Source organism: Comamonas sp. JNW (assembly GCF_003105075.1).
Lineage (GTDB): Bacteria > Pseudomonadota > Gammaproteobacteria > Burkholderiales > Burkholderiaceae_C > Comamonas > Comamonas squillarum.
Map to the genome: position 1 here is coordinate 1 of NZ_QETI01000012.1, position 56,443 is coordinate 56,443.

54 protein-coding genes, 1 tRNA gene and 1 pseudogene (1 of these 56 cut by a window edge) are annotated in these 56,443 nt (G+C 63.3%); 34 read left to right on the forward strand and 22 right to left on the reverse strand.

The features are described 5' to 3' along the window. The 6 genes and pseudogenes from DCO45_RS16615 to xseA form a co-directional block, all read right to left on the reverse strand. A pseudogene (locus tag DCO45_RS16615) lies at positions 1–261 on the reverse strand (hypothetical protein); the annotation flags it as partial. Between the two features lie 153 nt (positions 262–414). After that, positions 415–1,404 (reverse strand): FecR domain-containing protein, encoded by a 990-nt coding sequence (locus tag DCO45_RS16620; protein ID WP_116926864.1) that lies wholly within the window; start codon positions 1,402–1,404, stop codon positions 415–417. 10 nt (positions 1,405–1,414) lie between these two features. Further along, positions 1,415–1,972 (reverse strand): sigma-70 family RNA polymerase sigma factor, encoded by a 558-nt coding sequence (locus DCO45_RS16625; protein WP_243419393.1) that lies wholly within the window; start codon positions 1,970–1,972, stop codon positions 1,415–1,417. A gap of 29 nt (positions 1,973–2,001) precedes the next feature. Next, entirely contained in the window at positions 2,002–4,254 is a 2,253-nt protein-coding gene (locus DCO45_RS16630) for a TonB-dependent receptor (RefSeq protein ID WP_116926865.1), read from the reverse strand. A gap of 240 nt (positions 4,255–4,494) precedes the next feature. Further along, the gene (locus DCO45_RS16635) at positions 4,495–5,076 is read right to left on the reverse strand and encodes a Fe-Mn family superoxide dismutase (RefSeq protein WP_021026539.1); all 582 of its coding nucleotides are present in this window, start codon (positions 5,074–5,076) and stop codon (positions 4,495–4,497) included. Between the two features lie 273 nt (positions 5,077–5,349). Then, complete coding sequence (xseA, locus tag DCO45_RS16640) at positions 5,350–6,705, reverse strand: exodeoxyribonuclease VII large subunit (RefSeq protein WP_116926866.1); 1,356 nt, start codon at positions 6,703–6,705, stop codon at positions 5,350–5,352. Positions 6,706–7,319: 614 nt separating this feature from the next. Between xseA and DCO45_RS16645 the strand changes: the two genes are divergently transcribed. The 7 genes from DCO45_RS16645 to adk all read left to right on the forward strand — a co-directional run bounded on the left by DCO45_RS16645 (position 7,320) and on the right by adk (position 12,393). Beyond that, entirely contained in the window at positions 7,320–7,940 is a 621-nt protein-coding gene (locus DCO45_RS16645; RefSeq protein ID WP_021026538.1) for a MotA/TolQ/ExbB proton channel family protein, read from the forward strand. Positions 7,941–7,959: 19 nt separating this feature from the next. Beyond that, a complete protein-coding gene (locus DCO45_RS16650; RefSeq protein ID WP_116926867.1) occupies positions 7,960–8,376 on the forward strand; it encodes a biopolymer transporter ExbD in 417 nt (138 codons plus the stop codon). A gap of 42 nt (positions 8,377–8,418) precedes the next feature. Continuing rightward, entirely contained in the window at positions 8,419–9,546 is a 1,128-nt protein-coding gene (gene lpxK, locus DCO45_RS16655) for a tetraacyldisaccharide 4'-kinase (protein ID WP_116926868.1), read from the forward strand. Positions 9,547–9,554: 8 nt separating this feature from the next. Next, on the forward strand, positions 9,555–9,752 hold the full coding sequence (locus DCO45_RS16660; protein WP_027010813.1) for a Trm112 family protein: 198 nt from the start codon (positions 9,555–9,557) through the stop codon (positions 9,750–9,752). 160 nt (positions 9,753–9,912) lie between these two features. Further along, complete coding sequence (locus DCO45_RS16665; RefSeq protein WP_133248185.1) at positions 9,913–10,509, forward strand: hypothetical protein; 597 nt, start codon at positions 9,913–9,915, stop codon at positions 10,507–10,509. A gap of 215 nt (positions 10,510–10,724) precedes the next feature. Further along, a complete protein-coding gene (gene kdsB, locus DCO45_RS16670) occupies positions 10,725–11,519 on the forward strand; it encodes a 3-deoxy-manno-octulosonate cytidylyltransferase (protein ID WP_116926870.1) in 795 nt (264 codons plus the stop codon). A 217-nt stretch (positions 11,520–11,736) separates the two neighbouring features. Beyond that, positions 11,737–12,393, forward strand: a complete 657-nt coding sequence (adk, locus tag DCO45_RS16675) for an adenylate kinase (protein WP_116926871.1) — start codon at positions 11,737–11,739, stop codon at positions 12,391–12,393. Between the two features lie 97 nt (positions 12,394–12,490). Here adk and DCO45_RS16680 read toward each other — a convergent pair whose 3' ends face one another. After that, positions 12,491–13,510 (reverse strand): asparaginase, encoded by a 1,020-nt coding sequence (locus DCO45_RS16680; protein ID WP_279324822.1) that lies wholly within the window; start codon positions 13,508–13,510, stop codon positions 12,491–12,493. Between the two features lie 114 nt (positions 13,511–13,624). On the opposite strand from DCO45_RS16680, the gene lexA reads away from it, so the two are divergent. Continuing rightward, positions 13,625–14,341 carry a transcriptional repressor LexA gene (gene lexA, locus DCO45_RS16685; RefSeq protein WP_021024923.1) on the forward strand — a complete coding sequence of 239 codons (717 nt, stop codon included), beginning with the start codon at positions 13,625–13,627 and terminating at the stop codon, positions 14,339–14,341. A gap of 135 nt (positions 14,342–14,476) precedes the next feature. Beyond that, a complete protein-coding gene (locus tag DCO45_RS16690; protein WP_133248186.1) occupies positions 14,477–15,064 on the forward strand; it encodes a hypothetical protein in 588 nt (195 codons plus the stop codon). Between the two features lie 408 nt (positions 15,065–15,472). Here the strand turns inward: DCO45_RS16690 and DCO45_RS16695 are convergent, their stop codons facing one another. The 3 genes from DCO45_RS16695 to DCO45_RS16705 are packed head-to-tail and all read right to left on the reverse strand — an operon-like array spanning position 15,473 to position 17,363. Next, entirely contained in the window at positions 15,473–16,108 is a 636-nt protein-coding gene (locus DCO45_RS16695; protein ID WP_116926873.1) for an NAD(P)H-dependent oxidoreductase, read from the reverse strand. 58 nt (positions 16,109–16,166) lie between these two features. Further along, a complete protein-coding gene (locus tag DCO45_RS16700; RefSeq protein ID WP_116926874.1) occupies positions 16,167–16,892 on the reverse strand; it encodes an SDR family oxidoreductase in 726 nt (241 codons plus the stop codon). 33 nt (positions 16,893–16,925) lie between these two features. Next, positions 16,926–17,363 carry a carboxymuconolactone decarboxylase family protein gene (locus DCO45_RS16705; protein ID WP_116926875.1) on the reverse strand — a complete coding sequence of 146 codons (438 nt, stop codon included), beginning with the start codon at positions 17,361–17,363 and terminating at the stop codon, positions 16,926–16,928. 121 nt (positions 17,364–17,484) lie between these two features. Here DCO45_RS16705 and DCO45_RS16710 point away from each other — a divergent pair, with 121 nt between their 5' ends. Further along, positions 17,485–18,930: a PLP-dependent aminotransferase family protein gene (locus tag DCO45_RS16710; RefSeq protein WP_116926876.1), complete on the forward strand. Its 1,446-nt coding sequence runs from the start codon at positions 17,485–17,487 to the stop codon at positions 18,928–18,930. Positions 18,931–18,958: 28 nt separating this feature from the next. Here the strand turns inward: DCO45_RS16710 and DCO45_RS16715 are convergent, their stop codons facing one another. After that, positions 18,959–19,753: a crotonase/enoyl-CoA hydratase family protein gene (locus tag DCO45_RS16715; RefSeq protein WP_116926877.1), complete on the reverse strand. Its 795-nt coding sequence runs from the start codon at positions 19,751–19,753 to the stop codon at positions 18,959–18,961. Positions 19,754–19,967: 214 nt separating this feature from the next. Between DCO45_RS16715 and DCO45_RS16720 the strand changes: the two genes are divergently transcribed. Both DCO45_RS16720 and DCO45_RS16725 read left to right on the forward strand, forming a co-directional pair. Further along, a complete protein-coding gene (locus tag DCO45_RS16720) occupies positions 19,968–20,957 on the forward strand; it encodes a tripartite tricarboxylate transporter substrate binding protein (RefSeq protein WP_116926878.1) in 990 nt (329 codons plus the stop codon). Positions 20,958–21,012: 55 nt separating this feature from the next. Next, complete coding sequence (locus DCO45_RS16725) at positions 21,013–21,801, forward strand: enoyl-CoA hydratase/isomerase family protein (RefSeq protein ID WP_116926879.1); 789 nt, start codon at positions 21,013–21,015, stop codon at positions 21,799–21,801. A 56-nt stretch (positions 21,802–21,857) separates the two neighbouring features. Here the strand turns inward: DCO45_RS16725 and DCO45_RS16730 are convergent, their stop codons facing one another. Then, the gene (locus DCO45_RS16730) at positions 21,858–22,283 is read right to left on the reverse strand and encodes a PaaI family thioesterase (protein ID WP_116926880.1); all 426 of its coding nucleotides are present in this window, start codon (positions 22,281–22,283) and stop codon (positions 21,858–21,860) included. Positions 22,284–22,403: 120 nt separating this feature from the next. On the opposite strand from DCO45_RS16730, the gene DCO45_RS16735 reads away from it, so the two are divergent. Both DCO45_RS16735 and DCO45_RS16740 read left to right on the forward strand, forming a co-directional pair. Continuing rightward, positions 22,404–22,901, forward strand: a complete 498-nt coding sequence (locus DCO45_RS16735; RefSeq protein WP_116926985.1) for an NAD(P)H-dependent oxidoreductase — start codon at positions 22,404–22,406, stop codon at positions 22,899–22,901. A 203-nt stretch (positions 22,902–23,104) separates the two neighbouring features. Beyond that, on the forward strand, positions 23,105–23,575 hold the full coding sequence (locus tag DCO45_RS16740) for a CopD family protein (protein WP_116926881.1): 471 nt from the start codon (positions 23,105–23,107) through the stop codon (positions 23,573–23,575). Positions 23,576–23,632: 57 nt separating this feature from the next. Here the strand turns inward: DCO45_RS16740 and DCO45_RS16745 are convergent, their stop codons facing one another. The 3 genes from DCO45_RS16745 to DCO45_RS16755 form a co-directional block, all read right to left on the reverse strand. Then, the gene (locus DCO45_RS16745; protein ID WP_116926986.1) at positions 23,633–25,729 is read right to left on the reverse strand and encodes a TonB-dependent copper receptor; all 2,097 of its coding nucleotides are present in this window, start codon (positions 25,727–25,729) and stop codon (positions 23,633–23,635) included. 281 nt (positions 25,730–26,010) lie between these two features. Further along, positions 26,011–26,448, reverse strand: a complete 438-nt coding sequence (locus DCO45_RS16750; protein ID WP_116926882.1) for a DUF2946 family protein — start codon at positions 26,446–26,448, stop codon at positions 26,011–26,013. A 49-nt stretch (positions 26,449–26,497) separates the two neighbouring features. Next, on the reverse strand, positions 26,498–28,042 hold the full coding sequence (locus DCO45_RS16755; RefSeq protein WP_116926883.1) for an acetolactate synthase large subunit: 1,545 nt from the start codon (positions 28,040–28,042) through the stop codon (positions 26,498–26,500). Between the two features lie 385 nt (positions 28,043–28,427). Between DCO45_RS16755 and DCO45_RS16760 the strand changes: the two genes are divergently transcribed. The 6 genes from DCO45_RS16760 to DCO45_RS16785 all read left to right on the forward strand — a co-directional run bounded on the left by DCO45_RS16760 (position 28,428) and on the right by DCO45_RS16785 (position 33,749). Continuing rightward, positions 28,428–28,934: a hypothetical protein gene (locus tag DCO45_RS16760; protein ID WP_116926884.1), complete on the forward strand. Its 507-nt coding sequence runs from the start codon at positions 28,428–28,430 to the stop codon at positions 28,932–28,934. A gap of 281 nt (positions 28,935–29,215) precedes the next feature. Beyond that, positions 29,216–29,977: a transporter substrate-binding domain-containing protein gene (locus DCO45_RS16765; protein WP_116926885.1), complete on the forward strand. Its 762-nt coding sequence runs from the start codon at positions 29,216–29,218 to the stop codon at positions 29,975–29,977. A 211-nt stretch (positions 29,978–30,188) separates the two neighbouring features. Beyond that, the gene (locus DCO45_RS16770; protein WP_116926886.1) at positions 30,189–30,875 is read left to right on the forward strand and encodes an ABC transporter permease; all 687 of its coding nucleotides are present in this window, start codon (positions 30,189–30,191) and stop codon (positions 30,873–30,875) included. Next, complete coding sequence (locus tag DCO45_RS16775; protein WP_116926887.1) at positions 30,872–31,585, forward strand: ABC transporter permease subunit; 714 nt, start codon at positions 30,872–30,874, stop codon at positions 31,583–31,585. The genes DCO45_RS16770 and DCO45_RS16775 overlap by 4 nt, the downstream gene beginning before the upstream one ends. 19 nt (positions 31,586–31,604) lie before the next feature. Continuing rightward, a complete protein-coding gene (locus tag DCO45_RS16780; RefSeq protein ID WP_116926888.1) occupies positions 31,605–32,381 on the forward strand; it encodes an ATP-binding cassette domain-containing protein in 777 nt (258 codons plus the stop codon). 138 nt (positions 32,382–32,519) lie between these two features. Next, positions 32,520–33,749, forward strand: a complete 1,230-nt coding sequence (locus tag DCO45_RS16785; RefSeq protein ID WP_116926889.1) for an MFS transporter — start codon at positions 32,520–32,522, stop codon at positions 33,747–33,749. A 24-nt stretch (positions 33,750–33,773) separates the two neighbouring features. On the opposite strand, the gene murB is transcribed toward DCO45_RS16785, so the two are convergent. Next, on the reverse strand, positions 33,774–34,874 hold the full coding sequence (gene murB / locus DCO45_RS16790; protein ID WP_116926890.1) for a UDP-N-acetylmuramate dehydrogenase: 1,101 nt from the start codon (positions 34,872–34,874) through the stop codon (positions 33,774–33,776). A gap of 65 nt (positions 34,875–34,939) precedes the next feature. On the opposite strand from murB, the gene DCO45_RS16795 reads away from it, so the two are divergent. Further along, positions 34,940–35,425 (forward strand): YajQ family cyclic di-GMP-binding protein, encoded by a 486-nt coding sequence (locus DCO45_RS16795; protein ID WP_021026760.1) that lies wholly within the window; start codon positions 34,940–34,942, stop codon positions 35,423–35,425. A gap of 75 nt (positions 35,426–35,500) precedes the next feature. Here the strand turns inward: DCO45_RS16795 and DCO45_RS16800 are convergent, their stop codons facing one another. Next, positions 35,501–37,642: a TonB-dependent siderophore receptor gene (locus DCO45_RS16800; protein ID WP_116926891.1), complete on the reverse strand. Its 2,142-nt coding sequence runs from the start codon at positions 37,640–37,642 to the stop codon at positions 35,501–35,503. A gap of 274 nt (positions 37,643–37,916) precedes the next feature. Between DCO45_RS16800 and DCO45_RS16805 the strand changes: the two genes are divergently transcribed. Then, positions 37,917–38,627, forward strand: coding sequence for a TIGR02281 family clan AA aspartic protease (locus DCO45_RS16805; protein WP_116926892.1), 711 nt, complete (start codon positions 37,917–37,919; stop codon positions 38,625–38,627). Positions 38,628–38,724: 97 nt separating this feature from the next. Here DCO45_RS16805 and plsY read toward each other — a convergent pair whose 3' ends face one another. The 3 genes from plsY to DCO45_RS16820 form a co-directional block, all read right to left on the reverse strand. Beyond that, positions 38,725–39,357 (reverse strand): glycerol-3-phosphate 1-O-acyltransferase PlsY, encoded by a 633-nt coding sequence (gene plsY / locus DCO45_RS16810; protein ID WP_116926893.1) that lies wholly within the window; start codon positions 39,355–39,357, stop codon positions 38,725–38,727. 67 nt (positions 39,358–39,424) lie between these two features. Then, a complete protein-coding gene (locus tag DCO45_RS16815) occupies positions 39,425–39,916 on the reverse strand; it encodes an aminoacyl-tRNA deacylase (RefSeq protein WP_116926894.1) in 492 nt (163 codons plus the stop codon). 178 nt (positions 39,917–40,094) lie between these two features. Next, on the reverse strand, positions 40,095–41,156 hold the full coding sequence (locus tag DCO45_RS16820; protein ID WP_116926895.1) for an aldo/keto reductase: 1,062 nt from the start codon (positions 41,154–41,156) through the stop codon (positions 40,095–40,097). A gap of 507 nt (positions 41,157–41,663) precedes the next feature. On the opposite strand from DCO45_RS16820, the gene DCO45_RS16825 reads away from it, so the two are divergent. The 8 genes from DCO45_RS16825 to DCO45_RS16860 all read left to right on the forward strand — a co-directional run bounded on the left by DCO45_RS16825 (position 41,664) and on the right by DCO45_RS16860 (position 49,763). After that, complete coding sequence (locus tag DCO45_RS16825; protein ID WP_116926896.1) at positions 41,664–41,984, forward strand: hypothetical protein; 321 nt, start codon at positions 41,664–41,666, stop codon at positions 41,982–41,984. Between the two features lie 81 nt (positions 41,985–42,065). Next, positions 42,066–42,737 carry a CoA pyrophosphatase gene (locus tag DCO45_RS16830; protein ID WP_116926897.1) on the forward strand — a complete coding sequence of 224 codons (672 nt, stop codon included), beginning with the start codon at positions 42,066–42,068 and terminating at the stop codon, positions 42,735–42,737. 148 nt (positions 42,738–42,885) lie between these two features. Beyond that, positions 42,886–43,990, forward strand: a protein-coding gene (prfB, locus tag DCO45_RS16835) for a peptide chain release factor 2 (RefSeq protein WP_116926898.1) whose coding sequence is annotated in 2 segments (ribosomal slippage) — positions 42,886–42,966 and positions 42,968–43,990 — 1,104 coding nt in all. Because the reading frame shifts where the segments join, the coding sequence is not laid out codon by codon here. 101 nt (positions 43,991–44,091) lie between these two features. Then, complete coding sequence (locus DCO45_RS16840) at positions 44,092–44,763, forward strand: HAD family phosphatase (RefSeq protein ID WP_116926899.1); 672 nt, start codon at positions 44,092–44,094, stop codon at positions 44,761–44,763. Beyond that, complete coding sequence (pepN, locus tag DCO45_RS16845) at positions 44,753–47,491, forward strand: aminopeptidase N (RefSeq protein ID WP_207788092.1); 2,739 nt, start codon at positions 44,753–44,755, stop codon at positions 47,489–47,491. The genes DCO45_RS16840 and pepN overlap by 11 nt, the downstream gene beginning before the upstream one ends. Beyond that, on the forward strand, positions 47,491–48,588 hold the full coding sequence (locus tag DCO45_RS23020) for a tetratricopeptide repeat protein (protein ID WP_207788093.1): 1,098 nt from the start codon (positions 47,491–47,493) through the stop codon (positions 48,586–48,588). Before pepN ends, DCO45_RS23020 begins: the two co-directional genes overlap by 1 nt. A gap of 38 nt (positions 48,589–48,626) precedes the next feature. Then, the gene (locus tag DCO45_RS16855) at positions 48,627–49,634 is read left to right on the forward strand and encodes a class 1 fructose-bisphosphatase (RefSeq protein ID WP_021026772.1); all 1,008 of its coding nucleotides are present in this window, start codon (positions 48,627–48,629) and stop codon (positions 49,632–49,634) included. A 53-nt stretch (positions 49,635–49,687) separates the two neighbouring features. Next, positions 49,688–49,763 (forward strand) — tRNA-Thr (locus tag DCO45_RS16860). 122 nt (positions 49,764–49,885) lie between these two features. On the opposite strand, the gene DCO45_RS16865 is transcribed toward DCO45_RS16860, so the two are convergent. Together DCO45_RS16865 and DCO45_RS16870 are read right to left on the reverse strand one after the other, a co-directional pair. After that, complete coding sequence (locus DCO45_RS16865) at positions 49,886–50,173, reverse strand: helix-turn-helix transcriptional regulator (protein ID WP_116926900.1); 288 nt, start codon at positions 50,171–50,173, stop codon at positions 49,886–49,888. Positions 50,174–50,798: 625 nt separating this feature from the next. Then, the gene (locus tag DCO45_RS16870; RefSeq protein ID WP_116926901.1) at positions 50,799–52,157 is read right to left on the reverse strand and encodes a hypothetical protein; all 1,359 of its coding nucleotides are present in this window, start codon (positions 52,155–52,157) and stop codon (positions 50,799–50,801) included. 639 nt (positions 52,158–52,796) lie between these two features. On the opposite strand from DCO45_RS16870, the gene DCO45_RS16875 reads away from it, so the two are divergent. From DCO45_RS16875 to DCO45_RS16895, 4 genes are all read left to right on the forward strand, one after another. Next, positions 52,797–53,003, forward strand: coding sequence for a hypothetical protein (locus DCO45_RS16875; protein WP_116926902.1), 207 nt, complete (start codon positions 52,797–52,799; stop codon positions 53,001–53,003). 593 nt (positions 53,004–53,596) lie between these two features. Beyond that, entirely contained in the window at positions 53,597–54,103 is a 507-nt protein-coding gene (locus DCO45_RS16885) for a hypothetical protein (RefSeq protein ID WP_116926988.1), read from the forward strand. Positions 54,104–54,538: 435 nt separating this feature from the next. Continuing rightward, complete coding sequence (locus DCO45_RS16890) at positions 54,539–54,913, forward strand: nucleotide pyrophosphohydrolase (protein ID WP_116926904.1); 375 nt, start codon at positions 54,539–54,541, stop codon at positions 54,911–54,913. Beyond that, positions 54,910–56,443 carry the 5' portion of a DUF2075 domain-containing protein gene (locus DCO45_RS16895; RefSeq protein WP_116926905.1) on the forward strand. Its footprint extends 338 nt past the window's final position, so 1,534 of the gene's 1,872 nt are visible here — the first part of the coding sequence; its start codon is at positions 54,910–54,912; its stop codon lies beyond the right edge, outside the window. Before DCO45_RS16890 ends, DCO45_RS16895 begins: the two co-directional genes overlap by 4 nt.

Genomic DNA, 56,443 nt, shown 5'->3' on the forward strand with positions numbered 1-56,443 from the left:
CTGCCCGCGCACGCCGGGCGATTGCGCGGCGCTCACCAGCTCGGGCGGGCCGCTGACGCTGACACCGGTTTGCGATGCAAAGGCCACCAGCGCCGCTGGCAGTGGCCCGGCCGGCACCTGCAGCGGTTGCGCCGCGCCCGCCGCTGCAGGGGCCTGCTCGGCGGCGGTTTGGGCTTGGGCCGGCACGGCCAGCCCCATCATGGCGCTGACACCCATGGTGATGACGGCGGCTTGCACCGCGCGGGCCACCGTAGATGGCATGGGCAGCGCTCCCGCGGGGGTGGTTTGGGGACGATGAAAAACGGTTGGCATAAGGCTTCCTGCTTGGGGTCGGTACAGATCAATTCGCTATCTCTATGCAGGACAGCCGACCGCGCCCAAAGGGGCCAACTTGGCAGAAAATTCTTTAAAAGCTCAGTGCCGCAAGGGCAGCACCGTGACCCAGTAAGGGGTTCGGGCGCTGATCTGCACCGGCAGCAGATGGGCCAGGTTGGCCAGCACCGCGTCGGTATCGGCTAGCTGGAACGCGCCCGAGATGCGCAGCGCCGCCACCTGCGGGTCGCAACGCAGCCAACCTTTGCGGTAGCGGCCCAGCTCGGCCAAAAAGGCATCCAGGCGCATGTTGTCGGCCACCAGCACACCTTGCGTCCACTGGCTGGCCCCGGCCTGGGCAAGCTGTGGCTGCCCTGCCTCGCTGTCGCTAAAGCGCAGTTGCTGGCCGGCCTGCAAGCGCAGTGCTGCTGCGCCGCCGCGTGGGCGTACCTCCACGGCATCCTGCTGCACGGCCACATCGCTGTAGCCATCACCGCAGCGCACACTAAAGCGTGTGCCCAGTGCGCGTATCTCGCCCTGCTCGGTGGTCACCAAAAAAGCCCTTGCGCTGGCCTGCGGATCGGGCGCTGTCTCCACATAGAGCGCGCCAGCGCGCAGATGGATGCGGCGCTGCAGCGCGTCGAACTGCACATTGGCCGCGCTGGCAGTGTCCAGCACCATGCGGCTGCCATCGGCCAGCGTCCAGCTGCGCCATTCGCCAGTGGTCGTGGCATGGCTGGACGTCCACTGCTGCACCGGCGCCATGCGCCAGGCCAGCCAGCCCGCTGGCACTGCCGTGATCAGCACCGCCAGCGCGCGCACGGTATCGCGGCGCGTGGCACGACGCTGGGGCCGAGACAGCGCGGGCGCGCCCAGCGATGCCGGAATGGAGCCCGCCTGCAGACTGACGGCCATCGCCCGTTGCCAGGCACGCTCATGCGCAGGCGATTGCGACCGCCAGCGCGCCAGCTCCGCTTGGGCACCGGCGCTGCCGGCCTCCTCTTGCAGGCGCACAAACCATTCGGCCGCCTGCATCGCCACCTCGCGGGTGATGAGGGGCGCGGCCACGGGCGGCGGATTCCAGGCACTCATGGCGGGCACCTCAGTCCGCCAGCAAAATGCATTCGGCCATGGCCTGGGCCATATAGCGCTTGACCGAGCGCAGGCCCACGCCCAGTACCTGGGCAATCTCGGCATAGGTCAGGCCGTCAATCTGCGAGAGGATGAACACCGCCCTTACCTTGGCCGGCAGTGCATCGAGCATCGCATCGACCTCCTGCAAAGCCTGCAGAATGACCAGTTGCCGCTCGGGCGAGATAGCCTCGGGCTCGGGCAACACAGCCAGCGCCTGCAGATAGGCCTGCTCCAGCGACTGGCGGCGCAGGTGGTTGACCAGCACATGCTTGGCCACCGTGGCCAGGTAGGCACGCGGGGCGCGCAGCGCAGCGGCCGGCGGCGCGGCCGCGCTGGCATCGCCATGGCTGGCAGCCGGGCTCAGCAGCCGCACAAAGGTGTCTTGCGCCAGGTCTGCTGTCTGGTGTGCATCACCGAGCCTGCGGCGCAGCCACCCTTGCAGCCAGCCATGGTGCTCCACATAGAGCGCGGCAATATCGGGCAGCATGGGGACGGGCTGCAGGGGCAAGGGGCTGGTCGCAGTCATGGGGCAAACCGCAGTCCGGCTGTCAGCGCTTAGAAGTCCACACTGGCGCTGACCGTGAAGGTGCGCGGGTTGGACAGCACCAAGTAGCCGGTCGAACCCACCGAGGCCCAGTAGTTGCGGTTGGCCGCGTTCTCCACGCGGGCGCGCAGGGTCACCAGGCGGCCATCGATTTCGGTCAGGTAGCGCGCACCCAGGTCAAACCGAGTCCAGCCTGCCACCTGCAAGGTATTGGTCGCATTGGCATAGCTGCTGCCGGTGGCCACGGCGCGGCCATCCAGGCTCAGGCCCCGCACGCCGGGCACATCCCACTCCAGCCCCAGATTGCCCTGCTGGCGGGGCACGCCAATCACGCGCTTGCCGGCATTGGGGTTGTTGCCATCGGCCAGCTGCTTGGCATCGAGCCAGGTGACGCCACCCAGCACGCGCAGGCCGCGTGTGACCTGGCCAAACACATTGAGCTCCAGGCCACGGTGGCGGTCCATGCCTTCAGGGCCGTAGACGCCCGAGATGGAATTGCGGAACACACGCGGCTTGTCGGTGGTGAACCAGGCCAGGCCCGCGCCAATATCGCCACCATCCCACTTCAAGCCCACTTCCTTTTGCTTGGAGACATAGGGTGCCAGCGCCGCGCCGGCATTGGCCACCGGCAAGCCCGACGACAGCGCCGGTGCAATCTCGCCCGGGGTCAGGCCTTCGATGTAGTTGGCGTAGAGCGATACCCGCTCGGCCGGCTTGAAGACGACGGCCGCCATCGGGCTGGTGCGGCTCTTGTCCACCTTGGGCGCTGCAATGCCGGTGTTATAGGCAAAGGTCTGCGTCTCGATGGTCTGGTGGCGCACGCCCAGGGTGAGCAGCAGGCGCTCGTCGAACATCGACAGGGTGTCCGACAAGGCCAGGCTCGACAGCTTGATGCGGGCCTGCACGGCCGGGTCATCCAGGTCGTTCGAGCTGGTGCCCAAGGGCGGTGCCGCGCCATAGACGGGGTTGTACAGATTGGTGGCCAGCGCGCTGGCGGCCGGCTGCGAGTAGAAGGCGTTCTTGCGCTTGTCCGAGAAAGCCGAGGCCGCCAGCACGATGCTGTGGCCAATGCTGCCGGTGGTCAGCTTGCCGCGCAGGCCCACTTCGCCGGTAAAGATGTCATCGGCGCGGGTATTGTCAAAGCGCCCTTGGGTGCCGCTGCCGGTGCTGCCATTGTTCAGGGTCAGGCTGGCGAGCGAATTGCGCTCGCGGCCAAAGCGTGCACCACCGGCCACCCAGGCGGTGAGCCGGCTGTTGATGTCGTACTCGGCGCGCACCGAGCCAAAGCTGTCGCGCTCGTTCGAATAGGTCCAGGGCTGGGCAAAGTTGCGGCTGTTGTCCGGGGCGCTTGGCACCTGGGTCACCGCGGCGCCCAGGGTCACATTGGGGCGTGGCGTGGTCAGCTTGTGGCTTTGGTAGCCCACATCGGCCGACAGGCGCAGATTGCTGGAGCGCCAGTCCATCCCCAAGGACACCACACTCAGGTCGACGCCTTCGTCGTCGATCGTGGTATCGCCCTTGCGCTTGGCCACGTTGAGGCGCAGGCCGGTGGCCTGGTCGGGACCAAAGCGGCGGCTGATATCAGCCGCGGCATAGCCTTGCGCGCCGCTGGAGCCGCCCACGCTGACCCGTGTCAGCGGCTCGTTCGATGCACGCTTGGGCAGCAGGTTCAGGGCGCCGCCAATGCTGTCACCGGCGGGCGATGCCCCATTCAAAAAGCCGCTGGCGCCGCGCAGCAGCTCTACGCGCTCAAACAGCTCGGCCGACACATACTGTCGCGGCAGCAGGCCGTAGAGGCCGTTGTAGGCAATGCTGTCCGAGCCCAGCACAAAGCCGCGCACAAAATACGATTCCTGGAAGTTGCCAAAACCGCGCGAGACCCGCACCGAGGCATCGTTTTGCAGCACATCGCCCACGCTGCGGGCCTGCTGGTCGCGGATCAGATCCTGGGTGTAGGCCGTCGTCGAGAACGGCGTGTTCATGATGTCTTCGGTGCCCAGAATGCCCACGCGGCCGCCGCGCGCCACCTGGCCGCCAGCATAGGCCTTGGACAGGCCCTGCGCCGATGCGTCGGCACTGGCGTTGACGGTCACGGTCGGCAAGACGCTGTCTTCGCTGGCAGGTTGAGCTGCCGCAGCGGTGGTGGGAGCGGTGTCAGCAGCGCCCTCCTGGGTTTGGGCCAAAGCGGGGGCGCCAGCAAAAGACACCAGCAGAGCGACTGCGCCAGCCACCGGGTGGAGCGCAAAACGGGAAGCAAAAAACATACAGACAAGCAGCCAAGAAGCAAATGAGACTGATTATCAATCATGCATCTGAGCGCCCTGGCAAACTGGCGCAAATCAGGGGCTTTGTCAGAGGGAAGTGTTGCCTGTAGCTGACAGACTGGGCACGGGCGCTGCTGCACCGCCCCGCCCCCAAAAAGCAAAAGGCCGGATACGGTGCAGCGCACCATCCGGCCTTTTTTCTGATCAGGTGTACCCGGCGATCACGCAGGGCAGCCGCTATCAGGCGAAATTGCTTTCCGCAAACTTCCAGTTCACCAGCTTGTCGAAGAAGGTTTCAACAAACTTCGGACGGGCATTGCGGTAGTCGATGTAGTAAGCATGTTCCCACACGTCGACGGTCAGCAGTGCCTTGTCGTCAGTGGTCAGCGGGGTGCCAGCAGCGCCGGTATTGACGATGTCCACCGAGCCATCGGGCTTCTTGACCAGCCAGGTCCAGCCCGAGCCGAAGTTGCCCACGGCCGAGGCCTGGAACGCCTTCTTGAACTCGGCGTAGCTGCCCCACTTCTTGTTGATGGCATCGGCCAGCGCGCCGCTTGGCTCAGCGCCGCCGCCGGGGGTCATGCAGTTCCAGAAGAAGGTGTGGTTCCAGATTTGAGCGGCCTGGTTGTAGATACCACCGGTCGCCTTCTTGATCACGGCTTCCAGCTCCAGGTTCTCGAACTCGGTGCCCTTTTGCAGCTCGTTGAGCTTGTCCACGTAGGCCTTGTGGTGCTTGCCGTGGTGGTATTCCAGCGTTTCCTGGCTGTAGGCAGGGGCCAGGGCATCAATCGCATAGGGCAGTGGTGGCAGAGTGCGTTCCATCGTGGTTTCCTCGTGGTTGGTATGGTTTCAAAGCCGGGCCAGGCGGTGTTGGCAAACACCGGCCAGCCCGCAGCCTCAGTCGTCGATTGTAAAAAGGAAAATCGACCCGTTGATGAATACGGGTTCAGCCCATTTACTATGACGACGATAGCATGCAAGCCAGGCAGCACGGCGTCAGAAAGCGCCGCCAATTGCCATCACGCGGCCTGGCAGCCGCAGTGGCGCAAGCGCGCGTCCGCCCCCAGGCCTGCGCAGTGGCACCTTGGCGCAGCGCTAGACCAGCAAGCGCTGGGTCGCCACCACATCGACACTGCCATCGGCCAGCTCGGCATGCAGGGCCTTGCCCGGTGTCGCCTGCGTTACCGAACTCACTACCTGGCCTTGCATGTCGGTCAGCAAGGCATAGCCCCGCGACAGCACCTGGCGCGGGTTGAGCAGCTCCAGCCGCGCATGCAATTGCGCCAGGCGCTGCTCACTGCGCTCCAGATGGCGCGCCGCGCCAGAGGGGAATACGCTGGCCAGGTGCTGCACGCGCTTGTCCTGGCCATGCAACTGGCTTTGTGCAGCGCTTTGCAGGCGGCGGCCAAGCCGGTCCAGCATCTGCTGCTGGCCGTGCACCAAGGATGACGGCCTGCCGATCTGGCGCGCCGCCATGTCCAGGCGCTGCTGCTGGCGGTCCAGATGGCGCTCGACACCATCGACCAGGCGCTGCTCCGCCAGTTGCAGCGCGCCCAGCCAGACATCGCGCGGCTGGCAGACCAGCTCGGCAGCGGCCGTGGGCGTGGGCGCGCGCAGATCGGCGCAGAAATCGGCGATCGTGAAGTCGGTCTCATGCCCCACGCCACTCACCAGCGGCACCGGGCTTTGCACTACGGTGCGGGCCAGTTGCTCGTCGTTGAAGGCCCAGAGGTCCTCCAGCGAGCCACCGCCGCGCACCAGCAAGATGGTGTCGATGGGCACCGCCGGCGCGTCAATACTCAGGCGGGCGTCATAGGCGATCTGGGCCTCGGCCAGGCGGTAGAGCTTTTGCAGCGCCGCCACCATCGATGGCGCCGCCTGCGCGCCCTGCACCAGCGCTGGCACCAGCACCACCGGCAGCTGCGGCACGCGGCGGCGCAAAGCGGTCACCACATCGTGCAGCGCCGCCGCGCCCAGCGAGGTGACGATGCCGATGCCGCGCGGCATCAGCGGCAGTTGCCGCTTGCGCTCGCTGTCAAACAGGCCCTCGGACTCCAGTTGCGCCTTGAGGCGCAGGAACTGCTCGAACAACGCCCCCTGCCCGGCACGGCGCATGCCTTCCACAATCAGCTGGAGATCGCCGCGCTGCTCATACACCCCCAGCTTTCCCACCACCTCGACCAGCTCGCCGTCGCGCGGGTTGAAGTCCAGCGCCTGCGCGGAGCGGCGAAACATCGCGCAGCGCACCTGGCCGTTGGCATCCTTGAGGTTGAAGTAGCAGTGGCCGCTGGCCGCGCGCGAAAAACCGCTGAGCTCCCCGCGCACCTCCACCGGGTTGAAGCGCGCCGCCAGCGCATCGGCCACCGCCCGGCACAGCGCGCCCACCTCCCAGATGCGGGGGCTGGGGGCGGCGTTGGCAGCGGCAGTGGGCGGGTAGTGTGTGGTGTCCATAAAAATGGCCGGCTTGGCGGCAGGCTCGGCTCGGCAGAAATCAGGAGAGGTGAGTGTTGGTTGCGCCGCAACGCGGCATGCAGCAGACATGGTAGCGGCTGGTACTTGCGCCAGGGATCCAGCGGGCTGGCCATCCACCGTCAGGTGCTGCCATTCCGCTATCGAAGGGGCTGCCAATTAGCTGCCAACGCAACCACTGGCAGCGGCATTTTTTCCCGTCACAGCAACGACATAGAGGCCAGGGAAGGCTCAAAAGCCGGCTTTTCCCACACCTCCAACACGCAGTAGTCCACAAGAAAGCGGCTCTGTGACAGCGTCATGCATACGTCATACTCTGTAGCACAAAATATTGAACCTACGTACAAGCTTTTGATTTTTCAATATTTTTATCAGCTTATTTTTTAAGCAATCTAAGAAAAACCCCGTAAATTGGGCAATTTTTCCGGCTGATGACACATTACCCACAAAGTTATCCACATTTTTTGTGGATGACTGGGCCTTTCCGGCATTCTGGGACTGTGGGTTGGACGCAGCGCCAGCGCCGATTTTAGGCGGACCGGCAGTGGCCTTGGGCCATAATGGCCGCTGAAAAAAGAAAGAGCGGAGAGAGAATCTTGTTTTCCATCATCCAAGCAGCAGGCTGGCCCATCTGGCCCTTGATTGCCTGCTCCATCCTGGCCCTGGCATTGATCGTTGAGCGCTTTGTGGCTTTGAAAGCGGACAAAGTCGCCCCAGCCAACCTGCTGCAGGAAGCCATGTCCGTCTCAGCCAATGGGGTGCCCAGCGCCGAAGTGGTGAACCAGCTCGGCCAGAACTCGTCGCTGGGCGAGGTGCTGGCCAGCGGACTGCGCACCATCACCTTGGAGCCCCGCATCTCGGAGGCCGACCTGCGCGCCACGCTGGAGAGCACCGGCCGCCGCGAAGCCCAAAAGCTCGAAAAGTACCTCACCGCCCTCGCCACCATCGCATCGGCCGCGCCATTGCTGGGCCTCTTGGGCACGGTGATCGGCATGATCGAGATCTTCGGCTCGCAAAGCGGTGGCGGCAACAACCCCAGCATGCTGGCCCACGGTATCTCGATTGCGCTGTACAACACCGCTTTTGGCCTGATGGTGGCCATCCCGGCCCTCATTTTCTGGCGCTACTTCCGCAGCCGGGTCGATGGCTATCTGCTCACCCTGGAGCTGTCAGCCGAGCAGTTTCTGCGCCACCTGAACAAGCTGCGCCGCAGCTGATCGCCGGGCAGGAGCCAGCATGAACTTTCGCCCCCGCACCACGACAGAGCCCGAGATCAACCTGATCCCGTTCATTGATGTGCTGCTGGTCGTGCTCATCTTCCTGATGCTCTCGACCACCTACAGCAAATTCACCGAGCTGCAGCTGACCTTGCCGACCGCCAATGCCGAGCAATTGCGCGACCGGCCCAAAGAGATCATCGTCTCCGTCGCTTCCGATGGGCGCTATGCCGTGGGCAAGGTCGCGCTGGAAGGCAAGACCGTGGCCGATATGGCCGAAGCACTGCGCAATGCCGCCACCGCTGGCAAGGACAGCGTGATCATCATCAGCGCCGATGCGCTGGCGCCGCACCAGTCGGTGGTCTCGGTGATGGAAGCCGCCCGCCGCGTTGGCCTGCAGCAGATCACCTTTGCCACCCAGACGGCGGCACGCTAAACCCCAGGCACTGCGCCTGGGCAGTGCTAGCATGCAGCCTGCATGACCGTCCCGCCTCCCCCTCCATCCACGCCTGCCGCGCCCCCCAGTGCCACGCGCCCCCGCTCGGCACGCATCACCGATGCCTGGCAGCGCAAAGGCCTGCTGGCCATCGCGCTGCTGCCGCTGTCCTGGTGCTATGCGGCGCTGGGCGGGCTGCGCCGCGCCCTCTACCGCACCGGTCTGTGCAAGGCCTACCGCGCGCCGGTGCCCGTGGTGGTGGTGGGCAATGTGATCGCCGGGGGCGCGGGCAAGACGCCTGTGACCCTGCACCTGGTGCAGGCCTTGCAGGCCCAGGGCTGGCGGCCAGCGGTTATCTCGCGCGGCTATGGGCGCGACAACAGCAAAAATCCCAACGCGATAGCCGTCACCCCCGGCAGCAACCCGCGCCTGGTGGGCGATGAGCCCTTGCTGATCGCCCAGCGCAGTGGCGTGCCGGTGTATGTGGCTGCGCTGCGGGCCACGGCCGCCCATGCGGCCCTGCAGGCGCACCCCGATGTAGATGTGCTGGTCTGCGACGATGGCCTGCAGCACCTGGCACTGGCCCGCGATGTGGAGATTGCCGTCTTCAACGCCCAAGGCATTGGCAATGGCTGGCAACTGCCGGCCGGGCCACTGCGCGAGCCCTGGCCCAGGCGGCTGGACATTGCGCTCTACGCCGGCCCAGCGCCCCAGCAGCTGGCAGCCACTGGTGCAGCGGCCTGGCCGCTGCAGCGCAGCCTGGCCTGCTATGCCGTTGGCCAGGATGGCCGCCACCATGCGCTTGCCGATCTGCGCGGCCGACCAGTGCATGCGCTGGCCGCCATTGCCTATCCGCAGGAGTTTTTTGCGATGCTGCAAGCCCAGGGCCTGCAGCTGGCCCGCAGCGATGCACTGCCCGACCATGCCCCGCTGGACGACCCGGCCTGGCTGGCAAGCCTCGGAATCGCCGCGACCAGCGCACCTACAATAGGCGCACCCGATGCACCCGTGCTGCTGTGCACCGAAAAGGATGCGCACAAGCTCTGGCGCATTGCCCCCCATGCACTGGCTGTGCCGCTGGAGGTCGCCATCGACCCGGCCTTTGGCCAGCATGCCGATGCACTGCTGCGCCAGCACCAGCCCGCATCGCCCCCTGTTAAGAAAGACTGATTGCTGCTATGGACCCGAAACTGCTCGAACTGCTGGTTTGCCCCGTCACCAAAGGCCCCCTGCGCTATGACCGCGAGCGCCAGGAACTGGTCTCGCGCAGCGCGCGCCTGGCCTACCCGGTGCGCGATGGCATGCCCATCATGCTCGAAGGCGAAGCGCGCCCGCTCAGCGACGAAGAAATCGACGCTTTAGCTGCGGCAGATTAAGGTTTGATGAAGTTGCGGCCCCACCGGGGCCGGCATGGCCGTCCGCACAGGCAAACCCCAATAGCGGTTTTGTAAAAAAAAGACACAATTTGCTGAAATTTTAGGCACAGCGCCTCCGGGCAGGCCTTGTGGATTGCATCCATTTTTTCAGCACATTGCCATGCATACCCTGATTCTCAAGAAAACCGACAAAGGCATGGAGGCGCTGCGCGCCCGCGATCCCTCGTTGCCGCACCGCATGCGACCGGCCTTCATCATGTTTGATGGGCAAAAAAGCATTGAACAGGTGATGGCGCTGGCGCCCTCGGCGGGCGGGCAGTTGCAGGTGCTCGAAGACATCAAGCAGCTGCTGCAGCAAGGCCTGCTGGAGCTTTTGCGCCCCAGCGACGCAGGCCAATTGCCCGCCAGCGCCAGTGCCATCATTGACAACCTGACCGACCCTGCGACCACGCCGCCACCCGCTGCTGCAGCCGCCCCAGTTGCCGCGCAGACCGCAGCCAGCAATGCAACTGCTGCCATCAGCAACCCCAGCGAGCGCTATATCAAGGCCTATGCCGCTGCCAGCCAATTGGTCAGCGGCCTGGGGCTCAAAGGCTTTCGGCTGCAGCTGCAACTGGAAAAAGCCCAGGGCTACGACGGCCTGGTCGCCGTCCTGCCCAAGCTGCGCGAGGTGATCGACGCCAAGAAACTGCGCCCCATCGAGGCCATTCTGTTTGGCAGCAACGAGACCAATACGCCTGTCAAGCCTGCACCCTGAGCGCGGGCGCCGCAGCAGCGGCGACTGCCTGGGTAGGTGGCTTGTGGCTGTCGGGCCTGGCCGGCGGCGACTAGCTGGGCGCACCTGGCCGGCCGCACCTAGTCGGCTACACCTCGCTGGCAGCGCCTGGCCGGCCGCACCTAGCCGGCCGCACCTCGCGGGCCACCCTCCTCGCTACAATTTAAGTTGGCTTCACTCTCCTCTCCTTTAGCACCATGGCATCCGCACCCGCGCCGTTTACTGTCTTGATTCCTTCGCGCATGGCCTCCTCGCGCCTGCCCAACAAGCCCCTGGTCGATATCGCCGGCCTGCCCATGGTGGTGCGCGTGGCCAAACGCGCGCAGGAGAGCGCCGCCCAGCGCGTGGTGGTGGCTGCAGATGACGAGCGCATCATCGACGCCTGCAAAAAGCATGGTGTGCAAGCGGTGATGACCTCGCCCAAGCACCCCAGTGGCAGCGACCGCCTGGCCGAGGCCTGCAATGTGCTGCAATTGGGCGGCGATGACATCGTGGTCAATGTGCAAGGCGACGAGCCCTTGATCGCGCCGGCGCTGATCGATGCGGTCGCGGCGCTGCTCAGCGACCGGCCCGAGGCCAGCATGGGCACGGTCGCGCACCCGATTGCTGATCTGGAGTCGCTGCTCAGCCCCAATGTCGTCAAGGTGGTGCTCGATGCACAGGGCCTGGCCAGCTATTTCAGCCGTGCGCCCATCCCCTGGGGCCGTGATTTTGTGAATATGGCCTGGTGGAAGAACCCCGGCACCACCGGCACGCCCGGTTTTGCGCCGCTGCACCATATGGGCATCTACAGCTACCGCGCCCAGTTTTTGCATACTTTCCCTACGCTCAGCCAGGCCCCGACCGAGCAAATCGAGATGCTCGAGCAGCTGCGCGCGATCTGGCATGGCCACCGCATCGCCGTGCATGTGACGCGGCAGATCCCTGGCTCGGGCGTCGATACGCCCGAAGACCTGGTGCGCGTGCGCCAGCTGCTGGGCGCGGTGATGTAACCCGCGTGCCTGCCCTGCACCGCGACGGCCTCCGATGCAAGCGCACCGTAAGCTAAAAGGCGCAGCATGCCTGTCTCGCGCAGCCGAGACACGGTATTGGTGCCAGTTCGCTGACAATCCCCTGATGCGTGATATGCTCAAGCCCAGTTTTTTTGTGTAAAAGCGGGCTTTAGTGCCCGCTTTTGCCGTGCAAGTTTTTTATTCTCCAAGGACCGTCATGAAATTAATTCTTTTGGGAGCACCCGGCGCCGGCAAAGGTACGCAAGCTGCCTTCATCTGCCAAAAATACGGTATTCCCCAGATTTCCACCGGCGACATGCTGCGTGCTGCCGTCAAGGCTGGCACGCCGCTGGGCTTGCAAGCCAAGGCCGTGATGGACGCCGGCCAGCTGGTCAGTGACGATCTGATCATCAATCTGGTCAAGGAACGTATCGCCCAGGCCGACTGCGCCAATGGCTTCCTGTTTGACGGCTTCCCCCGAACCATCCCCCAGGCCGACGCGATGAAGGCCGCCGGTGTCAAGCTCGACTATGTGCTGGAGATCGATGTGCCGTTTGAGGCCATCATCGAGCGCATGAGCGGCCGCCGCAGCCACCCCGCTTCCGGCCGTACCTACCACGTCAAGTTCAACCCGCCCAAGACCGAAGGCCTGGACGATGTGACCGGCGAGCCCCTGGTGCAGCGCGAAGACGACAAGGAAGAAACCGTCAAGAAGCGCCTGGATGTGTACAGCAACCAGACCCGCCCCTTGGTGGACTACTACAGCAGCTGGGCCGCCCAAGACCCGGCCGCCGCCCCCAAGTACCGCGCCATCAGTGGCATGGGCTCGGTCGAAGAGATCACGCAGCGCGCCATTGCCGCGCTGCAGGCCTGATAAGTCGCACAGACTTATCCGCACAGCCACTGTCTTGCGACAGTGGCTTTTTTAATGCCTGCTCATGCCATCAGCAGACCGGCATGCGGCGGCTGCTTTAGGCCTTGGCTTGGACCTGCGCCAGCGCCAGTTGCAAGCTGACCCGGCATTTGTAGGGCGTCAAGGCCACCGCCAAGTCCTTTTCCAAATCGGCCACTCCAGGCAACACCGCATCGCTGATCACACCATCGCTGCAGCGGCTGCTGCGCCATACCGGCAGACCTTGCTGGCGTGCGCGCGCTATCGCCTCCAGAAGCAGCTCATGCACGGTGCCATTGCCGGTGGTTGCCACCACCAGACCGTCGATGCCCTGGGCGTGCAGGGCGTCCACCAGCCCGGGGCGCATACCGGCATGGCTGGTCACGATCTCCACCCAGGGCCAGGGCTGGCTGGCGGGGGCAGGCAAGGCGGCCAGCCACTGGCTGCCGGTGTAGCCATCCGCTGCGCCTGGTGCCGGCGAGGCATAGCCCTGGCGCAGGCGCACGGTCACGCCATCCACCCAGCCCAGGGGCCCCTGCTCGCCCGATGAAAAGGCCAGCAAACGGTGCGGATGCACCTTTTGCAGCCAGCGCGCGCTGTGCAGCTCGCCGCCGCCCGTCACGGCCACGACCTCGCGCAGCAGCGGCTGGCCATCCGCAGCCAACGCCGCAGCGGCGGCCACGGCGTCCTTCAGGTTCTGCGGGCCATCGGGCATCAAGGCATTGGCCGGGCGCATGGCACAGGTCAGCACCACGGGCTTGGCCAGGCGCCCTAAAACGCAATGCAGGAACCAGGCAGTCTCTTCGAGCGTATCGGTTCCGTGGGTGATAACAACAGCACGCACGGTCTCATCGTGCATGGCCGCATCGCAGCGCTTGAGCAGCGCATGCCAGACCTCGTCATTCATGTCCTTGCTATCAATTTGCGCTATCTGCACCGCATCCAGCGGGCCTGCCGCCGCAGTCTCAATACCGCTCACGCCCGCCAGCAAGGCCGCGATGGACAGCTGGGCCGCGCGGTATTGGCCGGGTTTCTCGGCGTCATCAGCCATGCCGGCAATGGTGCCGCCGGTGCCGATGATCAAAATTTTTGGCTGCAAGGCTTGCCTCCTGCAAAAAACTGGTTAAAAATACAGGTACTGGATTGATATACAGGTGTTGGGATGCACAGTGGCTTTGCTTCTGCCCGGCACCGCAGATCACACGGAGATCTTATGCGAGACCATCCCAAACTGACCGCGCGCCAACAAGAAATTCTGGACCTGATCCAGACCGCCATTTCGCGCACCGGCGCCCCGCCAACGCGCGCCGAGATTGCCAGCAAACTGGGCTTCAAATCGGCCAATTCGGCAGAAGACCATCTCAAGGCGCTGGCCCGCAAGGGCGTGATCGAGCTGGTCAGCGGCACCTCCCGGGGGATTCGCCTGCAAAGCGATACCGTGCGCTCTATCAACGCCGCACGTGGCACGCGCTTTTCGTCGCCGCTGGCAGGCGTGTCCAATGCCACGGCCGGCCTGGGCCGTGTGGTGCAAGAGCTCGCCCAGCTGGCCCTGCCGCTGATTGGCCGCGTCTCGGCCGGCTCGCCCATCCTGGCGCAAGAGCATGTCGACCAAACCTATACCGTGGAGGGCGGCCTGTTCCAGCAGCAGCCCGATTACCTGCTCAAGGTGCGCGGCATGTCGATGCGCGATGTCGGCATCATCGATGGCGATCTGCTGGCCGTCAAAGCCACGCGCGAGGCCCGCAACGGCCAGATCATCGTGGCGCGCCTGGGCGATGATGTCACCGTCAAGCGCCTCCAGCGCACCAAGGACGGCATTGAACTGCTGGCCGAAAACCCGGATTACCTGCCCATCATCGTGCAGCCCGGCGAGCCCTTTGAGATCGAAGGCATTGCCGTGGGCCTGATCCGCAACACGATGCTGAACTAGGCCTAGCGGCCCCCTCGGCCCTCCCTTTTCTGCGCAACCCCAGGTAGCGGGCGTTGTGGGCTCTTGGCCCACAGCCCTGGGGGATGCGCTCGCCCTGCGCAATCCTGCTGTTACCCGTATACCAAGGAGTCTCCTATGCTTGTAGCAGATGCATTGCGCGCGCTTGCGCCTTTTTCCCTCGTCGCCGGCCTGCCCTGGTTCCAGTCCATCCAGCGTGCCATTGTGCGCAGCAACCGCCGCCGCCCCGGCCATGGCGCCGCCAATGACGGCCAACTGGCCGCCCAGGTGCACTGCTTTGCCACCGCGTCCTCTGCCGCTGTACAGCGCGGCGCCGCCCAGCAGCTGAGCTTGCTCGATGGCCCGGTAGCTCAGTCCAGCGTGGATACGTCAGGCGCGGATACCTCCTGCATGGACACGCCCCGCGTTGACTCGCCTGCCGATGGTGCACCAGTGCAGCGCCCCATCGACCGCATCCGCCTGCCGCGCAAACCCGCTGCGCGCCGTCGCCTCTCAGCAGCTGCGCAGTCCCACACCCGCCCCTTCCTGTCGGTGCAGCGCTGCAGCGCCCAGGCCGCCAATGATGCGCCCATCAAGATGTACTGGGCCCAACCGGCCAGCCTGCACCGCCAAAAAGGTATGCGCTGGGCCATGTCGGGCAGCATGGCCGATATCTGTGCCGAGCTCGAGCGCCTGGAGCGGCTGGAACATCTGCACGCGGTCTAAGCCGCCGCCCAGGGCGGGGATCAAGTCTGGCCCCCAGCATGCGTTGAACGCCGCAAACAGGGCCAGACTAGCCGAAGGTTTGCGCATGGGGCTCAGCGTCCCCGGCGCGGCATCTTGCCGCAGGCAGACCCGATTGCCGCTAGGTGCGGCCGGCTAGGTGCGGCCGGCTAGGTGCGGCCGGCTAAGGGTGAGCAGCCAGGCAACAGCCTACCGGAGGGTTTCCAGAACAACGCTGAGATAGTCTGGGCAACATGCAAGACAGGTGCAACGACGGTACAGCACGGCCCCAGCCAGCAGCAGCCCCCTGCCGCACAAGCCAGGCCTTGGTGGTGCAAGGCCCATGCGCTGGGCACCCCGCGCTGTCAGCCATCGCTCCCTGCTGCCCACTTGCACCAGCTACGCGTGCTGTCAGCGCGCAGCAGCGACCACCTCCAGCGCCTGCTGCTTGAAGGGCGCCAGCTGCTCCCGCAAGGTATCTCTTGCGCTATCCACCGCAGCGGCGACGGCATCGGGGCCAAATACCAGGCCTTGCAGCAATACAAAATGCACATTGCGGATGCCGATGGAGGCCAGCGCATAGCGCAAGTAAGGCGTCAGAAAATCTTCCTGCCGGGCCCGGGGGCCCGTGTGGAAGCCGCCCGAGCTCACCAACACCAAGGTGGGCCGGTCTTTCATCAGGCCGATCTTCCCTTCAGGCGTGGATGCAAAGCTGCGGTGGATGCGGATCACATGGTCCAGCCAGAGCTTGAGCGTGGCCGGCACCGCAAAGTTGTGCATGGGGGTCAGAATCATCAGCAGATCGCTGTCTTCCAACTCCTTGATCAGCGTTTCGGACCAGGCCAGCGCCGGTGCATCCGCGCTCGCATTGGCGGTGATCGCCAGCGCATAGTCGCGGCTGATCGGCGGTATCGGGGTGGCCACCAAGTCGCGCTCGCGCAGCGGCTGCTGCGCCAGGCCCAACTCGGCGAGCATATCGGCCGCCAGTTGGTAGCCATGGCTGGCCTGGCCATGGGGGCCACAGTTCAAGAGCAAGGTACGGGTCATCAGTCGTCCAATCGTTTGAAAATAATCACACCCCGGTGTCCAGCCAATGCCTGGGGCATCAAGCCGCACTGCATTTGCAGACCCAGGCCGCCAGCGTGGTCCGCCCCAGGCGAGCGGGTCCCATGGGCAGCAAGCTGTCACCGTCCAGCAACGCCCCCCGATACAGAGCGTGGGCATCGCCCAGCACTTCCCGCGGGTCGCCGCGCAAGCGCAGGTACTGCTGCATCCAGTCGGCCATCGCCATCTTCTGGGGCCCGGCCACCTCCATGCAGCCATCCAACGGCTGCGCCAGCGCGGCATCGGCCACCAACATCGCCAGGTCCTCTGCGGCCATCGCCTGCATACGCGCTAGGGGCATGGTCAGCGCGGTGCCGGCAGGGCTGCCCTGTGCCAGCTGTGCCAGACTTTCGTACAGGGGTGCGGCACGCAGTACCGTATAAGGCGTGCTGCCCGCCTGGATCAGCTGCTCTCGCAGCGCCAGCGCCTGGTAGTAGCCGCTGCGCTGCAAGCGCTGCACCCCCAAGGCCGACAGCGCAATATGGTGCGCTACTGCTGCAGCGGCGATGGCGGCGTTCAACTGGCGGCATGTGCTCGCCCAGCCATCCAGCGCATCGGCCGTCTCCATCACAGGTGGCTCACGCACATCGATCAGCACCTGGGCGCCATCCAGAGCAGCTGGCAGCCTGGGGTCCACATCCGCAACCACCGGGTAGCCCAGCTGCCGCAGATTGCTGACCACCTTCGCGCCCAGCAGCTTGCAGCCGCCCAGAACCAGGACTTTCATAGGCCGTCTTGCGCCACGCCGGGAGCTAGCTTCTTAAACCGGCATCTTGCGAAAGGCAATCGCAAAGCGGTTCCAGCTGTTGATCGAGGTGATCACGGCCGTCAGCTCCATCAGCTCGGCATCCGTGAAGTGGGGGCGCACGGCCTCCCAGACGGCATCGGGCACATGGTTGTGCGAGACCAGGGTCAGCGCCTCGGTCCACTCCAGCGCAGCGCGTTCGCGGTCGCTGAAGAACGGCGTCTCACGCCAGGCGGCCACGGTGGCCAGGCGGCGGCTGGATTCGCCGGCCTTGACCGCATCGGTCACATGCATGTCCAGGCAAAAGGCGCAGCCATTGATCTGCGAGGCGCGCAGGCGCACCAGTTCCTTGAGCAGAATGTCCAGGCTGCCCTTGGCAATCTGGTTTTCCACGCCCATCAGGGCCTTCATGATGGCGGGGTCGGTGGTGTAGAAGTCGAGTCGGGTTTGCATAGCTATCTCCATGGCTGGGTTGCGTCGGTGAATTCCGTTGCTGATAGGCAGTATGCAGTTGTCTTGGCCAAGCCAAAAGAGCCAAGAAATGCAAAAATGACTAGGCCAAGATAGGGATGCCATGATTTCAGACCCCGCCCACACCGATCCCCTACATGCGCTGCAACTGCAGGTGGACCGCAGCCTGAAGCTGCCCATGTACCTGCAGATCTGCCAGCGCTTCAAGACCGCCATTGCCCAAGGCCATCTGCGCGCCGGCGACCGGGTGCCTGCGTCGCGGGCGCTGGCCACCGAGCTGAACCTGGCGCGCGGCACCGTCGATCTGGCCTACCGCATCCTGGCCGACGAAGGCTACTTCCAGGTCCGCGGCGCGGCAGGCACGGTCATATCACCGAGCCTGCCCCCGGCTGCCACGGCCCCGGCGCCGCAAGCCATCGCCCGGCCACCGGCCGCCGATATCGTGGACCACGACGGTCTGCAGCCCCGCCCCCTGCAACTGGGCCTGCCCGCGATCGATGCCTTTCCGCGCAAGGTCTGGAACCGGCTGGTCACCCACCGCCTGCGCAGCAGCGAGCCCTACCGCCTCGCCTACCCCAACCCGCAAGGCGATGAGGAGCTGCGCCAGCGCATTGCGGCCTACCTGGCGGTCTCGCGCGGCGTGACCTGCGTGCCCGAGCAGGTCTTCGTCACCACCGGCCTGCGCAACACCCTGGAGCTGAGCCTGCGCAGCCTGGCCAGCCCTGGCGATGCCTTCTGGTTTGAGGACCCGGGCTATATCCTGGCGCGGCCGTTTTTGCAAAATGCCGCCGTACAGATCGTGCCCGTACCCGTCGATGCCCAGGGCCTGCAGGTCGATGCGGGTCGCCAGCTCAGTCCGTATGCTAAATTTGCCATGGTGACGCCTTCGCACCAGAGCCCGCTTGGCGTCACCCTGTCACTTGACCGGCGTATGGCGCTGCTCGAATGGGCGAGCGAGGCGGGCAGCTGGATCATCGAAGACGACTACGACAGCGAGTTCCGCTACCAGGGCCGGCCCCTGCCCGCGCTCAAAAGCCTGGACCGGCAGGACCGCGTGATCTACGCCGGCACCTTCAGCAAGGTGATGTTTCCCGGCCTGCGCCTGGCCTACGCGGTGGTGCCGCTCGAGGTCGTGCCCCGCTTTCAGGCCGTCAGCTCCAACCTCAATGCCGGCTGCCCCTATCTGCTGCAGGCCAGCGTGGCCGACTTCATGGCCCAGGGCCACTTTGCCCGCCACCTCAAGAAGATGCGGCTCTTGTATGCCGAGCGCCGCGCAGTCGCACAGCGCAGTTTTCAGCAAGTGCTGGGCGATCGCCTGCGCATTGACTTGCAGCCCGGCGGTCTGCACTTGCTCGGCCAGATCCAGGACGGCGACAACGACAGCCTGGTGGCCCAGCGCGCCCGCGTACAGGGCCTGGCCACGCACCCGCTGTCGCGCTGGTATATAGACGCAGCCCCTCGCCAAGGCCTGCTGATGGGCTTTGCCAATATCACCAGCGAGGCGCAGGCCTTACAGCTGGCGGGCCAGATCCAACAAGCCTTCGGCTAGCGGAACGCGGACCAGGAAGACGGACTGCTTAGCCCTTAAACGCAGGCGTGCGCTTTTCCAAGAAGGCAGTCACCGCTTCGCGGTGGTCAGCCGTCTGGTGGGCCAGCGCCTGGTAGGCGGCTGACAGCTCCAGCAACGAAGCCAGGCTCTGGTGCATGCCTTCGCGCATCAGCTTCTTGGTCATGCGGGTGACCTGGGGCGGGTTGGCCGCAATCTCGCTGGCCAGGGCGTTGGCGGCGTTCAGCAATTCCTCGGGCGGCACCACCTGCGAGACCAGGCCCCACTGCAAGGCGGTGGCGGCATCAATCATGCGGCCGGTCAGCGACAGCTCGGCCGCGCGCGCCATGCCGATCACGCGGGGCAGCAGCCAGGCACCGCCGTCGCCGGGGATGATGCCCATCTTCACAAAGCTCTCGGCAAACTTGGCCTTGTCCGAGGCCACGCGCAGATCGCACATGCAGGCCAGGTCCAGGCCCGCGCCCACCGCCGCTCCATTGATCGCCGCGATGGTGGGCACCTCCAGGTTGAACAGCGCCAGCGGCAGGCGCTGGATGCCACGGCGGTAGTCATCGCGGATGCGCATGCCATCGACATCGCCAAAGGACTGCTGCTGCATGGTCTTGATGTCGCCACCCGACGAGAACGCGGGGCCCTCGCCCGTCAGGATGACGGCCCGCACGCTGCTGTCGGCCGCAATGGTCTCGCAGGCGGCCAGGATCTCCGCCACCGCCGTGTTGCCGGTCAGCGGATTGCGGCGCTCGGGCTGGTTCATCGTCAGGGTAACGACATGGCCTTGCTGTTCGTACTTCAAAAATGCAGTCATGGAAAGGGCTCCTGGTTCCGGGTAGGTCTCGATGCGCTCGTCGCTGCGCAGGTTATGCGCTGGACAGCATACGAGGAAAGCCCGCATGCGCCTGCATATCAGCTGAGTGCAATTTGGTATTGGACGCTGCCCAAAAACGGCCCTAGCCTGCATGGATGCTGGGGCAGGCAGCGCCCCACATGCCGATAACTACATGCTGCCTAGGAGACAGTTGATGCCCGTATCCCGACGCCAGTTCCACCACCGTCTTGTGCAATGGGGCGCAGCCGCCAGCCTGGCCAGCCCCTGGCTGGCACGCGCGGCCGATGCCCCCTTGCGCTGGGTCGTGCCCTACCCCGCAGGCGGCGCCGCCGACCAGATCACCCGCATCGTGGCCCAGGATGTGGGCCAAAGCACAGGGCAGCCCATCGTCATCGAGAACAAGGCCGGCGCCGCCGGCATGATTGCGGCCGAGACCGCGCTGCGCGCCCCCGCCGATGGGCTCACCTTCTTTGTCGGCTCCAATGCGCCGCTGGTCATCAACAGCGCCATCTACGCCAAGATGAGCTATGACCCGGTCAAGGATTTTGTGCCTGTCGCGGGCCTGGGCAAGGCGCCTTTGCTACTGGTCACCCGCAAGGACCTGGGCGCCAGCGATCTGCGCGCGCTGATCACGCTCGCCCAGCAGGCGCAGCGCCAGGGCAAGACGCTCAGCATGGGGTCGGCCGGCAGCGGCAACATCACCCACCTGGCGGGCGAATATGCCGCCGAGCGCATGGGTTTTCAGGTGACGCATGTGCCGTTTTCCGGCAGTGCACCGGCCATCACCAGCATGATGGGCGGCAATGTGGACATCATGTTCGACGCGCTGCCCTCCTGCATGCAGCAGGCCATTGGCGGGCGCATTGTGCCACTGGCGATTCTGGACAAGCAGCGTTTTGCAGCACTGCCCCAGGTGCCTACCCTGGCCGAGCTGGGCTTTGGCGATACCGAGGCGAGCGCCTGGTTTGGCGTGGTGGCCCGCAGCGGCACGCCCGCTGACGCGGTGGCGCGCATGGCCCGCGCCATCAACCAGTCCCTGGCCAAGCCTGAGGTGCAAGAGCGCCTGCGTCGCATAGGTGCGCAGCCGATTGCGGGCAGCACCGCAGAATGGGGGCAGTTTGTGGCCTCCGAGCGCGAACGCTGGATACCGGTGGCCCAAAAGCTGGGTATCCGCGCCGAATAGCCCCCGCTCCCGCCGCTGGCTTGCCTTACCGTTTTATTGTTGAAAACCGACTGATATGACCGCCCTGACCCTGAGCATGCATGGCACCACCGCCGTGCTGACGATGAACCGCCCCCAGGCCCGCAATGCGCTCGACGAGCAGATGCGCGAGGATTTCACCCGCCTGATCCCACAGGTGCGCGATGACCGCGCGATCAAGGCCGTGGTGCTGACGGGGGCCGGCGGCCATTTCTGCGCCGGCGGCGATATCAAGAGCATGCAAGCGGCCGTTGCCGGCAAGCAGGATGTGTTTGACAGCCGCAACCGCATGCTGGGCCTGCACCGCTGGTTTGACGAGCTGCTGGACATGGAAAAGCCCGTCATCACCGCCGTGCAGGGCAGCGCCTTTGGCGCCGGCCTGTCGCTGGCCCTGGCAGGCGATTTTGTGCTGGCCGCACCGTCTGCCAAGTTCTGCTGCGTGTTTGCCAAGATCGGCTTTGTGCCCGATCTGGCCGGCATGTATTTGCTGCCGCGCCTGGTGGGCCTGCAAGCGGCCAAGGAGCTGGCCTTCACGGCCCGCGTCGTCGCCGCCCCCGAGGCGCAGCAGATGGGCATGGTCTACAAGATCACCAGCGAAGACGTGCTGGCCGACGCCCTGGCCTTTGCCGAGCGCTTTGCCAGCGCACCGACCGAGGCCATGGGCTACACCAAACGCGTGATGAACCGCGCCTTTGAGACCCAGCGCGACGAGATCTACCAGCAAGAAGCGCTGGCCCAGACGCTGTGCCGCGAAAGCGCCTTCCACCAGGAGGCCATTGCCCGCTTTGTAGCCAAGCAGCCGCCGCTGTTCCAGTGGCAGGACTGAGCACGTGATCGGAAGGCGCAGCTGCAGCAGCCCTGGTGGGCTGCTGGTGCGTCAGATCAGTACTTCACATTGACAATCGTCGCCTGCAGCAGCGCCACTACCTTGGGTGGCACTGCCGCATCTGCGCCATAGGCCAGCACCTCGCCGCTGCACACCGTCAGCAGCTTGCCGGCGTTCACCACCTTGCCAATGGCGACAAAGCGCTCGCCAATCGCCGGGCGCATCAGGTTGATCTTGAACTCGGCCGTGACCACCTCATAGCCCTGGGCCGCCACCGTCAGCGCCGCATAGCCTGCCGCGCTGTCCACCACGCTGCTGACGGCGCCGGCATGCAAAAAACCATGCTGCTGCGACAGCGCCTTTTGGTAGGGCAGCGCAATCTGCACCTCCCCCGGCTGCACGGACAGCAGGCTCGCGCCCAGGGTCTGCATCAGCCCTTGGGCATGGAAGCTGGTGGAGATGCGTTCAAACACTGCGTTCATGGTGGTATGCCTTTGTGGCCAAGCCTCGATAGCGATCAGCCAATCTAGCATGCAGCGCAACTGATGGTGCAGCCCTGCGTCCTGCACATGACAGCTGCCTTTGCCACTATGCTTGCAGCCATGGACAGTCCCCAACTCCTGATCGTCTATCACAGCCACACGGATGGCAGCCGCCAGATGGCCGAGGCCGCGCACGCCGGTGCGGCCAGCCAGCCGGGTGTGCAAGTGCGCCTGCTGTGCGCGCCCGATGCCGGGCCTGCCAATGTGCTGGCCGCCAGCGGCTACCTGTTTGTCTGCCCCGAGAATTTGGCTGCGATGAGCGGGCTGATGAAGGACTTTTTTGACCGCTGCTACTACGCGGCGCTGGGCCGCATTGAGGGCCGGCCTTATGCCGCCCTCATCTGCGCTGGCAGCGATGGCAGCAACGCGGCAAGGCAGATTGCCCGCATCGCAACCGGCTGGCGGCTCAAGCCCATTGCCGAGCCGCTGATTGTCTGCACCCATGCCCAAACGCCCGAGACCATTGCGGCGACCAAGCAGATTGGCGCAGACGATCTGCAGCGCTGCCGCGAGCTGGGCGAAGCCTTGGCAGCAGGTTTAAGCATGGGTATTTTTTAGAGTCACTGACATAACCCTTGATACTTCGTTCTCAAGCCTTGCCGTACGTCTGTACTGTCTGCGGCTTGAAGCCTCGTCTCAACCGCAAACCTTCGGTTTGCTGGGCTATGTTAGCGCCTCTCAAAGCAGGCCCGCATCCCCAGCCGGGGCGGCTTGGCGCGTACCATAGCGCATCCCCACACAAAACTAAACGGCGCCCCCCGATGCTCTACATCATTCTCAAAACCGTGCACCTGTTGTCCATCATCGTCTGGCTGGGCGGCATGGCTTTTGCACATTTCTTTCTGCGCCCTGCGCTGCAGCAGCTCGAACCCCCTCAGCGCCTGATGCTGATGCGCGATGTGCTGGGGCGCTTTTTTGCCGTGGTGCTGGTCATCATCGCCGCCGTGCTGCTGTCGGGCATCGGCATGATGGGCCTGGTCCACCAGATGGCCGCGCAGGCCAGTGCCAAATTCAGCATGCCCGTCTCCTGGATGGTGATGGCCGTGCTGGGCCTGGCGATGATGGCCGTGTTTGGCCATATCCGCTTTGCGCTGTTCAAGCGCCTGGACCGCGCCGTCAACGCCCAGGACTGGCCGGCAGGCGGCAAGGCCCTGGGCCAGATTCGCCAGCTCGTCGCGCTGAACCTGGCGCTGGGCGTGGTGATTGTGCTTTTCTTGCGCGTACCACTGTAACTGGTACAAAGCTGCGCGCCGCCGCCAGCACCTGGCTGGCAGCAGCGCAGGCCTGCCTCAGAACTTCAAGTCGCCCCGCAGCCACAAGGTGCGACCCGGCTCATGGATGCGCACCCCACCGGGGAAACCAAAGCCCGCATTGCCAGCCAGGTTCAGGTGCTCGGCATAGGTCTTGCCAAAGACATTGTCGATGCCGGCCGTCAGGCGCAGTTGCTCGCTGATCTTGTAGCCGGCATTGAGCGACAGCACGCCAAAGCCAGCACTGGGCCCCAGATCCTGGCCCACGACATTGCCCTGGCCGCTGGCATAGCGGTGCTGCGCGGCAACCAGGCGCCACAGCGCGCCCGCGCTCCAGGGGCCTTGCCGATAGTCCAGGCCCAGCTTGGCTTCGAGCGGCGGCATCTGCGGCAGCGGCTTGCCATCGCTGCGGTTGCGGGCCCAGCTGTAGGCCAGGGTGGCCTGGGCGGTCAGGCCGGGGCTCAGCCGGTAGCTGCCACCCAGCTCGGCACCAGCGGTGCGCGCCTGCACATTGCGCACGTTGGCGGCCATGCCGGCATAGTCAAACAGCAGATAGTCCTGCACCTGGCCGACATAGGCCGAGGTCCACAGCTGCCAGTCCGCCCCCTTCCAGCTCGCGCCCACATCGATCTGCGTGGTTTTCTCCGGCTGCAGGCGGTTGAAGGCATCGCCCTTGTCGGCTGCGCTGTTGCTCGGCGATATCAGCTCCCAGTAATCCGGGAAGCGCTGCACATGGCCGATACCGGCGTAGAGCGTGCTGCCATCGGCGCGGGCCCGTTCCCAACGCAGAAAGCCACTGGGCATGGCGCTGCGCTCGCGGTGGTTGCTGGCCGTGGCGGCCATGCTGCCATCCATGCCCGCCATGGCCTGCATGCCCGCCATACCACCCATATCACCCATCCCATCCATGCCACCCATACCGCCTTTGCTGGGGGTGCGCCAGGCCTGGGCGCGGTCCAGCCGCAGGCCGGCGACGAGCTTGTCTTCACTACCCAGGTGCTGCGTGGCCTGCGCAAACAGGCCCTGGTTGCTGAACTTGGCATCCCGCGCCCAGGGCTTGCTGCGGTAGGACTGCATGGCCGTGCCCGATCGGCTGTCGTGCGGGCTGCCCATGGCATCCACGCCCAGCACCGCTTCGGTGTGCGGGCCCAGTTGCCAGGTGCTTGCGACCCGCATGCCGGTGGTGGTGCGCCGCACATTGGCCGCCATCGGCATGGACATGCCGCCTTCCGGCACAAAGGGCCGCAGGCTGAAGTTGTCCATCACATGGTCGGCGCGGTGGTAGTACAGCTGCGCCTCCAGCTTGGTCCAGCGCTCGCCCAGGTTCTTTTTCTCCAGCCGCAGCCCATAGCTTTCGCGCTTGAACTGGGTGCCGTCCATGCCCCGGCCGCCATAGCGCGCCTCGCCATCGCCTTGGCCCGCGCTCAGCTCCAGCCAGGTGTTGGCATCGGGCGTCCAGCCAAGCGCGACATCGGTGTTCCATTTGTCCCAGTGCGAGGGCACGCGCTGGCCATCGCCGTCGCGGTAGTCCTTGCTTTGCGAATGGTTGGCCGTGAGGCGCAGGTAGTACGCGGCATTGCCGGCCAGCAGGTCGATGTTCTGGTCGCTGCGCGCCGCGGTGCCGCCTTGCAGGCTGGCAGACAGGCGCACCTGGCCGCTGTCCAATTCGGGCCGTTCGCGGTCAAAGCGCACCACTCCGGCCGATGCACCCGGCCCCCAGATCACCGTCTGCGGGCCTTTGACCACCGTCAGCACATCGTAAGTCTCGGGCGAGATATAGGAACTGGGCGAATCCATGCGCGCCGGGCATGCACCCAGCAAGGTCTGCCCATTGGTCAATACCGGCAGGCGTGAGCCAAACTGGCCCCGGAACACCGGGTCGCTGTTGGAGCCGCCACTGCGGATGGCCGAAAAGCCTGGAATGCTCTTGAGATAGTCAGCCGCATCGCTCGCCGGCACCGGTTGGCGCGGTTGCTTGGGATCGGCCACCACCTGCAGTGGGGAGTGTTCATGCACCGCTGTCACCTCGGTCTCCTGCAGGCTGATCTCAGGCACGCTGGCCGCAGGTAGCGATGGTGCAGCAGGGCTTTGCGCCCAGGCAGAGCTGGTGGCCAAGACCAGCGCGGATAGCGCCATCTGCGGTCGCTGCAAGCGGGCGCGTGGCGGGGCAGGCAGGCGCAGTCCAGGCGCTGCTGCCAAAAAGAAGGAAGTCATCAATGTCTCTCGCAGCAAGCGCTGCAGGGCGCAGCGGCTTGCATCAATGTGGTGGAGGCACTCGCAGCCATGCCCAGCCGGCCGCAGCGAAGGCGGCTAAAGCAGACATGACGAAGAGGCCCATGGGCCGCAAGGTTGCGCGGCTGCCCTCCCCGCGCGATGGGCGCGGAGAGCAGCGGCAGCATCACTGCGGCATAAGTGCGTTAGACAAGGACGGGAGGTGGGCCGCGCGCGGGCAGCGGTGCGCCCGGCGCCTGGGGGTTGTGCGCCGCCTGGGCCTGCCACTGCGCGTGGAAAGCAGGGGCCGCTGGCCGGTGCACATCGGCGGCAAAGGCCAGTGGCAGCGCCATGGCGATACACAGCACGCAATCAGCGCCATGGGCGCTGTGCGCGCTGTGGCTGCCATGGCTGTCGCTGCCATCGGCCAGCAGATCATCCAAGGTCTGGTGGTCGCCATGGGCCAGCGCCACATCCAGCGCCGGCGCATTGACGCTGCAGACATCGGCCGCCAGCACCGCAGCAATGGGCTGCGCCAGCACTCGCACCTGCACGCCCGCCACCGATGCCACGAGCAGCAGCAACGCAAAAACCGCCGTGATGACGGCGGAAAAGCGTGGGCGGCTGCGCAGGCGTTGGAGCATGGTCAGGCAGCAGTGTAGGTGACTTCCAAACCTGTATGTTCAGAATTTATTAAATTATCAGTTCAATCAAGAACGGGCCGGATTTAGCAAAGCTGGCCTGCATCAGCTGGGCGCACTCCTCCATGCTGGTGGCGCGCGCCGCTTCCACGCCCATGCCTTCGGCCAGCTTCACCCAGCCAATCGACGGGTTGCCCAGGTCCAGCATCTGCATGGCGGTGGCGCCCGGCGTGGCGCCCACGCCCTTGTATTCGCCAATCAGGATGTTGTAGCGGCTGTTGTTCAGCACGATGGTGGTGACAGGCAGCTGCTCACGCGCCTGCGTCCACAGCGATTGCAGCGAATACATCGCCGAGCCATCGGCCTGCAGATTGATCACCCTGCGCTGCTTGCCCGCACCAATGGCCGCGCCGGTCGCCACCGGCATGCCATCGCCAATCGCGCCGCCAGCCAGGTGCAGCCAGTCATGCGCCGGCGCGGCATGGGTGTGCGGGTAAAAGCCCCGGCCGTAGGAGATGCTCTCGTCCGAGACGATAGCGCCCTCGGGCATCAGCGCGGCCACGGTACGCGCCAGGCCCTCGGGCGTGGGCGCGCCAGTCGCTGCCTCGGGCCGGGGGCCCGCATCGGGGATGGCGGCCTGCGGCGCCTGCAGCGCATCGACCAGGGCTTGCAGCGCGGCCAGCGGCTCCTGCTCGGGGCGCGTCAGCACATGCAGCTGGGCGCTCGAAGGGTACTGGGTCGACGGCAGGCCGGGGTAGGCAAAAAAGCCCACCGGCGGCTTGGCGCCCACCAAGATGATGTGCTCAAACCGGGCCAGGGTCTTGATCGCGGCCTCCATGCCATAGGGTACCCGCTCCAGCGCCATGCGGCCCTGGCCGCGCTGCAGGTGCGAAGCGCCGTACTCGGCCAGCACGGCAGCGCCGCTGGCCTGCGCAAGCCGCCACACCAGCGCCTGGGCCGGCGCAAACACCGCCGCGCCCGACAGCAGAATCAAGGCCTTGCCGCCCGCCTGGCGCAGCAGCTTTGCCACTTCATCGATCGCATGGCCATCCACTGCGGGCGGCGCAGGCAGGGGCAGCGGCTGCGCCACCACACCGCCCTCGTCCCAGGAAACATTGGCCGGCAAGATCAGGCTGGCGATTTGCCCGGGAAAGGCGGAGGCCGCACGCACGGCCATCGCCGCATCCAGGCCCAGGTCCGCACTGTGCGTGCTGGTATGCACCCAGCCGGATACGGCGCGCGCCAGGCCATCGGTGTCGGCCGTCAACGGCGCATCAAAGGGCCGGTGGTAGGTGGCCTGGTCGCCCACGATATTGACAATGCCGCTGCGCGCGCGGCGCGCATTGTGCAAATTGGCCAGGCCATTGGCCAGGCCCGGGCCGCAGTGCAGCAAGGTGCAGGCGGGCTTGCGGGCGATGCGGTAGTAGCCATCGGCCATGCCGGTGACCACGTTCTCTTGCAGGCCCAGCACGCAGTGCATGCCGGGGATCTGGTCCAAAGCTGCTACAAAGTGCATCTCGCTGGTGCCGGGATTCGCAAAGCAGGTATCCACACCTGCAGCCAGCAAAGTCTTGACCAGACTGTGTGCGCCATTCATCTCTATGTCCTTATGGGGTTGCCTATCACTGCGCGACACCTTAGCCGCAACAGCGCAAAAACCGGGTCGCCAAGATGAAAGCGGGCCAGGCCGGGCCATGGCCGCGTGCCGCACAAGCGCATGGGCACAGGGTCTGCCCGGTTTTGCATCGAACCACTATGTAGGCCAATTCTCAAGCCCTCTTACGGCATCGGATGGCCCCACCTTGGCCGGCCGCGCGCCACAGTAGAGGTCCACGCAGAGCGGCATCCGATGAAGATGCTTGGCTCGCCCGTTCTGGGCTGCGAGACAGGCGCCGAAAACGGCCCTCCGCCCCCACTTTTAGCCCCTTCAACTGAACACCAAGTGTTACCACCAGCGCGCCCACTGCGCCTAGGATGGCCCGATGCAAAACCACACCAAGGAAACCCGCATGCACCGTATGTCCCGCCACGCCCTGTTGTCCACCGCACTGGCCTGCGCCGCTTTGGCGGCCCAAGCCCAAAGCAGCCAGGGAGCGGCCAACCCAGCAGCGGCAGCCACGCCGCCCGCAGCCGAGGCAGCGCCCCAGGCCCCTGCGCCCAACCCGGCTGCTGAAAAGGCGCTGGCCCAGCGTTTCCAGGCGCTCCTCGCCGCCTTTGAAGGCAAGGCCGCCGTGCCCGATGCCAAGACTTTCACCGAAGACTTCAACAAGCAGGTCACGGCCGACCAGATGAAGCAGGTGTTCAACGACGTGCACCAAAGCGTGGGCAGCTGCAAGGTCGGCGCGCAGATGACCAGCCCCACCCCTTACATCACCAGCTACCTGCTGCAGTGCGACAAGGCCTATGTGCCGATGGACATCGGCATTGAGGAAAAGGCGCCCTACCGCGTCCACAGTCTGCTGATTCGCCCAGGCTACTGGAAGAAGTAAGCGCGGACGTTTCGACAAAATAGACGATCAAATCGACCGTCACAACCCATACTTATTAGTGTTTCCCTGGATAGGGCGTAAAAATTGACGCTTCAACGTCGATTTTTGCGCTCAATGGCCGTTTAGGCTGGTGATAATGCGCACAAGCTCGCCGCTTTGCCACAAAGCACAGCGCAGAGCTGTCGCCGGGTCGCCACAAGCCGATATCAGACCCCGACGGCGGGCAGCAAAAGCACTAGCATGCTAGCCACCTTATCAACATTCGGATCCGAGGATTCACTATGCGTAAAACCTTGATCGCACTGGCAGTGGCCGCTATCGCCGCCCCTGCTTTTGCTGCAGACCTGAAAGTAGCTGTCGACCCGACCTACGAACCGTTTACCTACAAGACGCCCCAAGGCGAAGTCACCGGTTTTGACGTGGACATCGCCAAGGCGGTGTGCGAGCAGATCAAGCGCAAGTGCGTGTTCGTCGAGCAAGTCTGGGACAGCATGATCCCCGGCCTGCAAGCCAAGAAATACGACGTCATCGTCAGCTCCATGTCGATGACCGACGAGCGCCGCCGCGTGGTCGATTTCAGCGACCGCTACTACAAGACGCCCAGCGCCGTGGTGCTGAAGAAAAGCGTGGAATACAAGGGCCCGGCTTCGGCCAAGGGCCTGAAGATCGGCGTGCTCAAGGGCTCGACCCAAGAGAAGTGGGCCAATGGCGAGCTCAAGCCCGCAGGCGCGACCATCGTGCCTTATGAAGCCCAGGACCAGGTCTACCTGGACATCAAGTCCGGCCGCCTCGACGGCACCGTGGCTGACAAGGTCGAAGTCAACGGCGGCTTCCTGCGCAAGCCCGAAGGCGCTGACTACGGCTACAAGGGCCCGGACCAGTACGAGACCAAGTACTACGGTGATGGCATCGGCATTGCGCTGCGCAAGAACCAGGGCGACCTGAAAAAGCAGATCAACGAAGCGATCAAGACCATCCGCAGCAATGGCACCTATGCCACGATTGCCAAGAAGTACTTCGATTTCGACCCCTACGGCAACTGATCTTTGCAAAACGCGGTGGCGCGCCTAGCGCCACCCGCGTCCTCGATCAGGGCTAACACCAAGCGGCGCGCTGCTCCAGAGTCTTCATACTGGATGAATCGCGCCGCAATTCCATGGTGCCAGGCCTTTTTGCAGCGCCCACCCAAGGCAACACCAGGCCACCGATGGGCCCGATTGCACAACGCGATCCCGGCGCCCAAGGCCAAAAAATATGAGTGATTACTTTCAATCGATCCTGATGGGCTCGCTGCTGACGGTAGCGGTCTCACTGGCATCAGCGGCCATTGCCACCGTGCTGGGCCTGCTGGGTGCCAGTGCCAAGCTGTCGGGCCGCCGCCCGCTGGTGGTGCTGGCGACGGTCTACACCTCCATCGTGCGCGGCATCCCTGAGCTGGTGATGATGCTGCTGATCTTCTACGGCGGCGCCATCGGCCTCAATACCTTGCTCGAGAAGATGGGCAGCGAAAGCTCGGTCGACCTCAACCCCTTTGTGGCCGGCTCGTTCACGATCGGCTTTATCTACGGCGCCTACATGACCGAAACCTTCCGGGGCGCGATCCTGGCCATCCCCAAGGGCCAGATGGAAGCGGCCTGGGCCTTCGGCATGAGTCCGGTCAAGACCTTCTTTCGCATCACCCTGCCGCAGATGGTGCGCTATGCCCTGCCCGGCTTTACCAATAACTGGCTGGTGCTGATCAAGGCCACCGCGCTGGTCAGCCTGATCGGCCTGCAAGACATGACCTACCTGGCCAAGCAGGCCAGCGCCGCTGCGCGCGAGCCCTTTATCTTCTTCCTCTTCACCGCTGCGCTGTACCTCGTCTACACATCGGTATCACTGTGGGCGCTGGGCCGCCTCAATGCCCGCTACAGCTTGGGAACCGAAAAGGTGCAGCTATGAACTGGGACGTCATTTTTCAGCCCGACACGATTGCGCTGTACGGCGAGGGCCTGGTCACCACCCTCAAGCTACTGCTGTCCAGCCTGGCCATTGGCGCTGTGCTGGCGCTGCTGGGCGCGCTCGCGCTGGTCAGCCGCTCCTGGCTGCTGCGCAAAACGGTGGGCGCCTTTACCTATTTCATGCGCGGCACGCCGCTGCTGATCCAGGTCTACCTGATCTACTACGGCTTCTCGCAGCTCGAATGGGTGCAGGCGCGCTGGGATGCGATCTGGCCCTGGACCTACTTCAAGGAGCCGTTCTTCTGCGCGTTCCTCGCCTTCACCTTGAACAACGCGGCCTACACCGCCGAGATGCTCGCCGGCTCGATCCGCGAGACCTACAAGGGCGAAGTCGAAGCGGCCCGCGCGATGGGCATGAGCCGCTGGCAGCTGATGCGCCGCATCGTGATGCCCAGCGCCATCCGCCGCACCCTGCCCGCCTACAGCAACGAGGTGGTGATGATGCTGCATTCGACCAGCCTGGCCTCGACCGTGCCGTCGCTGGTGGACCTGACCGGCGCTGCCAGCCGGGTGTACTCGGACTACTACCTGCCGTTTGAAGCCTATATCGCGGCAGCTGCCATCTACCTGAGCATCACCTTTATCCTGATTGGCATCTTCCGCCTCGCCGAGCGCCGTTTCCTGGGCTATCTGGCCCCGCGCAAGGCCTAAGACATTCGAGCATCGAGATATGAACGCATCCAACTACAAACTGCAGGCGCAGGACATCCACAAGAGCTATGGCAGCAACCAGGTGCTCAAGGGCGTCTCGCTCAACGCCTGCGCTGGCGACGTGATCAGCATCATCGGCAGCTCCGGCTCGGGCAAGAGCACCTTTTTGCGCTGCATCAACCTGCTGGAGCAGCCCCAGCAAGGGCAAATCATCGTGGCTGGCGAAAGCCTGCAGCTGCGCACCGGCCGCAATGGCGCGCTGGACGCGGTGGACCCCAAGCAGCTCCAGCGCCTGCGCAGCAAGCTGGCGATGGTGTTCCAGCACTTCAACCTCTGGGCGCACATGACGGTGATGCAGAACATCATCGAAGTGCCGGTGCATGTGCTGGGCATCAGCAAGGACGAGGCCGTCGCCCGCGCCCGCAAGTACCTCAAGCTGGTGGGCCTGGAGAACAAGGAAGACAGCTACCCCAACCACATGAGTGGCGGCCAGCAGCAGCGCGTGGCCATTGCGCGCGCGCTGGCGGTCGAGCCCGAGGTGATGCTGTTTGACGAGCCTACCTCTGCCCTCGACCCCGAGCTGGTCGGTGAGGTGCTGCGTGTGATGCAGGTGCTCGCCCAGGAAGGCCGCACCATGCTGGTCGTGACACATGAGATGGGCTTTGCCCGCGAGGTCTCCAACCATGTGATCTTCCTGCACCAGGGCCTGATCGAAGAGCAAGGCCCGCCGCGCGAGGTGCTGGCCAACCCCAAGAGTGAACGCCTGGCACGCTTCCTCTCGGGCAGCTTGAAGTAAGCCGCGCAGGCCAAGTTCTGCCCGCGACAGGATCACTGCTATCCAAGCGCCGGGCAGACGCACAATCTGCGCTTGAGGTGCTGATCCACACAGCGCCCCAGGCAACCAGCGCAGATTGATACCCACCTTACCGCGACCATGGGCACGCCCAACTCCCCTCCTCCCGCATCCGAACCGGCCCTAGACAGCGACGCAGCATTCTCGCTGCGCCGCATTGCCGTGGCGGCCTTTGGCCCCTCGCTGCTGTTTGGCATTGGCGAAGGTGCGGTGCTGCCGGTGATCGTGCTGATGGCGCGGGACCTGGGCGCCTCAGTCTCCATCGCAGCGCTGGTGGTGGGGCTGGTCAGCATTGGCTCCTTGCTGAGCAATATCCCGGCATCGCTGATAACAGCCCGCTGGGGCGAGCGCTGGGCCATTGTGGCCGCAGGCCTGTGGAGCGCCATCGGCATGGCCCTCTGCCTGGCCACCCAGCAGCTGTGGCTGTTTGCGCTGGGCTGTCTGATGGTGGGCATGTCGCAGGCGGTCTACAACCTGGCGCGGCAAAGCTATCTGACCGAGGCCGTGCCGGTGTCCTACCGCGCGCGGGCGCTGTCCACCTTGGGTGGGGTGATGCGCATCGGCATGTTCATCGGGCCCTTTATCGGCGCCTGGGCCATGCATGCCTTTGGCCTGCATGCGGCGTTCGCGGTGGGCATCGTGGGCGTGCTCTGCGCCGCAGCCATTGGCCTGCGCGTGCCCGATCTGGCGGCGCCCGCCGCGCTGCCGGGACAGCCGGTGCCCACCGAGGCTCCGTCCATCGCCCGCATTCTGCGCGATCACCACCGGCTATTTCTCACGCTGGGCCTGGGCGTGCTGCTGGTCAGCGCCGTGCGTGCCTCGCGCCAGGTGGTCATTCCGCTGTGGGCCGACCATCTTGGCCTGGCACCCGCTGCCGCCTCGCTGGTCTACGGGCTGGCGGGCGCCATCGATATGCTGGTCTTCTACCCTGCGGGCAAGCTCATGGATCTCAAAGGCCGGCGCTGGGTGGCCGTGCCGTCGATGCTGGTGATGGGCGCGGCCATGCTGCTGATGCCGCTGACGGCCAGCGTGACGACCTTGCTGCTCGCAGCCATGGCGCTGGGCTTTGGCAATGGCATTGGCTCGGGCCTGATCATGACCTTGGGGGCCGACCACGCGCCGCGCCATGCGCGGGCGCATTTTCTGGGGCTATGGCGCCTGGCGGCCGACCTGGGCTCATCGCTGGGGCCAGCGCTGCTGTCGTTTCTGGCAGGCAGCCTGTCGCTGGCCAGCGGCATCGCCTGCATCGGCTTGCTGGCCTGGGGTGCGGCGGCTGCGCTGGCGCGCTGGATACCGCCAGCCAAGCGCTGAGCCCTTTAGCCCGCGCTGGCGCAGCTACCAAACGACGGGTTCGGGCTCCAGCTGGATGCCAAAGCGCTCATAGACGCTGGTCTGGATCGCGCGCGCCAAGGTCACCACCTCACCGCCGGTCACGCTGCCTTCGCCCTCGCCCAGGTTGACCAGCACGAGGGCCTGGCGGTCATAGACACCGGCCTTGCCAATGCTTTTGCCGCGCCAGCCGCAGGCATCGATCATCCAGCCCGCAGCCAGCTTGATGCTGCCGTCCAGCATCGGGTAGTGCACAATTTTGGGCTCGCGCGCAATGATGTCCTCGCACTGGTCGGCGGTGACCTGCGGGTTCTTGAAAAAGCTGCCGGCATTGCCGATCTGCGCTGGATCGGGCAGCTTGGCGCGGCGGATCTCCACCACCCAGTCAAAGATGTCCTGGGCCGTGGGCTGCGCAATGCCTTTTTCGGCCTGCTTGCGGGCCAGGTCCAGGTAGCCCAGCTCGGGCTTCCAATCCTTGGCCAGGCGCAGCCGCACATGGGTGATGACGGCGCGGCCCGCCAGCCCCATGCCCCGGGGCTCGGCCACGCCGGTGGCGCGGGCAATCATGGTCAGCGGCATGGTTTCGGCCGGCGCATGCTTGAACACCGAATCCCGGTAGCCAAACGCGCACTGCGCCGCCTGCAGGCTGAAATGCTCGCCATTGCTCAGGTCGATCGCATCGAGCGAGTCAAAGCGGTCTTGCAGCTCCACGCCATAGGCGCCAATGTTCTGCACCGGCGCGGCACCTGCGGTGCCCGGGATCAGCGCCAGGTTCTCCAGCCCGGGGTAGCCCTGGGCCAGGCTCCAGGCCACGACCTCGTGCCAGACTTCACCGGCACCCACTTCAATGATGTAGTGCTTGTCGGTCTCTTCGACCAGGCGCTTGCCCATGATCTCCATCTTGAAGACGGTGGGCTCGACATCGCCGGTGATGACGATATTGCTGCCGCCCCCCAGCACCACCACCTGGCGGCTGGCGCCCAACGGGGGCTGGGCCAAAAAATCACGGATATCCTGCGGGGCCTGCACGCGCACCAGGTTCATGGCCCGCGCCATGATGCCAAAGGTGTTGTATTGCTGCAGCGGGGCATTTTTCTCGACTAACATCGCTAGATTGTCGCACTTGTCGCGACCCACTCAGGCGCTCAGCCTGGCCTGCAAGGAGAGTATTTATGCCATCGTTTGACACGGTTTGCGAAGCCGACTTCGTCGAGGTGAAAAACGCTGTTGAGAATTCCGCCAAGGAAATTGGCACCCGTTTTGACTTCAAGGGAACGTCGGCCGGGATCGAGCTCAAGGACAAAGAGATCATCATGTACGGCGATGCCGACTTCCAGCTGGTGCAGGTTGAAGACATCCTGCGCAACAAACTGACCAAGCGCAATGTGGATGTGCGCTTTCTGGACAAGGGCGATGTGCAAAAGGTCGGCGGCGACAAGGTCAAGCAAGTGATCAAGGTGCGCAATGGCATCGAGCAGGAGCTGGCCAAGAAGATCCAGAAGCTCATCAAGGACAGCAAGATGAAGGTGCAGGCCGCCATCCAGGGCGATGCTGTGCGCATCACCGGCGCCAAGCGTGACGACCTGCAAGCGGCAATGGCGCTTTTGAAGAAAGACGTGACCGACGTGCCACTGTCGTTCAATAACTTCCGCGACTGATCCGCACTCGATCAAAAACAAACAGGCCGCGCTGCAGGGATTGCAGCGCGGCCTGTTTTTATGGCGCCTGGGCGTTTAGAACTGGTAGTTCGCGCTCAGCAGCGCACCACGCGGCGTGCCGGGCATGCTGCTGGACCGCCAGTATTCCTTGTTGGTCAGGTTGGACACTGCCAGGGTGACGGTCCAGGGCGCGGCGCGCCAGCCCACCAGGCCATCCCAGCGGGTGTAACCCGGCACACGGCTGGTGTTGGCGTCATTGGTGTAGCGCGCGCTGGTGTGGGTCACGCCCAGCTCGGCATACCAGTTGCCCGCAGGCGCATAGCGCAGAAAGACATTGCCATTGCGGCGCGCGGTGTTGGCCAGGTAGTTGCCTTCCAGGGCGGGGTTGGCCTTGTTCTCGGCAACCTTGGCGGCCATGATGCCGACGCCGCCGCGCACATACCAAAACGGTGCCACACGGCCAGACGCGCTGAACTCGATGCCGCGTGAGCGCTCCTTGCCACGCACGGCCCAGGTGAAGGGGTCGTTGTCCGGATCGGGGCGGTAGCGGATGTTGTAGTGCTCCAGCTGGTATACGGCCAGCTGCGTGGACAGCGCGCCATCCAGCCAATCGCTCTTGACCCCCATCTCGAACTGCTGCGAATGCTGGGGCTCGTCGTCCAGCACCGCGCCAGCGCCGGTATCCACCGACAGAATGCCGCGCCCGCCATAGGGCGAGAAGCTGCGGCTCCAGGACGCGTACAAGCTGTGCTCACGCACCGGCTGCCAAACGAGGCCCGCACGCGGGCTGACGGAGTTGCCGTCGGTGCTGCGGCTCGCATGGGTCAGCTGGTTCGTGCTGTTGAAGTCAAAGTTGTCGTAGCGCGCGCCCAGCAGCAGCTTCCACTGGTCGCTCAGGCTGATCAAGTCCTGCACATACAGCGCGCGGGCCGTGCCCTTGTGCAGGTTGTGCTGCGATGGCGCGCCTTGGGGCGGGCGCACGGCATCGAACACCGGGTTGTTCGGGTCGATATAGCCATTGCTGTTGGCGGTGCTGAAAAGGCGCGGCGCGCGCTCTTCCTCGCTGTGCTCCACGCCCAGCAGCAGCTCATGGCGCATGCCGGCCAGGTCCAGCTTGCCGGTCAGATCCACGGTGTGGGTGGTGGTGCGGTTCTCGGTTTGCTGCCAGGCATAGCTTTGGCGCAGCAGGCCGGGGTTGGCGCACTTGGCGCCCGCAGGGGTCAGGCCCTGGGGGTTGCAATAGGTACCGGCAAAGTAGTGGTCAAAGTCCTGGCTGGCCTCGCGCTTGCTGGCCACCCAGCGCACACTCCAGGCCTTGTTGAACTCATACGACAGGTCCGAGCGCAGCACGCGCAGGCGGTCCTCGACAAAGTCGCCCGGCTGGGCAAAGCCCTGGCGCAGCGACATGCCCGGCGGCATCTGGTCGTAGGATGGCCCCCGGTCCGGCACGCGCCAGACATTGTCATAGGTGTACTGGCCGGTCCAGCGCAGGCCCGTGCGCGTATCCACCAGGATGCTGGGCGAGACCATCTCATTGCGGTTGCGGATGCCGCTGCGAAAGCTGTGCGCCTGCTCGCGGTCGGCCGTCAGCCGCATGACCACATTGGGGCTGATCACCCGGTTGATGTCGATGGTGCCGCCCACGTTCTCCCAGGAGCCGCCGCGCAAGGTCACGCTGCTGACGCCATCAAAGCGCGCTTGCTTGCTGACCATGTTGACCACACCGCCACCCGCGCCACGGCCATACAGCACCGAAGCCGGGCCTTTGAGGATCTCGATGCGCTCGACGTTGGCCGTGCTGCGGCGCACCTGGCCGGATTCACGCACGCCATCGCGGTAGATATCGCCGCTGTCGGCATTGAAGCCGCGGATCATCACGCCCTCGCCACGCATGTCATAGCTGGTGTTGACCCCCGGCACGCCATCGAGCATGACCGACAGGTCATTGATGCCATAGCTCTTGAACTTGTTGACTTCCAAGGTGTCGATGGTCTGCGGAATGTCCTTGGGCGCCATATAGGTCTTGGTCGCCGTGGTCACGCCTTCGGGGCGCACATCATCGGGATCGAACTGGTCGGCAGACACCTGCACCGTTGGCAAGGTGTGCTCTTGTGCCATGGCTGGCATGGATGCCATCATCAACAGCGCGGCGACCGACAGGCCGGCGCGCTCGCCTCTTGTACGCGCGAGCGTCTCGCTGCGAAGGGCTTGGATCATTGAAAACTCCTGAAACAATAATTCCGCTTGGTAAACGGCTTGTAAATTTGAGTAAGGAATGCTAATGATAACGATTATCAATAGCAATATATTAACCTTAAGCGGCTGCTTACTTTTCAAAAAAACAACGGGCTAGACTTTGGGTCAAAAAAATAAATCGCAGCTTTTGGTGCCGCGCGCATGCTTTAGGATGTAAAGCAGCCGACCTGCCTGTGACCCGCGCTAGACTCGGCCCCGCCCTGTTTGTATGCACCACCATGCTGCCCCGCGACCTATGAAGCTTTCAGTCCCCAAGCCCTGCCCCGCCCCAACCCGCCTGCACCACTGGGCGTTGGCACTGGCCCTGTGCGGCAGCGCCAGTTGGGCCGTCCATGCACAAGATGCCGCCGAAGGCCCCCGCTCGGTGGCGCTGGCCGGCATTCTGGGGGACAAGGCCTTGCTGGTCATCGATGGCCGGGCGCCCAAGGCCGTGGCAGCGGGCAGCAGCTACCAGCAGGTGCAGGTGGTCAGCGTCAAGGATGGGCAGGCGCAGGTCAGCATCGCGGGCGCCCTGCACAGCCTGCGCATGGGCGAGTCGCCGGTCAGCGTGGCCGATGCGGCGCTGCCCGTCAGCAACACGGGCCGTATTGTGTTGGCAGCCGATGCCAGCGGGCACTTCATGACGGCCGGCATGATCAACGGCAAGGCCACGCGTTTTCTGGTCGATACCGGTGCCACCACGGTGAGCCTGGGGATGAGCGAGGCGCTCAAGCTGGGCATTGACTACAAACAGGGCCGTGCAGTGCGCATGGGCACGGCCAATGGCGTCAGCAACGGCTGGCACCTCCAGCTGAGCAGCGTGCGCATCTCCGATGTGGAGCTGCGCAATGTCGATGCCGTGGTCACCTCGGCCAACATGCCCTATGTTCTGCTGGGCAACAGCTTTCTCAATGCCTTTGAGATGAAACGCGCCGGCCCGCAGATGACCTTGGACCGGATCAAATAGCGTGCAACGGCTGGGCCGAAAGCCAGCAAAACAAAAGGGCTGAACCCGCTATGGGGGTTCAGCCCTTTTGCCATCTGCCCGTCGGCAGCGCGACGCATCACTTGCTTTTCTTTTGACCCAGTTTGGATTCCTTGCCTTCGACCAGGCGCTGGATGTTGAGCTTGTGGCGGTAAACCAGCAAGGCCGACATCACCAGGATCGCGACAAAGATCTCGGCATGGAAATCCCAGAGCTCGCCACCGATGAGGATGTAGAACACCGGCGCCAGCACCGCCGCCACCAGCGACGACAGCGACGAATAGCGCCAGATGGCAGCGACCGCCACCCAGGCCAGCAAGACCAAGAGACCCAGCCAACCGCTAAAGCCCAGCAGCACGCCCAGCGCAGTGGCCACGCCCTTGCCGCCTTCAAACTTGAAGAACACCGGCCAGAGGTGGCCCAGAAATGCCGCAATCCCTACCAGGGCGACAGTGCCCTCTTCGAGGCCATAGGGCTTGCCCAACCAGGCCACCAGCGCCACCGGCAGCCAGCCTTTGGCGGCATCGAGCAGCAAGGTCAGCACGGCCGCAGCCTTGCTGCCCGAGCGCAGCACATTGGTGGCACCCGGGTTTTTGCTGCCATAGGTGCGCGGGTCACTCAGGCCCATCGTGCGGCTGACGATCACCGCAAATGACAGAGAACCGATGAGGTAGGCCAGGATGGTGGCCAGGATGGAATAAACGGTACTCAAATTGCTCCCCTTGTCTGCGCGCCTGGGCGGCCGGTGCGCACTGGTATATCTAGGTCAAAAACAGGCATCATTCTGCCAGCGCGCATTGCACCGGCTGGGCACCGAGCACCTCTACGCATGCTTTGGGGTCGATCTGCACCAAAAAACCACGCCGCCCGCCGTTGATGGCGATACGCGGCAGCGCCAGAATCGTCTCCTGGATATAGACCGGCATGGCCTTGCGCAGGCCAAACGGTGAGGTCCCCCCCACCAGGTAGCCGCTGTGGCGGCTGGCCACTTCGGGCGTGCAGGGCTCCACGCTCTTGGCGCCAATCTGGCGCGCCAGGCTCTTGGTCGACACCTTGCAGTCGCCATGCATCAGCACGATCAGCGGCTTGGCATCCTGGTTCTGCATCACCAGGGTCTTGACGACGACATGCTCATCGAGCCCCAGCTGGCGGGCCGACTCGGACGTGCCGCCATGCTCCACATAGTCGTAGGGATGCTCGGTAAACGCCACCTTGTGCGCCTTCAGAAACTGGGTGGCAGGCGTTTCGCTGATATGGTTTTTTTTGCTCATCGGTAAAGAGGTGGCCACAAGTGCCACACAAAATCTGCCCCTATTGTCCCGAAAAATAAGTGTGGGGCGCCGCCAAGCATAGTGGCCTTGGCAACGCCAAAGGCCCTGGTTTGCACCAGGGCCTGCAGGTCAGCGCCTTTCATCAGCCCCGTCAGGGGCCTCAGAACCTGTTGGAGACTTATTGCGCCGGATCGCCCAGCGCCCAGCGCAGTGCGTCAATCTCCTGCAGCAAGGCCTCGGACAGCTGCGTGCCCCAGACATTGAGGTCTTCGTCCAGCTGCTCCATCGTGCGCACACCGATGATGGTGCTGCCCACCTGCCATTTGTTGTAGCAAAAGGCCAGTGCCAATGCAGCCGGGGTCAGGCCATGGTCGCGCGCCAGCTGGTTGTAGCGCTTGGCGGCATCCAGCGCCTCGGGGCGGCCCCAGCGCTGCTTGCGCACCGATTCATAGCTGGCAATGCGCGCGCCCTGCGGTGCCTGGGGGCCGGTAATGCCGCTGTCGTCGTACTTGCCCGTCAGCAGGCCAAAGGCGAGGGGCGAGTACGCCAGCAGCGACACACCCAGGCGGTCGCAGGTTTCATCCAGGCCGTTTTCCCAGCTGCGGTTGATGAGGCAGTACGGGTTTTGCACGCTGGCCACGCGCGGCAGGCCATGCTGCTCGGCCAGGCGCACAAACTCATGCACGCCATACGGCGTCTCGTTGGACAGGCCAATGTGGCGGATCTTGCCGGCCTTGACCAGGCCAGCCAGCGCCTGCAGCTGCTCGCCAATCGTTGTCTCGCTGGTTTCCTTTTTCGGGTCGTAGTACAGATTGCCAAAGGCGGGCACATGGCGCTCGGGCCAATGGATCTGGTAGAGGTCGATCACATCGGTCTGCAGGCGGCGCAGGCTCGCCTCGCACGATGCCACGATGTCGGCCGCCGTCATGCCCTTGCCTTCGCGCACCCAGGGCATGCCGCGCGACGGGCCCGCCACCTTGCTGGCCAGCACCACCTTGTCGCGCTGGCCCGGGTTGGCCTTGAACCAGTTGCCGATGATGGTCTCCGTCGCACCATAGGTTTCGGCGCGGGCGGGCACCGAGTACATCTCCGCCGTGTCCCAGAAGTACACGCCGCGCGCCAGCGAATGGCTGAGCATCGCATGCGCATCCGCCTCGCTCACTTGCTCGCCAAACGTCATCGTGCCCAGGCAAATGGGCGAAACCTTCAAATCACTGCGGCCAAGTTGGATGTCTTGCATAAGAAAAATTCAGCGGTGTCGGTCAAAAAAACCAAGTGTAAAAGCATTTTTTGACACCTCGCTGGCCATGGCCGCCATGCGCGCCAGGCAGAGACGCCCATCGACACGGGCATCACCGCCGCTCAGCTAGCACCGCGCAGCAGATTGAGGCGCTGTCAAGCGTTATTCATCGCTCTTTTGATCCGCATCAGCCGCCAATAACCCGTAAGTTCTGCTGAAGCTTCATCTTTTATTATTTATAAAAAACTATCGAGATCATTAATCCGTTCAATACAGTTATAGCGACAGCCCCCGATGTTCCAGCCGCCCAACCCCCACAGCCACCCTCCCCCCGCACCCCGGCCAGACAAGCCGCGCGACCCCAAGCCCGAGGACGGCAAAAGCATACCCACGCCTTGCACCCAAGCCCATTGCCCTCAGTGCGCGCCCCATGGCAGGCAGGCGTGGGCCTGCAGCAGCACGGCGCAATACGCACAGCACCACAAAGGTCCAGTTGCGGGGCAGGCAATGTCCTGGCCCAAGGGCAGCGCCCCAGGCATCGTGCATTGCATGCTGTGCGACGCCAGCGGCCATGCACACGGCACGGTCCGGCTGATCTTTGAACCGCAAGCCCCCCTGCACTACCACCAGGGCCAGACCCTGCGGGTACTGCTGCCCGGTGGATGCGGCCCTGAGATACTCATTACCTCCCAGCCAGGCGATGCCGGCGTGATGCATGGCCGCCTGCTGCTGACCCCGGGCGAGCCTTGGCCTGCCCAGTTTGGGCCCGATGCGGGCTTTGGATTGATGTTCCAGGTCTGCCTGCGCCACAGGAGCCGCTCCAGCTGAACCCTTAAAGTCCCGAACACCGCCCCCTGTCTCTCTGGCGCGCCGTAGCCGGCCGGGCCGCTTCTACAATGCAGCAGCCCTATGACCCATGCCATGCCCCTGAGCGACGCCCTGCGAACGCGCATCCACCACAGCCTGCAGCATTTTGATGTGCAGCGCATGGGCGTCGCCGGCCAGTCCCAGGCCGCCGTCGCGCTGGTGCTGCTGGACGAAGGCCCCGGCGCCGGGCTCGAAGGCATGCCCCCACCCGTCCAGTGGAGCAACGAGGCCGCTTTGCTGCTGACGCGCCGCGCCCTGCACTTGCGCAACCACCCGGGCCAATGGGCCCTGCCCGGCGGCCGCATCGAGGCGGGCGAGACCGCCGAGCAGGCGGCGTTGCGCGAACTGCATGAAGAGGCGGGCCTGTTGCTGGCGCCCAGCCAAGTGCTCGGTTGCCTCGATGACTACGCCACGCGTTCTGGCTTTGTCATCACCCCGGTGGTGGTCTGGGCCGGTGCCACCGCCCAGCTGCAACCCAACCCCGATGAAGTGGCCAGCGTGCACCGCATCCCACTGGCCGAGCTGCTGCGCAGCGATACGCCGATGCTGGAAAACACCGATGCCTCGCCCCACCCGGTGCTGCGCATGCCCATGGGCAAGAGCTGGGTGGCCGCACCTACAGCCGCATTTTTGTACCAGTTTCGTGAGGTTTGCCTGCTGGGGCACCCCACCCGCGTCGCGCATTTTGACCAGCCACGGTTTGCCTGGAAGTGAGCCTCGCCTCGCCCAGCGCCGCAAACGCGGCGCAGCGGGAGCAAAAACATTATTAAATCAAGCATATGCCCTAAAGCACCACTGGCCGGCCAAGCGCTGCCAGCATGCGACAATAACGGGCTAGACCGCAATAATAGGACACAGTGACATGGAAGCAGAACGCATCAACCAAATCGGCAACACCCTCGAAGACCTGTCCAGCCGGACAGAAGAGCTTCGGAGGTATCTTTGACTACGATGCAAAGTACGAACGACTGCGCACGGTAAACGCCTCGCTGGAAGACCCCAGCGTCTGGAACGATCCCAAGAAGGCCCAGGAGCTGGGCAAGGAAAAGAAGGCCCTCGACTCCGTCGTGCTGACCTTGCAAAAGCTCACGAGCGAGCTGGCCGACAATACCGAGCTCTTCGAGATGAGCAAGGAAGAAGGCGATGACGCCGGGCTGGAGACCATCGAGGCCGAGGCAGCCAAGCTGCGCCCGCTGATCGAGGAGCTCGAGTTCCGCCGCATGTTCCGCAACGAGGCCGACCCGCTCAACTGCTTTGTCGACATCCAGGCTGGCGCCGGTGGCACCGAAGCCTGCGACTGGGCCAGCATGCTGCTGCGCCAGTACCTCAAGTATGCCGAGCGCAAGGGCTTCAAGGCCACTGTTGAAGAAGAAACCCCGGGCGACGTCGCCGGCATCAAGAGCGCCACGATCAAGATCGAGGGCGAGTACGCCTTTGGCCTGCTGCGCACCGAAACCGGTGTGCACCGCCTTGTTCGCAAGAGCCCGTTCGACTCCTCGGGCGGCCGCCACACCAGCTTCTCGTCGCTGTTCGTCTACCCCGAGATTGATGACTCCATCGAGATCAACATCAACCCCTCGGATGTGCGTACCGACACCTACCGTGCCTCGGGCGCGGGTGGTCAGCACATCAACAAGACCGACTCGGCCGTGCGCCTGACCCACATCCCGACCGGCATCGTCGTGCAGTGCCAGGATGGCCGCAGCCAGCACAGCAACCGCGATGTAGCCTGGCAGCGCCTGCGCTCCAAGCTCTATGACTTTGAAATGCGCAAGCGCATGGAAGAGCAGCAAAAGCTCGAAGACACCAAGACCGATGTGGGCTGGGGCCACCAGATCCGCAGCTACGTGCTGGACAACAGCCGTATCAAGGACCTGCGTACCAACGTCGAAGTCTCAGCCACCCAAAAGGTGCTGGACGGCGACCTGGACGTGTTCATCGAAGCCTCGCTCAAGCAAGGCGTTTAAAAACCTGTGGCACTCCCCATGCAGCGGTGCATGCGGCGTGCCTCAGCCCCTCTATCGATTGGCTGGGCCTCCCAGCCGATACGGACCTGAAGACAAGCCCAATGCCTGCGATCGAAGCGCTGATTTTTGACATGGACGGCACCATGGTTCACTCCATGCCCTGGCACACCCAGGCCTGGGTGGAGTACGCACGCCGCCACGCCATGGATCTGGATGTGCCCGCCTTCATGGCGCAGACCACCGGCAAGAATGCCTTTGAATGCGCCTGCGCGCTGATGGGCCGCACGGTGAGCGCCGAAGAGAGCGAGCGCATCACCGCAGAAAAAGAAGGCATTTACCGCGAGCTGTTTGCCGCCAACTTCTGCGCGGTCGATGGCTTTGACCGTTTTCATGCCCAGGCGCGAGACATGGGCCTCAAAGTGGCCATTGGCACTGCGGGCGACCAGGACAATGTACGCTTTGTGCTGGACAACCTGCAGATGCAGCCCCCGGCCCAGGCGATTGCGCGTGGCGACGAGGGCCTGCCCGGCAAGCCCCACCCCGATATTTTTCTGAAGGCGGCCGAGCGCCTGGCAATAGACCCGGCCGCCTGCATCGTGTTTGAAGATGCGCCGCACGGCATTGAGGCGGCGCGGCGCGCCGGCATGCGTGCGGTGGGCATTGGCACCACGCACGATGCCCAGCAACTCAGCGGCCCCCATGTTCTGGCATGGGCGCCCGATTTTTCGACCCTGCTCAACAACCAATTTTTGGAGAAGCTCCATGATGCGTGAAGGACAAGCACACACCGTGTACCGCGCCGACTACCAGGCCCCGGCATGGTGGATTGATACGGTCGACCTAACATTCGATCTGGACCCGGCCAAGACGCGCGTGCTCAACAAGATGCGCGTGCGCCGCAACCCCGATGTGCCAGCCCAGCCGCTGCACCTCAATGGCGACGAGCTGAACCTGGCCCGCGTGATGGTCAATGGCGCCGCGTCCTCGTTCAAGATGGACGGCTCGGACCTGGTGCTGGAGAACCTGCCAGAAGGCAGCGACCCCGTCGACCTGGAGATCTTCACCACCTGCATGCCCGAGAAGAACACCAAGCTGATGGGCTTGTACACCAGCAATGGCTCGTTCTTCACGCAGTGCGAGGCCGAAGGCTTTCGCCGCATCACCTATTTCCTGGACCGTCCCGATGTGATGGCCATGTACACCGTGACCCTGCGCGCCAACAAGGCCCAGTTCCCGGTGCTGCTGTCCAACGGCAACCTGGTCGAGCAAGGCGACTTGCAAGGGGCCGGCAACGAAGGCCGCCACTTTGCCAAGTGGGTCGATCCGCACAAAAAGCCCTGCTACCTGTTTGCGCTGGTGGCCGGCAACCTGGTCGCCCGCGAGCAGAAGATCAAGAGCCGCGCGGGCAACGAGCACCTGCTGCAGGTCTTTGTGCGCCCCGGCGACCTGGAGAAGACCGAGCACGCGATGAACTCGCTGATGGCCTCGATCGCCTGGGACGAAGCCCGATTTGGCCTGAGCCTGGACCTGGACCGCTTCATGATCGTCGCCACCAGCGACTTCAACATGGGCGCGATGGAGAACAAGGGCCTGAACATCTTCAACACCAAGTACGTGCTGGCCAGCCAGGCCACCGCGACCGATGCCGACTACGCCAATATCGAGTCGGTGGTGGGCCACGAATACTTCCACAACTGGACGGGTGACCGCGTCACCTGCCGCGACTGGTTCCAGCTCTCGCTCAAGGAGGGCCTGACCGTCTTCCGCGACCAGGAGTTCAGCATGGACATGGCCGGCAGCGCCTCGGCCCGTGCCGTCAAGCGCATCGACGATGTGCGCGTGCTGCGCACCGTGCAGTTCCCTGAGGACGCCGGCCCCATGGCCCACCCCGTGCGCCCGGACAGCTACCTCGAAATCAACAACTTCTACACCGTCACCATTTACGAAAAAGGCTCGGAAGTGGTGCGCATGCAGTCCACCCTGGTGGGCCGCGACGGCTTTGCCAAGGGCATGAAGCTCTACTTTGAGCGCCATGATGGCCAGGCCGTGACCTGCGACGACTTTGCCCAGGCCATTGCCGATGCCAACCCCGGCTCGCCACTGGCCCAGCACCTGCCCCAGTTCAAGCGCTGGTACAGCCAGTCGGGCACGCCCCGCGTGGCCGCGCAAGGTGTGTACAACGCAGAAGCGCAGACCTACACCCTGACCCTGACCCAGTCCTGCCCGCCCACCCCGGGCCAGCCTGGCAAGGAGCCCTTTGTGATCCCCGTCACCCTGGGCCTGCTGGCAGACGACGGCCGCAGCCTGCCGCTCCACATCCGCCCCAGCCAGGCGCTCAGCAGCATCGCCCACAGCGCTACCAACCACACCGTGGTGCTGACCGAGGAATCCCACACCATCGTGTTCGACGGTGTCGAGCAAGCCCCTGCCCCATCGCTGCTGCGCAACTTCAGCGCCCCGGTGGTGCTGCAGATCGAAGAGAGCGACGACGCGCTCTTGCACCTGCTGGCCCACGACGAAGACGCCTTCAACCGCTGGGAAGCGGGCCAACGCCTGGGCCTGCGCTTTGCGCTGCAAGCCATTGCCGCACGCAACGCCGCCGGTGCCGATGCCCCCGCGCTGCAAGCCAATCTGCTGCCCGCCTCGTTTGTGCAAGCGATGCGCGAAGTGCTGCGTGATCCGCAGCTCGACGCCGCCTTCAAGGACCTGGCGCTGACCCTGCCGTCCGAAGGCTATATCACCGAGCAGCTCGACCAGGTGGACCCGCAGACCGTGCACGCGGTGCGCGAAGCCATGCGCCAGCAACTGGCCACCGAGCTGGCCGCCGACTGGGCCTGGGCTTACGACGAATGCAGCCACACCGGCGCCTATGTGCCCGATGCGGTGAGCGCCGGCAAGCGCGCACTGGCAGGCCATGCGCTCTTGATGCTCTGCGTGGCCGCCCGTGAATCGGGCGACAAGGTCTGGCCTGGCAAGACCTTGCAGCGCTACAAGGATGCCGGCAACATGACCGACCGCTACAACGCCTTGAGCGCGCTGGTGGTGAGCGGCAGCCCGCTGGCCGACGCAGCGATCCAGAGCTTCCACCAGATGTTCAAGAACGACGAGCTGGTGCTGGACAAGTGGTTTGCGCTGCAAGCGAGCGCACCCGATATCAACGGCAGCGCCCTGCCCGCTGTGCGCGCGCTGATGAAGCAGCCCGACTTCAACATCAAGAACCCCAACCGCGCCCGCAGCGTGATCTTCAGCTACTGCAACGGCAACCCCGGTGGCTTCCACCGTGCTGACGGCGCTGGTTACGCCTTCTGGGCCGAGCAGGTGGTGGCGCTCGATGCCTTCAACCCGCAAGTCGCTGCCCGCCTGGCCCGCGCGCTGGACCGCTGGAAGAAGCTGCCCGAGCCCTACCGCAGCGCGGCGGGCGACGCGATTGCCAAGGTCGCCGCCAAGCCCAAGCTCAGCAACGATGTGCGCGAGGTGATCACGCGCGCGATGGCGGACTGATGCGCCAAGGCATGCGCCAACAGCTGCTGGCCCAGGGCATTGCCGCCCTGGCCAGCTTGGCTGCCGCCATGCCCCTACTGGCCAGCGCCCAAACCGGCCGCAACGCCGGGGCGGTGGCCACCACCGCGCCCGAAGGCCTGGCGGTCACGCCCAGCAACAATTTTGAAAAGCGCTTTGCGCCGCTCTATGCCGCCGTGTTCAGCGAAGGCGGCCGTTTCAGCGGCAGCGCGATGAGCGCCGATTTGCAGGCGCTTGAGCCGATCCTTAAGCGCACCAAGGCGCCGGCGCTGGATTTTTTCCGCCTCTACTACACCCAGGCCACCATCTTCAGCCGCCGCGCCATGCCTGCTGAGGCCGGTCAGGTGGCACAAAAGGCCTTGGTGGCCATGCCCAAGCCCAGCGATCCGCAATGGGCCTACCAGCATCTGGAGCTGAGCATTGCCAGCATCCGCTGGCTGGCCGAAGGCGGGCGTTATGAGGCCGCGCTCAAACAGGCGCAAACGCTTATCACGCGCTATCCGCTGCAAGAGATTGCCAGGCTGCCCGCGCAGATGCGCTGGGACAACAGCACCCCCATCCCGCAGGCGGCCGACTACCCCACCCAGCTGCAGATACTGGGCGTGTACGAAGACCTGGGCTATGTGCTGCACGAGCAAGGCCAGTACCGCCAGGCCCTGCAGGCCAACCAGCAGCTGCTGCCCGTGGCGCGCGAGCGCCTGCTAGCGCTGGGCGAGACGCCGCGCCTGCGCGGCCTGCTGGCCAACCTGGCGCAGAACAGCTACATGCTCGGCCAGATGGACGCCGCCCGCAACTACCTGCAAGAGCGCCTGCAGATCGCCATCAGCGCGGGCGACCATGACACCGTGTACGACAGCTATTTCCAGCTGATGGTGCTGGCCCATGAGCAAAACCAGCCGCAGCAGGCGCGGCAGTGGCTCAGCGCCTATGCGCAATATGCCCGCGCCCAGGGCCACAGCGACCAACTGGCCCGCGCCGAGCAGCTGCGCGACGAGCTGAACGGCCGCGAAGCAGCGCCCCCGCCGCAGCAACCGGCCCAATCGCCAGCCCCACAGCCAGCGCGCCAGCCCAAGCGCTGAGCCCACCCAGATTGACCCAGTTTGAAGGAGTTCCACCCATGAAGAAAAACATCACCCTCAGCCGCTACCTTGTCGAACAGCAACGCGTAGACGGCCTCATCCCCGCCCAGCTGCGCCTGTTGATCGAAGTGGTGGCCCGCGCCTGCAAGCGCATCAGCCACAGCGTCAACAAAGGCGCACTGGGCGATGTACTGGGCACCGCCGGTAGCGAGAACGTGCAAGGCGAAGTACAGAAAAAGCTGGACATCATCGCCAACGAAGTGCTGATCGAAGCCAATGAATGGGGTGGCCACCTGGCCGCCATGGCCTCCGAAGAGATGGACAGCATCTACCTGGTGCCCAACCGCTACCCGCAAGGCGAATACCTGCTGATGTTCGACCCGCTCGACGGCTCGTCCAACATCGATGTGAACGTGTCCATCGGCACCATCTTCAGCGTGCTCAAAAAGCCCGAAGGCCACCCTGGCGTGACCGAAGACGACTTCCTGCAGGCAGGCGCCCAGCAAGTGGCCGCCGGCTACTGCGTCTACGGCCCACAAACCACCCTGGTGCTGACCTTTGGTGACGGCGTCGCCATGTTCACGCTGGACCGCGAGCAAGGCAGCTTTGTGCTGACCCAGGAGAACGTGCGCATTCCTGAAGACACCAAGGAATTCGCGATCAACATGAGCAACATGCGCCACTGGGATGCCCCCGTCAAGCGCTATGTGGACGAATGCCTGGCCGGTGTGGAAGGCCCCCGCAACAAGGACTTCAACATGCGCTGGATCGCCTCGATGGTGGCCGACGTACACCGCATCCTCACCCGTGGCGGCGTCTTCATGTACCCCTGGGACAAGCGCGAACCCAATAAGCCCGGCAAGCTGCGCCTGATGTACGAAGCCAACCCCATGAGCTGGCTGGTAGAACAAGCCGGCGGCGCCGCCACCAACGGCCGCGAACGCATCCTCGACATCAAGCCGACCAAGCTGCACGAGCGCGTCAGCGTGGTCCTGGGCTCGAAGAACGAGGTCGAGCGCATCACCCGCTACCACACGGAAGCATAAATTCTGCAATTTGGTCTGAGAGCCAAAATTTCACGCTATAATTTCTCTCTAACGCCGGTGTAGCTCAGTCGGTAGAGCAGCTCATTCGTAATGAGAAGGTCGGGTGTTCGATTCATCTCTCCGGCACCAAATTTGATAGCAATGTCAAGCACTTAAGCCATCCCTTGGGATGGCTTTTTTGTTTCTGGCGTTTGCCGGACAAGAAACAAACACAGGACGGCGAATTCATTGAGCGAGGGACGCCGTGTGGCTCAGCGACTTCTCTTAGTCTTCCTGACCCTCGGAAGCCTCCCCTGCCGACTACGCTGCTCAAGGTACTCACTCAGAAGTTCTATCGACGGAACTCCAAGAGCCTCAGCAAATTCCACCAACTCGACAGCATCAATACGGCGCTCGCCGCGCTCACACTTGGACACGAAGGTCTGGGTGTTTCCAAGACGCTCCGCCAGGTCAACCTGAGACACGCCCATGCGCTTGCGGGCCGTCTTGAGAACGGACAGCAGGAGCTGGTAGTCGGTATTGTAGGTCGAGAGACACATTGTGAAGTGACTTGGAGGTCAATGCACGACAAAGTCCGTTTCATATTAGTCCAAAACAGACTATTTACTCTGGAAGGTAGGCATGAAATGGACGGCAATTCTTTTACTGGTTCTCACCGCGTTAACTGGCTCCTCAATCACCTCCAGTTCCGATGCCCGTGTCAGTCGCTGCGGCTTCGACGGTGCACGCATCGTCACCGTCAACCCCCACGGCAACGCCTGTCGGTCGATGAGCTGCACAGGTCTGGGCGCGCAATGGAGCTCGAAGACCCCTACCCCATCGGTCCTAGGCGTTAGCCTGTTCAACGAGATCAAGGCGATCGTGGGCACTCAGCTCAATATCGACGGACAGTCTATAACCTGTCAACCATGCGACCCTTTACCAACTCAGTGACTTCGGAGCGACAACCAAGGAGTTGCAAGATATCGACCTCACAGAGCACGTGGCTGAGGGTGACGACTGCTGCCGGGAACTACGAGGATGCCGTCATCGACGATTAATTGGAAAGCAATGTCTACCACGCTCTGAAGCGATTTCTGGTGACCGTGGATTAAAACTAATGCCACTAACCGTGTGAAAAAAAATCCCCGGAGATCCGGGGATATTTGCATTGATAGTCAGAAATTACGCCGATTGACGTTCGAGCTGTGTTTCGAAGGCGTCATAGATCAAATCATACGAGCCCTCATTCTTGCCAACCTTTTGGGGGTCAAAGCGGAAGGCATCCAGGACTGGTCTGTACTTGCGCACAATTACAGCAAGATGCTCGTCAAGAAATTCTTCGGGATCGGTTGCCCAGTCAACGGTGCCGTCATCGCCAACCTCGATCAATGCCTTCAAGCCATACACGAGCGGCATGATAAGACCATCGGGGTAGCTGTAATCGACCTCTTCTTCTGTGAAATAAGTAGTAGGCTGCGTGCGCATATTTCCAGCTATTTTCACAACGTTGATATTTCCGAACTTTCCACCATTCGCTTTATAAGCCTCGGGAAAATCTCGGTATATCTTATCGTATAACTTCGGCAATGCCCCAGCAAGCTTCAATGCGCTCACCACCTGCTTACTATAAACCTCTCGCGTATATTCTCCATCAGTAGCCTTAGAAACATCATCGCGACTCATGAGTTCATCAAAAAGTTTCGCACACTCGCCCTTGTTTCGATAGATATTCTGCGGCAAAAGCTTCGGCATATCTTCCAACTCAAGTTTTGTAAGCGGGATCCACGACAGCGCAATAAGATCGCGAACCTTCACGTCGCCGCCATCATTGCTCTTCCACTCCACCCGCTTTTCGATTCCTTTAGGAAGCGCCGAACGAAGTACCTCGTAGAACCCTTTTTTCGCAGCCTTAGTTTCCAGTGTCAATTGAACATTGTTGTTCCGGGCTGAGCAGATGGACAACAAAGAGCTGTTAAACGCCTCAGTTGACTCCTCGTCCTCAAGGTCTGACGGAACAAGTATTTCCAGCGGAACGAGGAAGTCGAGCGCATCTGCATCGTAGTCATCATGGCTCGTTTTTCGAGCTCTCAATTCCTCGATTTCATCGCGATGCTCTTCCCAAAGGTCTTTGAAATTTGACCATGTGCGAATTTTCCGCTTGATAGCGTTATCGCCGAGCGCGCGCATAAGGATGTGAGTACCCAATGCGAGTGTATTGTGTCCGCCGTCCAAAATCCCCTCGATTTTGGTATTTTCAAAACTAAGTCGATAACGGTTGCGCTGCAATTTTTCGTATGAGCTCGCGCCCACTAAAATGCCCTTAGTCTTAAAAACAAACGTTTCGGGCGTTTCGGTTATGCTTTCTAAAATGCTATCTGTGACTGGTCCGGCCTTAGCGGAACGGGGGTTGGCCTCCAGATCGGCGGAGTCGAGCAGGCCAAAAAGGTCGCGCGCGTGCGCAAAGCCGACTATGCGGCGGACGGGACCAGCAGTTTGCTCCGCAACGGTTTCGAAGCGAACAATGACAGTATTGGGATTCATTTTTCCGGATTCCTTTACAAGAAAGATCCGGTTCTAGATCGGCGCGACCACTCATGCAAAGTTGAGCAATCGCCGTTTCACCATCCGGTGATCCACGTTCCAGAACCATTTCCAAGTTCATATTCCGCCCGCTATCCAGCGAGCACCGCTAGTGAACCACGAAAAAAGAGATGCGTCAAGATTTTTTCACACGTGTCACTTATTCCGCTTGGTACCAGTTTGCCGCCTCATTGCATCAGGCAAGCCACGCCGCGCCTGATGCAGCCGTCCGTGACACCGTGCAGCCAAAACCTATTCGGACGTACTAGGTTCGCCTGCCTGACCGAGTAGTATTGGTGTCGGCGCACGAATCGTTCAGGTAATATATGATCTGTCGGCGCTACCAGCCTCCGAAGTTCGGCCTTCGGCGGCCCAAACTGCCGTGACCCGCCCCGATCGACTGACGGGTCCCACGTGTCTTTCTCTGCGACGCGCAGAAGGCAGTCCCCTCGCAGCCTTCGCTGCGGCGGGAACGACTGATCCGGAGCGCAGAGATGCCCGCTACGATTCCCCCCAACTCTCACCCGTGTAGCCCGCCGAGTTGCACGAACTGCCCGACCAAGCTCTGGCGACCGCCCACTGCATGCGATATGCAGCGCCGTGACCAGCGACCGCAAACTGATCGACGCCCTGGCCGACACCGCTCAGCGCGTGGACGTTCCCTTCGGCTCGGAGCACTTCGATGAGGCTGCCGCGAGGGCGGGCATCCCGTACAGCCGCTCCCTCGACCTCTATCTCGACCGGCAGAGCCAGCGTGAGGCTGACTCCCTGCCGCTCCACCTTGCCCACATGGCGTTGATGCACTGACGCAGTCCCCGCCATGCCTGAGGGGCGATCCGTGATGGGTCGCCCATTTTGCTTTTCAACAAGTTATTGGAGTTAAACTAACCGTTACAAAATTACAAGGTTGTCTTGAGCCGTCTGTTTTTAACTAGAAAGAGGAGTGGGTAATGGCTTTATATAAGCATGGAAACCGTCTTACTCAATCGAACGATGCTGCGTTCGACACCACGCATACGCCAGGCACGGCGGCCCCGCATCCCGGTATTTATCGGTGCACGAACTGTGGGGACGAAATAGCCATTGCGGGCGGACACACATTACCCCCGCAGAATCACAAGCAGCACAATCCCAACAACGGACGAATTGCTTGGCAGCTTCTGGTTTACCCGGTTCAGCAGTGATGACGAATCAAGAGCCAGCATCTTGCTGACATTAGGTTGCTCAGCCCTGTCCAAGGGGCGATCCGTGATGGGTCGCCCCTTTGCTTTTCAAGGGCTTATGGAGGCTGGTGTGCCGTGTGGCAGTTAGAGGGCAAGTTTTTCGAGGGCCCCTCGGCCCCCGAAACCCCACGAACACGACCTAATAGCTCCTACATACCCAACGCACAGGAGCGCGCCATGAAGCTGGAAGAAATGAACATGAAGGACCTGCTTGCCCTGCACAACCGAATAGCCGACAAGCAGGCTGACACGAAGACCTTCGCAACCCGAGGCAAGCCGGTCGCGCGGATCGAGTCGATCGCGGCCGACAAGAACGTCGACCTCGCCTCTTTCGGGCGACCGCAGACGCCCGAGGCAGCCGTGCCGAGCGCACAGCCGCAGGCCGAGGCCGCCGAGAGCCCGGACGCTCAACCCGAGACCGCGAAGACCCCGCGCAGCAAGGGCATTGGCGCGCTCACCCGTCAGTTCCTGATGGTCCCCACGGGTTATCCACATGCGCTCATCGCTACTATGGTTAACGCGCAGATTGACGGTGCGCAGGCGACCGATAAATCGGTGAGATGGTACGCCAACGAGATGCGCAAGAAGGGAATTGAAGTCCCACCCCACCAGAAGGCTGACCCCTCGGACATGGACGCGGAGCATTCGGCCGAGGCGATGAAGATCGTGCAGGTGATTGCCTAAGGCTAGCTGCCGCTGTTGCGTCGTGCATGAAGAAGGGCCACCGTTGTGAACTGACCCCAAGAACTTGGATAGCGGGCTTTTTCGTTTTGACACTCATCCAACCATTCTGTTGTTTGTGACAGTCCAAGTCTTCAGCTTATTGCCAAGTCACGCGGCAGCAGACCGGCGCAAAGCCGGTGAAGGGAACTGCCAAACAGCACGAATCTCCGCTGCATAAACCGACGCATTGCACCCACCAGCGCGCAAATGGAAGAAGGGCTGTAAAAGCCCTCCGAAAAACATCAGAACACAGATAAATAACCTTATCATCTGTTCAAAACGAACATGTTGCGCTCTCACGCAGAAGAAGCACTCTAGTGCTACAGGCAGCATCGTTTCCGATGCCCGAATCCCGAGATCAGTTTGAACCGCAAGCTGAGACCAAAGGTATGACCCGTGGAAAAAACTCTTGTTAACGTTGACGGCGCCGCTCAAGCATTGAGGCAATTTGCTGAAGAGCGAGATTGGCATAAATTTCATTCGCCCAAAAACCTGGTCATGGCGCTCTCCGGAGAAGTTGGCGAACTCACCGAAATATTTCAGTGGATGTCGGAAGCGGATTCGCTCGGTGCTGCGACCTCACCAAAAACATCCCAAGCAGTGCGCGATGAGCTCGCGGACGTCGCGCTTTACCTTGTCCGACTTGCCGACGTGCTTGGGGTTGACCTTAATGCTGCAGTGAGCAGCAAACTCGCATCCAACGCTGCCAAGTACCCCATCGAACTATCCAAAGGCGTGAGCACCAAGTACGACCAGTTGCCAAAGCCATGATCGTCTATCAAGCTGACAAGAAGGACTTCTTGGTCGACTACAACGATCGTGACATCGAAGATGTCATTTACGAAAAGTACCGTGCTGCCACAGACCGAAAAGTGGCGCAGGCGGAGATCCGATCCTGGCGAGAATCCCTTGGCTATGTGGCACGTGTCCTGAGTGACCCGGACATTGCCGACGATGTTGGGGTGGCGGTGGAATTCATCCTTCCGCAATCTGCCAAACGCATCGACGTCATTCTTGCTGGACATGCTGACGATGGTTCGCGACGTCTGATTGTTGTGGAGCTAAAGCAGTGGTCCTCTGTTAACGCTACAGACCGCGATGCTATCGTCTTGCTACGTCATGGCGGTCGATCAGACCAAATGCGTGTGCATCCCAGCTACCAGGCATGGTCCTACACCGCATTTTTGGAAGGCTTCAACGAGGCTGTCTACGACGGCGGTTTGCAAGTACGCCCTTGCGCCTACCTGCACAACTACGCAGCGGATGGAATCATCGATGCGGCTCACTATCAACCATATATTGAACGTGCACCACTGTTCCTGAAGGGTGATGATGATCGCAAGCGACTCAGAGAATTCATAAAACAGCATCTTCGCCATGGACGAGGTCGGCAGGTACTGTTCGATCTGGACCAAGGCCGTCTTCGCCCGTCCAAAGCGCTTGCTGACGTGGTCGGGAAGCTTCTCAAAGGCAACGAAGAATTCGCGTTGATCGATGATCAGAAGGAGATCTTCGAGGCTGCAAAGGCTGCATGCCGTCAGGCGAGCGCTTCCAACCAACCTCGTGTGGTGATCATTGAAGGCGGTCCAGGAACCGGCAAATCGGTCGTTGCAGTAAACCTGCTCGCCGCCTTGCGAGAAGGGCTGACTGTTAAATACATCTCCAAGAATGCGGCACCGCGTGCGGTGTATAGCGAAAAGCTCATCCAGACCCAAGAGAACGCGCATCTGGTCAATCTGTTTGGTGGCTCAGGCTCGTTCACTGAAACAAGCACGGATGCCTTCGACGTGCTGGTTGTTGACGAGGCGCACCGCCTAACCGAGAAAAGTGGTTTCTATGGGAACCTGGGTACACACCAAGTCCAGGAGCTTATCAATGCAGCCAAGTGCAGCATTTTCTTTATTGACGAAGACCAGCGCGTAACGCTCAAAGATGTAGGAACCAAGGCAGCCATCCGTAAGTTTGCGGCCGCTCGCGGAGCAGAGGTTGAGGAGTACGCTCTTGCCTCGCAGTTTCGCTGTGCAGGTTCAGATGGTTACCTTGCCTGGGTGGACGATGTGTTGCAAATCAGAGCGACTGCGAACGGCAGCCTTGAAGATATTCCGTTTGACTTTCAAGTTTTCGATGACCCCGAGGAAATGCACGCAGCGATTGAGGCAAAGAACAGCGGCAATCGAGCACGCGTGGTCGCCGGATATTGCTGGCCATGGAACAGCAAGAAGGACTCCAAGCAGATGGATGTGGTGATCGGCGATTACCAGCGTCAATGGAATCTTGACCAAGACGGCAGTCTTTGGATCA

Coding starts and splice junctions, on each gene's coding strand:
- DCO45_RS16660 (WP_027010813.1), top strand. CDS start 9,555: ATGGACCCGAAACTGCTCGAACTGCTGGTTTGCCCCGTCACCAAAGGC.
- lpxK (WP_116926868.1), top strand. CDS start 8,419: ATGACCGTCCCGCCTCCCCCTCCATCCACGCCTGCCGCGCCCCCCAGT.
- DCO45_RS16755 (WP_116926883.1), bottom strand. CDS start 28,042: ATGAATGGCGCACACAGTCTGGTCAAGACTTTGCTGGCTGCAGGTGTG.
- DCO45_RS16840 (WP_116926899.1), top strand. CDS start 44,092: ATGCCTGCGATCGAAGCGCTGATTTTTGACATGGACGGCACCATGGTT.
- DCO45_RS16750 (WP_116926882.1), bottom strand. CDS start 26,448: ATGCTCCAACGCCTGCGCAGCCGCCCACGCTTTTCCGCCGTCATCACG.
- DCO45_RS16625 (WP_243419393.1), bottom strand. CDS start 1,972: ATGACTGCGACCAGCCCCTTGCCCCTGCAGCCCGTCCCCATGCTGCCC.
- DCO45_RS16820 (WP_116926895.1), bottom strand. CDS start 41,156: ATGCAAGACATCCAACTTGGCCGCAGTGATTTGAAGGTTTCGCCCATT.
- DCO45_RS16815 (WP_116926894.1), bottom strand. CDS start 39,916: ATGAGCAAAAAAAACCATATCAGCGAAACGCCTGCCACCCAGTTTCTG.
- DCO45_RS16735 (WP_116926985.1), top strand. CDS start 22,404: ATGGACAGTCCCCAACTCCTGATCGTCTATCACAGCCACACGGATGGC.
- DCO45_RS16730 (WP_116926880.1), bottom strand. CDS start 22,283: ATGAACGCAGTGTTTGAACGCATCTCCACCAGCTTCCATGCCCAAGGG.
- lexA (WP_021024923.1), top strand. CDS start 13,625: ATGCGAGACCATCCCAAACTGACCGCGCGCCAACAAGAAATTCTGGAC.
- DCO45_RS16690 (WP_133248186.1), top strand. CDS start 14,477: ATGCTTGTAGCAGATGCATTGCGCGCGCTTGCGCCTTTTTCCCTCGTC.
- DCO45_RS16710 (WP_116926876.1), top strand. CDS start 17,485: ATGATTTCAGACCCCGCCCACACCGATCCCCTACATGCGCTGCAACTG.
- DCO45_RS16780 (WP_116926888.1), top strand. CDS start 31,605: ATGAACGCATCCAACTACAAACTGCAGGCGCAGGACATCCACAAGAGC.
- DCO45_RS16740 (WP_116926881.1), top strand. CDS start 23,105: ATGCTCTACATCATTCTCAAAACCGTGCACCTGTTGTCCATCATCGTC.
- DCO45_RS16870 (WP_116926901.1), bottom strand. CDS start 52,157: ATGAATCCCAATACTGTCATTGTTCGCTTCGAAACCGTTGCGGAGCAA.
- DCO45_RS16885 (WP_116926988.1), top strand. CDS start 53,597: ATGAAGCTGGAAGAAATGAACATGAAGGACCTGCTTGCCCTGCACAAC.
- DCO45_RS16760 (WP_116926884.1), top strand. CDS start 28,428: ATGCAAAACCACACCAAGGAAACCCGCATGCACCGTATGTCCCGCCAC.
- murB (WP_116926890.1), bottom strand. CDS start 34,874: ATGTTAGTCGAGAAAAATGCCCCGCTGCAGCAATACAACACCTTTGGC.
- kdsB (WP_116926870.1), top strand. CDS start 10,725: ATGGCATCCGCACCCGCGCCGTTTACTGTCTTGATTCCTTCGCGCATG.
- DCO45_RS16805 (WP_116926892.1), top strand. CDS start 37,917: ATGAAGCTTTCAGTCCCCAAGCCCTGCCCCGCCCCAACCCGCCTGCAC.
- DCO45_RS16705 (WP_116926875.1), bottom strand. CDS start 17,363: ATGCAAACCCGACTCGACTTCTACACCACCGACCCCGCCATCATGAAG.
- pepN (WP_207788092.1), top strand. CDS start 44,753: ATGATGCGTGAAGGACAAGCACACACCGTGTACCGCGCCGACTACCAG.
- DCO45_RS16770 (WP_116926886.1), top strand. CDS start 30,189: ATGAGTGATTACTTTCAATCGATCCTGATGGGCTCGCTGCTGACGGTA.
- DCO45_RS16785 (WP_116926889.1), top strand. CDS start 32,520: ATGGGCACGCCCAACTCCCCTCCTCCCGCATCCGAACCGGCCCTAGAC.
- DCO45_RS16795 (WP_021026760.1), top strand. CDS start 34,940: ATGCCATCGTTTGACACGGTTTGCGAAGCCGACTTCGTCGAGGTGAAA.
- DCO45_RS16715 (WP_116926877.1), bottom strand. CDS start 19,753: ATGACTGCATTTTTGAAGTACGAACAGCAAGGCCATGTCGTTACCCTG.
- adk (WP_116926871.1), top strand. CDS start 11,737: ATGAAATTAATTCTTTTGGGAGCACCCGGCGCCGGCAAAGGTACGCAA.
- DCO45_RS16800 (WP_116926891.1), bottom strand. CDS start 37,642: ATGATCCAAGCCCTTCGCAGCGAGACGCTCGCGCGTACAAGAGGCGAG.
- DCO45_RS16695 (WP_116926873.1), bottom strand. CDS start 16,108: ATGACCCGTACCTTGCTCTTGAACTGTGGCCCCCATGGCCAGGCCAGC.
- DCO45_RS23020 (WP_207788093.1), top strand. CDS start 47,491: ATGCGCCAAGGCATGCGCCAACAGCTGCTGGCCCAGGGCATTGCCGCC.
- DCO45_RS16720 (WP_116926878.1), top strand. CDS start 19,968: ATGCCCGTATCCCGACGCCAGTTCCACCACCGTCTTGTGCAATGGGGC.
- DCO45_RS16865 (WP_116926900.1), bottom strand. CDS start 50,173: ATGTGTCTCTCGACCTACAATACCGACTACCAGCTCCTGCTGTCCGTT.
- DCO45_RS16630 (WP_116926865.1), bottom strand. CDS start 4,254: ATGTTTTTTGCTTCCCGTTTTGCGCTCCACCCGGTGGCTGGCGCAGTC.
- DCO45_RS16765 (WP_116926885.1), top strand. CDS start 29,216: ATGCGTAAAACCTTGATCGCACTGGCAGTGGCCGCTATCGCCGCCCCT.
- DCO45_RS16830 (WP_116926897.1), top strand. CDS start 42,066: ATGACCCATGCCATGCCCCTGAGCGACGCCCTGCGAACGCGCATCCAC.
- xseA (WP_116926866.1), bottom strand. CDS start 6,705: ATGGACACCACACACTACCCGCCCACTGCCGCTGCCAACGCCGCCCCC.
- DCO45_RS16650 (WP_116926867.1), top strand. CDS start 7,960: ATGAACTTTCGCCCCCGCACCACGACAGAGCCCGAGATCAACCTGATC.
- DCO45_RS16855 (WP_021026772.1), top strand. CDS start 48,627: ATGAAGAAAAACATCACCCTCAGCCGCTACCTTGTCGAACAGCAACGC.
- DCO45_RS16665 (WP_133248185.1), top strand. CDS start 9,913: ATGCATACCCTGATTCTCAAGAAAACCGACAAAGGCATGGAGGCGCTG.
- DCO45_RS16825 (WP_116926896.1), top strand. CDS start 41,664: ATGTCCTGGCCCAAGGGCAGCGCCCCAGGCATCGTGCATTGCATGCTG.
- DCO45_RS16620 (WP_116926864.1), bottom strand. CDS start 1,404: ATGAGTGCCTGGAATCCGCCGCCCGTGGCCGCGCCCCTCATCACCCGC.
- DCO45_RS16775 (WP_116926887.1), top strand. CDS start 30,872: ATGAACTGGGACGTCATTTTTCAGCCCGACACGATTGCGCTGTACGGC.
- DCO45_RS16725 (WP_116926879.1), top strand. CDS start 21,013: ATGACCGCCCTGACCCTGAGCATGCATGGCACCACCGCCGTGCTGACG.
- DCO45_RS16745 (WP_116926986.1), bottom strand. CDS start 25,729: ATGGCGCTATCCGCGCTGGTCTTGGCCACCAGCTCTGCCTGGGCGCAA.
- DCO45_RS16635 (WP_021026539.1), bottom strand. CDS start 5,076: ATGGAACGCACTCTGCCACCACTGCCCTATGCGATTGATGCCCTGGCC.
- DCO45_RS16700 (WP_116926874.1), bottom strand. CDS start 16,892: ATGAAAGTCCTGGTTCTGGGCGGCTGCAAGCTGCTGGGCGCGAAGGTG.